Below are 51,562 nucleotides of genomic sequence, written 5' to 3'. Positions count from 1 at the left end.
ACCGAGAACGTGGTCGCGGCCAAGCAGGCCGGCGTCAACAACTACATCGTCAAGCCCTTCAACGCCGATACCCTGCGGTCCAAAATTAGCGTTGTCTTCGGTGCATGAGCAGAACGAGAGCGACGGTCATGACTTACAGAAAGAGCTATCGCATTGAAGCGAACCTGGGTGTCTTGTCTCAGGATGAAGGGATCCTGGAACGTCATTCGGAAGTTATGGGCATGCTGGCCACAATCAAGGAGTCGATCGTTCCCGCGAAGGAGATCTCGACCTCCCTGCTGGAGGAGCACCGCCGTGACATGCAGGAGGCTCTCCGCTTGAAGTCGGAGCTCGATTCGATCTACGAGGCGATTGAGCGCACGAAGAGAGAGATCGCTACACTCCGCTATGCTGGTGCTCAGGGAAAAGAGATCACCCGGGTCACGGACGAACTCGGCGCCATCGTGACCGGAACGGAAACAGCCACGAATTCGATCCTGGCAGCCGCGGAAAAGATCGACGATCTCTCAAGCAATCTGTCGTCCAGACTGGCTGGAAGCGATCAGGATATCGCCCGTGAGATTCTCGATCATGTGATCAACATTTTCGAGGCCTGCAACTTCCAGGACATTACCGGGCAACGCATTAGCAAAGTCGTCGGTGCGATGAAGTTTGTCGAGGAACGGGTTCACCACATGATGGAAATCTGGGGCGGCATGGAAAGCTTCAAGGATGTTGAGACGATTGAGGATCCGAAACGCCAGGGAGAAAAGGCGCTCCTGAACGGGCCCGCCCTGGCTTCTGACAATGGTGTGACATCCCAGGATGCAATTGACGCGTTGTTCAATTGAGTCGAACTGAGCGGCTGAGCCCAGTCACCGAAAGCTGGGCTCTTCGTGCGAGGCTCGCTGTACGGTTTAGCTCAGTAGGTTCTGCACCTGTTGCGAGGCTATAAGACTCATAAGCCTCTTCAATCCGTCTTCCGTTACTCCAAGGACCACGCCTCCGCACACATCAGATGCGCCAGCGAAGCCATGGTTCAGCACATTGGCCGACTTAAGGCCGCTGGCGCCGTCCGTGATGTAGCCCTGCATGGTACCGGCTCGGCCGGCATGGCCATTCTTGACCATGAAGCCGGTAAACTGACCTGCAACAGGATAAGGGAGTATTCGCAACCTATCCCGTTTGTGGAAAGCAATAGCGAGCTTGCCGTTGACGAGAGCAAGCGCAATGTTGTCTTCGAAGTGAAGATTCGCCTCAAACTTGGCAGCGCCTCGGGACGACCGAAAACGGTCGAAGATGGCGATCGCGTTCATGTCGTCCAAGCATACAAAAACGCGCGAATGCTTGTAGCAAGGGCCATGCACATTCGTGCCTACCTTCACTGCTCGCGCTTGGTCGAGCGATAGCGTTGCCTCGATCCACCCGAAGCCTGCAGTCTGCTCACGAAAATCCGGAATGGCTACATTGTGTGCTCGTGAGGAGAGCAGATAGTGGCGTGTGGGACCTGATTCCATCATTCCTGAACCGCCTGGATCTGTGATCCATCTCACGCCCCGAGCGGAGTAAACGAAGGAGGTGCAGTCATGGTGCCCGTTGTCTTGGCGCTGCTCGTTGATCGAGGCGCAGAGATAGCTCCAGTCCGGCTTTTGCAGGTAGTTTCGGAATGCAATGAGCCCAGCATGGTCTGATGTATGAAGCCTTGGGCCCTGGGGATATGCCAGTTCCTCCGCGAGTGCCCGATCCGACAGGAGGTGTCTTCCGTATGTGGAGATGAGACGCCGCAACCAGGAGGCATGATGGAGCTTGCGGGGAGTGTCTCCGAATGGAGCAAGCATGCCGGCCGGGTCTGTTACTGCGACGAGAGCTTTCAGGCTGTCTTTCAGGCGGGCATCGAGAAGTTGCCGAAGATCCTCAGCCTCATGTTGGTCCTTCAGGTGCTCGGCCAGAATCATGCCGATTGAGATCAATTCAAGGCGGCAATGCTGGGACTGCTCATTCGACGAGCCCTGGGGACCCAGGAGATGGTCGAAGCCGTTCCGCAGTTGAGCGAGGGCGACGGATCTCCAATAGGGAGAAAGAGGGAAATTCGGGAGGCCAATCGAGGCACTCAGCAGAGCGCAGGCGACCCGAACCTGCAGAATGGAATGCAGAAAGATGTTCTGACTCAGGATCTCGGCGAGCGCGAGGCCATGCTGAATGATCTCTGCAACGAGCATGCGCAACTTTTCAGGCGGTCTGCTCTTGAGTGAAGTCGCAACTGCGAGCAATCGGAGCAGAACCTCTGCGCGTATGGCGACGGACGCAGGATAAGCGCTAAGAGGATCCTTGGGATTGGCGGGCGGATTGGCACGCGACCAGGAGACGGCAAGGTCAACGGCCCTGTTTGCTCCACTTGCTTGCCGGTCGCGAACGAGATCCAGAAGCCACGACAGCGAATGATACTCAAGGCGCCAGGCGGGTGACTGATAAGGGTCCTCGGTCCAATCCGGCATTGAAGGCAAGGGCCATGCCTTGAGGCCGCCGAACGTAAGCTGGTCCCCGACAAGGGTCTCCGGTTGACCTTGCTGCAAGGCTTGCAACTTGTCTTGTATGGTTGGAGCCGTCGCCAGGGCCTGGAAGTCGATCAGATTGTCGATCAGGCCGGGAGTCCCGATATTGGTTCTGGAGACAGAGGCTGGACGAAGCCTTCTGAAGACTTCACCGACAAGAGCTGAGGCATCGGCGATCTCTTCGCTGAGGATGCTCTCAAGCAGGAGATTATCACTTAATGATGTCTCAAGGGGTGTCACAAGGCTGATCTGTGCCTCATCGCGCCAGACCTGAAAACCAATGTCCACCGTTACAGCCTGATCCGGTGGGGTGAGCTCAAGGGTGAAGCGCCTTGTCTGCCGGTTGACTGGAATGTCGATATAGGCACCTACAACAGGCGAAGTCGGCAGATCGTCTGGCGAAGCGACGATTTCTCCGTTCCTGTTGCGGAAGATGACACGCGCCAAGGCTCCCCCGGCGCTTACATTCTGGGTGATCAGCTGGCCACGTACGAAAAGTGTTTCGGCCGGGACAACTCCATAGGTGAGCCACGCTGGTTCCATTTTCAGCTCAACCCAGGAGCGGCGAGGGTCATTCAGAGTTGGAGGAGGAACTGATTGTGAAGGATCCGCTTGAGCGGCGTCATCCGTAGTGTGAGCAACCTGCAGAAGCTTCGCGTCTTGGATCGTGAACGGATGGGAGTTGCGCCAGCTGCGGATGGTGACCGCAATGTGCTTCGTTGGAGATGGCACCAGAAAGGTGCAGTGAACCCTTCCGGTATGTGTCTGATCGCTGCTCGGGTCATAGTAGTCAGGCCCGGCGATGTGGCAGCTGTGAGGGTCGATCTGAGCCCTGTTCAAGCCAGGAGCATAGGCAAAGTCGATGCTTGAGCCATCCTCAGTCAGGAAGTCAACGCCAATAACAGCGAAGTCGTGTGCTGCCCGGCTCTTCTCTTCAGGGTGCCAGCAGATCTGGAAGGTCAGCTCGCACCACACATCCTGGGAAAGATCTCTGAAGTCGAGAGTGGCTCGCGACCACCGGTTCTGGTTCGAAACGACATGCTGCCGAGTGTCAGTGCCCTCTTGAGAGGACTCGTCGCCGCGTTCTCGCGGCGTCGGAAGAATTTGTCTGACATCGACCATTAAGGAACCAGAGTTCGAGGTTGGGAGATTTGTCGAAAGGAGGCTGCCTTGACACGCCTGTGCGGATCCAGAGGCATCGGTAAGCCTCATGTGCTTCCAGCAGAGCCGGGCATCGGTCAATGCAACCTTCGCAGTCCCTTCTGCAAGTCTGAGTGCAGCGACATAAGCTTCGACACTGCCTGTAGGTACGCTCAGCTCCCGGTTGCGACTTCCAGAAACAGCGCCATGCGGATTAGTTCGGAGAGACTCTTCGCCTCCATCTTTGCCATGACATTCGACCGATGGATTTCCACTGTCCGGATGCTGATGTTCAACTCATGGGCAATCATCTTGTTGGCTTTTCCGGCAACCAAGCCATCCAGCACCTGGCGCTCCCGCTGTGAGAGAGACTGGAGCCGCGCTTGGGTCCTAAGGAGCTCCTGATTTCTGCGAACGCTCTTCTCGTCGCAGACCAGCGCAAAGCGGACCACCTCCAGAAAGCGGTCCTCCCGGAATGGCTTTTCGAGAAAGTCGATCGCACCCGTCTTCATGGCTTCGACAGCGAGTGGAATGTCCGCATGTCCGGTTATGACAACAACGGGAACGTTCAACCCGCGCGCGTTGAGGCGACGAATAAATTCCAGGCCATCAATACCGGGCATCCGCACATCTGTAACAATGCAGCATTGTCCGGGATTGCTGACCTCGTCGAGAAAGGCTTTCGCCGACTCATATAGACGCACGTTCAGGCCAACCGACACCAGCAGGAAGGACAAGGCCTTTCGCACTCCGACGTCATCATCAACCACATACACGATCGGCGTGTTCGACACTGGCCATGTCCTCCTTGTCGACGGTTCTCAGGGTGAAATGAAAGGTGGTGCCTTCACTGGGGACGGACTCGGCCCAGATCTTGCCGCCATGAGATTCCACGATTGTCCGGCTGATCGAGAGCCCAACGCCCATGCCGCTTCGCTTCGTGGTGGTAAATGGCTTGAAAAGGTTCTTCAAGACCTCCGGGGCAATTCCGGATCCTGTGTCCTGTACACTGACCTGGACCATGGACTCGGATGGCACAGGTCGAGCCCTGATTACCAGTTCGCGACGGTCTGCATCCTGCATTGCCTCGATAGCATTGCGGATCAGGTTGAGAAGAACCTGCTGGATCTGGACACGGTTCACGAAAACCAGCGGGTTATCGGATGGAAAGTCGTAATCGACCTTCACGTCCTTCTCCTTGGCGCCCACCAAGGCCAAGGCGCTAGCCTCCTCCACGAGGCGCTGAAGACCTTCGATCTGATGCTCGCTTCCCCCACGGGCCACGAATTCTCGCAACTGCCGGATCACTTCTCCGGCACGTAACGCCTCCTCTGCAGCCTCGTTCACCGCGTGGCGGACGAGAGATATCTTGTCGCCCTCCACGTTGCTTAGGATAAACCCGCAACCCTTCAGGTAACTCGTGATGGCTGTCAGGGGTTGGTTGATCTCATGGGCGAGGGTCGAGCCCATCTCTCCCAAGGCCGTGAAACGCGACATGTAGGCGAGTTCTGATTGCAGCTCCTGCATTCGGGTTTCTGTGCGCTGGCGCTCTGTCAGATCGCGGATGAACGCGGTAAAGAAGCGTTCTCCTTCCGATTCCATCTCGCCGACTTGGACCTCCATCGGGAAGGTCGAGCCATCCTTGCGCTGGGCGACCACCACACGCCCGCTCCCGATGATCCGCCGTTCTCCCGTCTCGCGGTAACGGCGGATATAACCGTCATGCTGCTCGCGGTAAGGCAGAGGCATCAGGAACTTGACGTTCGTACCGATAATCTCCTCGGGTTGATAACCGAACATGTTCACGGCTGTCGCACTGAAGGAGCGGATTATGCCGCTCTCGTCAGCTACGACCATGGCATCGGGAACGGTCTCAAGAATGGACCTGAGATGCGCCTCGCTGGTACGCAGGCGCTCTTCGCTCGAGCGCAGAGCATTCTCGGCCAGCTTGCGTTCCGTGATGTCCTGCACCGTACCGATCTTGCGAATGGGGCGCTCGTCATCATCAACCAAAGTGCGGCCGATGGCCGTGACCCAGCGTTCTTCGCCAGTATCGGCACGGATGATCCTGAAGCTGCCGCTATAGGTCAGGTCACTGCCCGGCTGATCGTCGTAAAAAGTATTCGCCATCCGCTCACGATCGTCGGGGTGGACGCAGTCGAGAATGATTTCGCGCGTGATGGTTACATCTGGCGCCAGGCCAAGGATCTGCCGTGCCTCGGGCATCCACTGGCGCCGGCCGGTGACAAGATCCTGATCCCAGATGCCCAGGGCTGTTGTTTCGATGGCCAGGCGCAGCCTTTCCTCACTGCTGCGAAGCCTCATCTCCGCCTGGCGCTGATCATGGATGTCCGTAACGGTGCCGACCCATTCCTGAACCCGGCTATCTCCGTTCAGCAACGGGACTGCGCGGGCGAGCATCCAGCGGTATTTGCCGTCGAGGCGGCGGACGCGGTACTCAACCGTTCCAGGCTCTTCCGATGCACGGATGGCCTGCCACTGCGTGAGAAACTTGGCCCGGTCGTCCGGATGAACGGTGTTCAGGAAGCCGAACCCTGTATAGTTCCGATTGGATTGGCCGCTGAAGGCTGCCCACCCCCAAACCTTGGTGATCGCCCCATCGATCTCTGCCCGCCAGACAATAGCGGAACTGGCCTCGATCAAGGCGCGGTACTGCTCTTCGCTTTGGCGCAGCCGTTCAGCGGCTAGCTTCTGCTCGTGAATATCCGTGACGGTTCCGATCCATTCCTGAACCGCTCCATCCGCATCATGAAGAGGAACAGCTCTCATCAGGACCCAGCGGTATTCGCCATCAGAGGCGAGCATCCGGTATTCGTTGGTGCCTGCTTCCTCTGAGGCCAGCGTTTCCAGCCAGGCTGTGGTCACGCGCTCCCGATCTTCTGAATGAACGGAGTCCAGCCAAGCATAGTCTCCGCCGTTTTCCGATATCGTACGGGAGGATGCATTCCAACTCAGCGGTCCGTCGACGATCATGCCGCTGGTGTCTGCACGCCAGACCATTGCCGAGCTTGCCTCAATGAGAGCCCGGTAACGCTCCTCTTGGGTCTTCAGAGCCGCTTCCGCAGCCATGAAGCGACTGATGTCGCGAGCGGTCAAAACAAAGTGGCAATTCGCGCCTGCTTCGGAGCCGATCGCGTCAAGCGTTACCCGGCACAGGATATGAATGCCGTCTTTTGTCCTGCAGCGTATCTGGTCTGCGGAGTGCCCGGAAATGGCTGCTGTGTTGAGGTCCTGCAGCGGCTTTCCGCGAAGTTGCGCCTCTGGGGAGTAGAGAAGGGAGAAGTGGCAGTTCAGGATCTCATCCGGCAACCAGCCATAGATACGCTCTGCACCAGCATTCCACGATATAATGTTTCCCACATGATCGAGGGTGATCAGGGCGAAGTCAGTTACGGCATTCAGAACACGGGCAGGATCAGGGCTCGCGTGAACCGCAGGCCTACTCACAGAATCCTTTAACGCAGATGTATGAGTCATAACCCCCCAACCCAAGAGCTGCGTTGCTTGCAGGCTTTTTAACGTATTGGCAATCGATCGCGCAAATCCGAGACTCAACGGGATCATGCGTCATGGGACAGTGTGTCGGCGATCGCGCTCTTCATGAGGATAGCTGGCTGAAAAGCAACTGATTCGGTTGCGACATGGTAGCGCTCGGAGGCGCACCGCGACTTGGATTTGGCCCAACAGCGGTGAAATACAGTTTCAGATCCTTGGGCGCGAACCAGCAGAGCATGTCTCGGATCCAGCCAAAGCTCCGAAGCAGCGACCTGCTCACTGGTCGATCCTGACGGCATCTGCAGAGGGCAAGTCAGCCTCGTGCAAGGTTGGAGGCTTAAATGCCTCTTTACCATGTTCGCTCGGAGATTCCTGTGACGGCACCTGTCTATCTGTTCGATCTGGCATCACGACAGGCCCAGTGGCTTGCCACCCGCCAGACGACCATTTCCGGCAATGTCGCCAATGCCAACACTCCCGGCTATCGCGCCAGGGATGTCGAGCCTTTCGCCGATGTTCTCGATAAGACGAAGCTGGTCATGGCGGCCACGAATAACAATCATATCGGGATTTCACCTTCGACTACCGAAGCCACGAAGGTGAAGAAGTCAGAGAGCTGGGACACGGTCTACTCGAAGAACTCTGTGAGCCTTGAGCAGGAACTCATCAAGGCGGGTGAGGTCAACCGCCAGCACACCCTGAATACGACCATCGTGAAGTCATTCCATAGAATGCTGCTGACCAGCGTGAGGACTCCGTCATGATCGATCCGTTGATTGCCTCTGGCAAGCTCTCGAGTGCCGGCCTTGAAGCACAATCCGCGCGTCTGCGTGTGGTGTCCGAGAACATCGCCAACGCGAATTCGACCGGACGCACACCGGGATCCGATCCCTATACGCGCAAGACGATCACCTTCCGCTCCGAGCTTGAGCGGACATTGGGCGCTGCTTCTGTGTCGGTAAAGGATGTCGGCCAGGACGAGGCGCCTTTCCCGGTCGAGTATGACCCCGGCAACCCGGCCGCCGACGAGAACGGCATGGTCAAGAAGCCGAACGTGAACATGCTGATCGAAATGGCCGACATGCGGGAGGCCAATCGATCCTATCAGGCCAATCTGCAGATGATGAAGCAGGCGAGAGCCATGATCTCCGCAACCATTGATCTCATGAGAGGCTGATATGATCAGTGCCGTATCCTCCATCTCCTCAATGATCGACAGCCCTGCGGCGGTCACAGCCGTCCCGGCCTTCGGCACGGCGCCGCCGGCCGTAGGAGCCGTCGCCGGTGCCTCGCAGGTGAGCTTCAGCGACATGATGGCCCAGGTGGCGACGTCGGCCGTCGACACGATGAAGGCGGGCGAGGCCGCATCGATTGCCGGCATCCAGGGCAAAGCCTCGGTGCAGCAGGTGGTCGAGGCCGTGATGTCCGCCGAACAGACACTTCAGACGGCAATCGCCATCCGCGACAAGGTGGTTGCGGCCTATCAGGAAATCGCCCGGATGGCGATTTAAGAGGATAAGACCATGAGAGCGCTTGCGATTGCTGCCACCGGAATGAATGCGCAGCAGCTGAACGTCGAGGTGATTGCCAACAACATCTCGAACGTCAACACCACGGCCTTCAAGGCGGCACGGGCGGAGTTCACGGACCTTCTCTACCAAACCGAGCGCTCCCAGGCCATTCCGAACCAGGCGGGCTCCAGCCCCGTGCCTGAAGGAGCCATGCTGGGCCTTGGCGTGAAGACGGCGGCCATCCGCAACCTCCACCGGCAGGGCTCCTTGACGAATACCTCGAACCAGTTCGATCTCGCACTTAACGGGCGCGGATGGTTTCAGGTGAACGCGCCGAGCGGCGAGATCGTCTACACCCGTGCGGGATCCTTCAACAAGAACGGCGATGGACAGCTCGTCACCCTCGACGGCTATACCCTCAACCCGCCCATCATCGTCCCGCCCAACACGCTCGACGTGACAATCAACGAATCGGGCGAGATCTTCGCGAAGATCGCCGGAGAGGCGCAGCCCCAGAATCTGGGCCAGCTCACCCTCGCGAACTTCGCCAACGATGCCGGCCTGGAACCCATCGGCGGCAACTACTATCGCGAGACATTGGCTTCGGGCGCGCCGGCCGTGGGGATCCCGTCCGATCCCGGCTACGGAAAAATTCACCAGGGCTACCTCGAAGCCTCGAACGTGGATCCCATCAAGGAAATCACGAACCTGATCTCGGCTCAGCGCGCCTTCGAGATGAACTCCAAGGTCATCCAGGCTGCGGACGATATGGCCGGAACCGTCTCAAAAGGCATCCGCTAAAGGCGGCATCCAGGTGATCTCATCATGAAGCACTTCGCCCAGATCGTTCTTGCCGCGACCATCCTCAGCGTGGGTGCGCTAAATGGCGCGGTTGCCGAGGAGCGGATCCTACCGGTTCCAGCCGTCACCATCTATGCGGGCGATACGATCCAGGAGTCGATGCTCAAGGACAGGGCTTTCCCGGAGAACTACCGCTACCGCACCGCAGTTGTTGAGTCTCCTCGCGTCCTGACCGGAAAGATGGCGCGTCGGACCCTCCTGCCAGGGGAGCCGATCCCGATGAATGCGGTCGACGATCCCAAGCTCGTTACACGGGGCGTTCAGGCTCAGATCGTGTTCGAGGAAGGCGGGCTCTCCATCATGGGCGTCGGCATTCCCCTGCAGTCCGGTACCATGGGCGAGACGATTCAAGTGAAGAATGCCGACAGCGGGCGGGTCATTACCGGGCGCGTTCAGGCCGACGGCCGGATCCGGATCGGAGTCTATTGATGCTCCGCGTCATTCTCTTTCTCCTCGCCGCGCTGTTCGCTGTTCAGGCTCAGGCTGCTACGCGCATCAAGGATGTGGCGTCGGTGCAGGGCGTCCGCGACAACCAGCTGATCGGCTACGGCCTCGTCATGGGCCTGCAGGGCACCGGCGATACGCTGCGCAACTCCCAGTTCACCGAGCAGTCCCTGCAATCCATGCTCGACCGCATGGGCGTGAACGTCCGTGACATCAACCTGCGCACCCGCAATGTGGCCGCCGTCATCGTCACGGCCGACCTGCCCCCCTTCGTCGGCACCGGATCGCGCATCGACGTCACCGTTACGTCCATGGGCGATGCGACGTCGTTGAAAGGCGGTACCCTCATGCTGACCGCCCTGCAGGGCGGCGATGGCCAAGTCTATGCGGTTGCCCAGGGGGCTATCGTGGTGTCCGGGTTCTCCGCGCAGGGCCAAGCCGAGACTCTGACCTCCGGCGTCGCGACTGCGGGCCGCATTCCCAACGGTGCGCTGATCGAGCGTGAGGTCCAGGGAGGCTTCGATGCTGTCGGCGGATTGGCCTTCGAGCTCAAGAACCCCGATTACAAGACGGCGACGCTGATCACCGATGCGATCAACCAATATGCCCAACAGCGTTTCGGCATTCGCGTTGCATCCCCCCGCGACTTCCGAACCGTCGTGCTCCAGAAGCCGAAGAACATTGCAGCGACGCGCTTCATTGCCGAACTCGGAGATCTCGAGATCAGGCCCGATACGCCTGCCCGGATCGTCATCGATCAGCGGACCGGGACGGTTGTCATTGGAAAGAACGTGCAGATCTCGACCGTCGCAATCACGCACGGAGCTCTCACGATCCGTGTGACGGAAACGCCAGAGGTCTCGCAGCCAGATCCCTTCTCGATGGGACAGACAGTGGTCGTGCCGCGCACCCAGATCACGGCCGCGGAGGAGCGAGTGCCCCTGGCAATCGTCCGAGGTTCGGATCTGCAGACCCTGGTCAAGGGATTGAACCAGATGGGTCTCAAGCCATCCGATGTCATCGCGATCCTCCAAGCGGTCAAGACGGCCGGAGCCCTTCAAGCGGAGTTGGTGATCCAATGATCTCTCGCAAGAATATGCGGCGGATAGTGGCCTGCAGCTTGTTTCTGGGAGCCATGGCTTCCGGCAGTGCTCAGGCACAAGAAGCGAATGCGTCACCGAAGAACAGCCAGTATTGCAGCAACATCGCCGATGCGGCCTCGGATGCACGCTTTGCCCTGCAGAAGCAGGCGCTCGCCGGCATGGAAAAGGAAATCGAAGGCCGCATCAAGGTCTTGGAAGCGAAGCGCGCCGAGTACGAGGAATGGCTCAGGCGCCGCAATGAAGTTCTGGAGAAGGCAGATGAGACGATCGTCATGATCTACGCGCGGATGCGTCCGGATGCAGCGGCTCTGCAACTCATGAACATGGACGAGGAGATCGCCGCCGCCGTCATCGCCAAGCTCAATCCGCGAGCCGCAAGTGCGGTCCTGAACGAGATGGAACCGGCTCGGGCTGCCCAACTGGCCAATGTCATCACCGACGCTCCCAAGCGCGAAAAGAACCCCGTGAGGCAAAATTGAAGCATCTTGTTGCCATCCTTGGTCTGTGTTTCCTCGCCGCGTGCGCGACAAGGCCGGAGGATCTGGGGCGCGAGCCGGGCATGACGCCGGTCGGATCGGGCATTGCCGTCGAGCGCGAACCGCTTCCGCACCTGTTCAAGGGTAGCGGCCCGTCCGCCGCGAACTCCACCTGGAGCAATGCCAGCGCCGATCTTTTTACGAGCCCGCGGGCTCGGCAGGTGGGCGATATCGTAACGGTGAATATTCAGATCGACGACAAGGCGGAGTTTGAGAACGCCAGCGACAGGTCGAGGCGATCCTCAGTCAGTGCCGGTCTCGATTATGCCTTCTCATTCAAGGGCTGGAACGCGGATGGAACGGCGGATGTCGGCATCAATTCCTCATCCGACTCGACGGGGCAGGGGACCATCGACCGCTCGGAGAAGCTGCGCCTGTCGGTTGCCGCAGTCGTCAATGAGGTCTTGCCGAATGGCAACGTGGTGATCAGCGGCTCGCAGGAAGTGCGCGTGAACTTTGAGGTCCGCGTGCTCAACATCGCCGGCATCGTGCGGCCCCGCGACATCTCGCCGAAGAACACCATCAGCTACGACAAGATCGCCGAGGCCAGGGTTTCCTATGGCGGGCGCGGGCGCCTCATGGAAGTTCAGCAGCCTGCCTACGGGCAGCAGCTGTTCGATGTGCTGACCCCCTTCTAGGCGCAATACGAGGATTATGACGATGGCCAAGGCACTTGCACTTCCTGCTCCAGCCGACAGCGCACCGGCTCAGGAAGGATCGTTGCGGTGGCTCCTGACGCTCGGCCTTCTGACGCTGCTCTCGGCTGCTATTGGAGGCGGGTTCGGGCTCGTCATGGTCTCCGGCATTGAGAAGCGGATTGAGGCCAAGTACAAGGCGCAACCCGAAAAGACCGAGGTTGCAAGTCCCTATACGGGCAATATCGGGATCAAGAAGCTCGCTCCGGTCGTCACGAATCTCGCCGCATCGACCGACGATTGGGTGAGGGTGGAGTCTTCCATCATTTATAGAATGGGTGAGGAGCAGAATCCCGACGTTTTGGCTGGCGAGATTCGCCAGGACATACTGGCCTACCTGCGCACCTTGTCGCTGGCGCAGATCCAGGGGCCCAGCGGCCTTCTGCACCTCAGGGAAGATCTCAATGAGCGCGTCAAATTGCGCTCGAAGGGCGTCATTCAGGAGCTTGTTCTCGAAACCCTTATCGTTCAGTAGGTCGAACGCAGTCTGAGTTTTCAAGCCGCCTGTTCATTTTCCCGAAAGACCATTGCCATGCCTCTTCGTCTGATCCTCACCGGCGCATTCATCCTGCTGGCGTCCGGCGCCAATGCCCAGCTGGCGGATCTCCAGGCTCTGCTTCCTTCGGGAGAGGGTGCGGTCAGCGGACGCATTATTCAGCTTGTCGTTCTCCTGACGGTACTGTCTCTCGCACCGGGTCTTCTGATCATGGTGACGAGCTTCACCCGTTTCGTGGTAGCCTTTTCGTTCCTGCGCTCGGGGCTCGGCCTTCAGAGCACCCCGGCCAACATCTTCCTGATCAGTCTGTCCCTGTTCATGACCTTGTTCGTCATGGGCCCAACCTTCGATAAGGCATGGAACGAGGGCGTTCGGCCGCTGACGGAAAACCGCATCTCCGAGACCGAGGCCTTCACCAAGACGACGGAGCCATTCCGGGATTTCATGCTGACGCATGTGAGGCCGAAAGACCTTCAGATGTTCAGCGACCTGGCAGCGGTCAATTACCCCAAGCCCGAAGAGGGCGAGAAGATCGACCTTCGGATCCTGATTCCGGCCTTCATGATCTCCGAGCTGAGGCGCGGATTCGAGATCGGATTTCTCATCGCTCTCCCGTTTCTCGTGATCGACATGATCGTCGCCACCCTGGTGATGTCCATGGGCATGATGATGATGCCGCCGACCGTGCTGGCCCTGCCGTTCAAGATCCTCTTCTTCGTCCTGATCGATGGCTGGAACATCCTCGTGAGCGGTTTGGTGCGCTCCTATTTCTGATTGCTGTCTGGCACTGCAGGCTCCTCACCGACGATTTTCTCAAGATCTGAGGGGCAGCAACCTTCGCACAAGGTTGGCGACGCAAAAGTAGTCTCGATAACTTCTATCAGTACCGAGATTCCCCATGCCTGGTCGTCAACACGCCGAAAGAATCTGGAGTAGCTTGCTGCTGCTGGGCCCGCGTCGCCTGGCGGCCTTGGCCTTTATCGGCCTTGCCGTCTTCCTGTCCGTCGGTGTCGGAGCCTATTATCTCAGCCGCCCGGCTCAGGAGACCTTGTACACCGGTCTCGACCGCGAGGATGTCGGTCGGATGGGGGCCGTCCTCAAGGATGCCGGCATCCCCTTCGATGTCAGCGCCGATGGAACGGCTCTCCTGGTCAGCTATGGCAACACGGCCTCGGCCAGGATGCTCCTCGCCGAGAAGGGCTTGCCGCACAGCACGAAATCCGGCTACGAGCTCTTCAACGATCTCGGCTCTCTCGGCCTGACCTCCTTCATGCAGGAGGTGACGAAGGTTCGCGCTCTCGAAGGCGAGTTGGCCCGCACCATTCAGGGCATGAAGGGGATCAAGGCCGCCCGGGTTCACATCGTTCTTCCGGATCGTGGCTCCTTCCGCCGCGAGCAGCAGGCGCCCTCTGCCTCCGTGGTCATCCGCACCTCGCCGGCCGATGACGCATCATCGGCCCAGGCGATTCGGCACTTGGTGGCAGCCGCCATTCCGGGCATGGCGGTGGACAAGGTGACCGTCATGAACACCGACGGTACTCTTCTGATGTCCGGGGATGACGCCGCCAATGCTTCGACAGGCAAGATGGCTCGACTTGAGAAGACGGTTGGTCTGGAGATCCAGGACAACGTTCGCCGCACCCTGGCGCCCTATCTCGGCACCGGCAACTTCGAAATCAGCGTGGCCGCTCGCCTGAGCACCGACAAGGTCAACACCAGCGAGACGATCTTCAACCCCGAATCGAAGGTCGAGCGCTCGGTGCGCACGGTCAAGGAGACGGAGGTCGCGCAGAACAGGAGCGGGCAGAAGCCGACCACCGTTCAGCAGAATCTGCCGGACGAGAGCGTCCGCGCCGAATCGGGGGACAGCTCGAGCGAAGACAACCAGCGCCGCGAGGAGCTGACCAATTATGAAATCTCCTCGAAGACGATCCAGACCATCAGCGACGGCTATCAGATCAAGAACCTCTCGGTCGCCGTGCTGGTGAACAAGTCTCGGATTGCCTCCCTGCTGGGCGAGAATGCCACGCCTGCAGAGATGGATGCCAAGATTACGGAGATCGAGCAGCTGGTTTCATCGGCTACCGGCTTCAGCAAGACGCGAGGCGATCAGATCAAGGTCGCGGCCGTGAGCTTCATCGACGATGGCGGTATGCTGCAGCCGGTGCCCGGCCCGTCTCTGACCGAGATCCTGATGCGCCAGTTCGGCACGGTCGTGAATGCCCTCACCATCCTGGCTCTGTGCGCGATGATGATCTGGTTCGGGCTGCGTCCAGCCGTCAGGATGTTGATGGCGCGCCATCAGGCCGAACTCGAGCTCCAGCGCGAGCAGGCAGCCGCTCTGGCTGCCGCCGAGGCCGAGGAAGCCGAGAACGAGAACGGACGGCAGGCGCTGCAGGCCGCTCTCGAGCGGGAGGAGCAGAACCTCATCGAAATGCCCCGCACGCCGCAGCGCAAGCTGGAGCAGATCATTGAGCTCAGCGAAGAGCATGCCGCAGCTGTGCTGAAGCAGTGGCTCGGACGGGAGGCTGCGTGATGGCAGGAGCGATCGCCAGCCTGCTGGAGGATTTCTCGCCTGCGCCCCGGAGCGAGCCATTAGGAATCGGGGTCCTGCGCGCCGTCAAGGCCGCAGCCGAACCCGACCTTGCACCGCCGCCACCGGCGGTGGACCGGCAGGCCGAACTCCTTAAAGCTGTCGAGGCGAAGGTGAGGGCTGAGGAAAGGGAGGCCGCTCGACGGCAGCTTGAAGAGGCGATTGAGGCCGAGAAGGCCCGCTATGAGGAGGAGCTGGCGTCACAGCGCGTGATCTGGGTGGAGCAGCAGGCAGGCCAGCTCTCGACACTGATCGTGGAGGGCATCGGCCGGATGGAAGCCATGCTCTCTGACAGAGTTGCGAATATCATGAAGCCCTTTGTTGCGGAGTCGTTCCGGCAGCAGAGCATCGTCGAGTTCAAGGAGGCTCTCGCGACGCTTCTCCTTGGCGAAGAGACAGGGCCGATGAGGATTGCAGGACCCGAGGATCTCTTGCTGGTCCTGAAAGAAACCCTTGGCCCTCACGGAGGCGCGATAGAGTTCCTCCCGGGCGACCATGTCGAGGTGAGCGTCATCGCCCGCGACACGACCGTGCAGACCCAGCTACAGGCTTGGTCCGACCGGCTCGAGCAGGTTTTGAAAGCTGAATCATAATGTCGAAATCGGATAAACAGGAAATCGTCATCGTCAGGAGAGGCGACGACGGTGAGGAGGTCGTGAAAGGCGGCGCGTGGAAGATCGCTCACGCCGATTTCATGACAGCCATGATGGCTTTCTTTCTCGTCATGTGGCTCATCAGCCTGACCGACGAAGAAACGCGTAGCGGCGTGGCCAATTACTTCAACCCGGTGCAGCTTGCGGAGTCGACTCCGAACAAGAAGGGGCTCGACGACCCGCAGAACGTGCCCCCCGACAACGAGACCGACAACACAAAGGACGGCAAGGAGAAGGGGAGCGGCGAGGGAACGGGCGGCAAGTCCCACCAGCTGCAGAAGCCTCGGTTCAAGGAAGGCGCTCTGTTCCAGGATCCCTATGCCGTGCTCGCCCGTATCGCGGACGAGATCGAGGCAACACCCCACGATACCCTCGGCGCCGACGTGACTCCCGGTGAGAGCGACGTGCCCGGACTGAAGGCCGGCGAGGCTTTCCGCGATCCATTCGACCCGCTCTACTGGCAGGTTGCCCCCGTCGAAGAAATGAAGACGAACACCCCATTGAAGCCGGGCACGGCGCCGTCTGCACCGTCTAAAGCTGTCATTGATGCGATCGCATCCTTAAGTGAAAAGCCCCAGGCAGGCCACACGGCGCAACAGCAGGCGCCGTCAGCCGGCAGCCAGGCCGCTCCTCCCGGATCCTCGGCAGAACAGAATGCTGCAGAGGCGAATGCCGCCGATCAGAAAGCCGCGGAGCTGAAGCGGGATATCCTCAAGGCCGTTCAGCCGGCGAAGGATGTCACGCCTCAGCCGCATATCGAGGTCCGCCGCACCGGCTCTGGAACCCTGATCAGCCTGACCGATGACTTCGACTTCACGATGTTCGCGGTGGGATCCGCGGAGCCGCACGCCAAGGTCGTGCGCGCCATGGCCGAGATCGCCAAGATCCTTCAGGCCCGGCCGGGCAAGATCGTGATCCGCGGTCACACCGATGCTCGGCCTTTCAAGTCCGCCAACTACGACAATTGGCGCCTGTCCCACGCCAGAGCCCAGATGGCTCTGTACATGCTCGTACGAGGTGGCCTGGACGAGAAGAGAATCGTGCGCGTCGAGGGCCATGCGGATCGGGAACCCAAGATCCCGGCCGATCCCAATGCCGATCAAAACCGCCGCGTCGAAATTCTTCTGCAGGAGTGATGACGGTGAAGGTGCGCCCGCTCGCTGTTCTCGGGTTGATTCTGCTGTTCGCCGCGGATGTAGCCGCCAATGAGAGCAGCCGCCCTGCCCATGCTGCGGAGGATCCTGCCGTCGAGCAGGAGGCTCGGCCGTTGCCAGCTCCCAGCCCCCTGCAGATGGTGCGCACGCTGCACCTGATGCAGGATCAGATCGCAACGGGCTCGACGGAAGCTCATATCGGGCAGCGAGGCCTGTTGGGTGTTCTCGACACGCGGTTCATGGAACTCGCGCCGGAGGTCTGGCAGAGCGGCAAGAACGTTCATGCCGCAGTGTCCTTCGTCCTGAGCGGCGGCAATCCCGGTCTCCTTCGGAAACTTCTGGATCTGGGCTCCTCCGTGGTCGCGGAGAATGACAGGCCTCTCGTCGAGGGCGCTCTCGCCTATGTGGAGGGACGGGAGGAGGCCGCCTCCAATGCGCTCGTGACCCTGGACCCGAGCACCTTTCCACCGACCATGAGCGCGCAGCTGGCATTGGTCCAGTCGGCACTCGTCGTCAGGAAGGATCCTGCGAAATCCGATGAGTTGCTCGACTTCGTGCGACTCCAGGCTCCTGGCACGCTTTTCGAAGAGGCTGCACTGCGTCGACAGGTTTTCGTTGCGAGCCAGACCGATCGCATCGAGAAGTTTCAATCCCTTGCAACAGGTTATCTGAGACGCTTCCGGCATTCCGTCTATGCCGGCAATTTCCGGCAGCGTCTGGCCTCGGCGTCGACGCGCATCGATTTCGGTCAGGACAAGTCGCGGTTCGATGGCTTTGTCACAATGATGCAGGAGCTGGAGCCGGAGGCAAGGCGGGACCTTTACCTTCTTGCCGCTCGCGCGTCTGTCGAGCAGGGGTTCACGAAGTCGGCTCGCCTGCTGTCGGAGCAAGCGCAGAAGCTGGCGGAGGGTGACCCGGTGAGTGCCTCGCGGGCGAAGCTTTATCGTGCGGCCTCCATGATTACGTCGCCCGAAGATATCAAAGCCGCTGCCGAGGATCTCCGCCAGATCGACCGGTCCCATCTTTCTGCCAGTGACGTGACTTTGCTGGATTCGGCTATCGCAATGGCAGGGCACATCCAGACGATGCCAAACGCACCGGGTGCCCTGGCGGAGAGACCGAAACCTTTGCTCACGAAAGCTGCGTCTGAGAAGACGGTAGACACAAGCACGCAAGAGCAAGGGCTGGAACAGCTTCAGGCCTTATCCAAGGCCCGCGACGCCCTGAGCCGCGTCGACAGGCTAATCAAGAATCAGGCTTCCGTAACGCAATGAACCGTCTCGATCTCATGCCTCAGGCCCCATCCCGCGTTGCGGACACGGCGCAGACATCGCGTGGTCCTTCCTCCGCCACCGATGCTCAGCAGGGCGGCAAAGGCACCGGGAGTGGAATGCCGGAGTTCGACACGCTGCTCGAAGGCTTCTCGCGGGAGCAAAGCCGGGGAGGCGGGGACCTCCTTCAGGATGATGCTCTGCTGAGCCTGACGGAGCAGACCGCGGAAGCATCCGGTACCGACACGACTGCATTGCAGGCTCTGCTCTCGGCCACTTCACCGGATGGTTCCACGGCGGGAACGGCCGTTCCCCCTGCAGGCAGTCAAGCCTATTCCGTTCTTGAGAGCCTCTTGCCCCGAATCCTGTCGCAGAGTGGGGCGAGCGGCCAATCCGACCCTGAAATGCGCAACGGTGCGTCTTCGATGCTGCCGCTGCTCACCTCCGACGCGACTGCTGACAGCATCCTGAGCCCTGCCATCGGGCCGAAGCTATCGGTTTCCGTTCAGAACCAGGAGACCCACTTCCGGCCCATTGTCGAAGGTTTCGAAACAGCACTTCACGAAGCGTCGTCGACTGAAGCAGCCGATCTGTCGACTGAAGTTCTTCCGAACGCTTTTGGCGTTAAGAGGGCAGTGGAAGCCACAGCGAAGCCGCCTCATTCCAATCTGGGGCAGCGATCGGGCGACGAGACAGTTGTTTCCGATGCGGAGACGGCCCGCCTCCTTGAACGGGATAAGGAGCAGGGCTTCGACAGAATTGCCCTCGGCCGCATGGCTGATCGCGCGGAGGTGCAGAAGCAGGCTGCTCCCGGCCTCCAGAAGGCAGAGGGCGGTTCGCTGCCGGCCGGAACGCTCCACCAGATGGCCAGAGCGATCCTGGACGATGTGTCGGAAGCCACTGGCACTCACCAGTCGGGCCTCAAGGGTGATGGCGTGAACCGTGTTGCCGTGGCTCGCGCCTCCGGGGGTGTTCTGAGGGTTCTCAGCCTGCAGCTCAATCCAGTGGAACTGGGGCTTGTGACGATCAAGATGCGTCTTTCCGGCGACAGCTTGGAGATGGAGCTTCAAGTCGAGAAACCGGAAACGGCTGAGCTCCTCAGAAACGATGCCGAGAAGCTCTCCAGCCTGCTGAGAACCTCCGGATACCGGCCCGACGTGATCAACATCCAGACTGCTGAATCCACCAGCCATGACCGAAATTCATTCCAGCGCATGCAGCCAGGGTCGCAAGACCAGAACTTCCAGGGCAATGCAGACGGCCAGAACCATTCTTCCAGGCATCATGATCCCTATGGGCGGAACGAGGCGGAATCACGCAGCGAGCCGAAGCAAAATCGGCCTGCTGACAGCAGCAGCACTGGCGGGATCTACCTTTAGCATCATTCACGCGACCTCAGCCGTCGCACAACCTCCATCCGGGTTGTGCGAGCGGGAGATGATGCGGGCCTCTGCCTTGTATGGCGTTCCGCTGGGAATGCTCTACTCCGTGGGTCTCACGGAGACCGGCAACCGCGGGAGCTTGCAGCCCTATGCCATGAATGTCGAAGGCAAGGCAGTCTTCTCGAACAGCGCAGTCGAAGCGATCCAGAGATTCGAGCAGGCGAGCCGGTCCGGAGCAAGGCTGATCGACATGGGCTGCATGCAGATCAATCACCTGTATCACCGTGAAAAGTTCCCATCGCTGGAGAGCATGCTGAACCCGCGCATGAACGTGGAATACGCTGCGCGCTTTCTCAAGGAGCTGAAGGGGCGCCATGAAACATGGACGATGGCGGTCGCGCGATATCACGCCGGTCCCAACAACGATCCGGCGCAGAAGCGCTATGTCTGCCGGGTGATCGCCAACATGGTCGCATCGGGCTTCGGAGCCTGGACCCCGGGGGCGCGCTCATTCTGCGCCGATGCTCCCGGCCTCAAGCCCGGTCAAACGGCTGCTGCAGATTAGAATATTTCACCGCATGAGATTTCCGGTGAGACGCGCTGTTCTTAGCGCGTCATCGTCAGTTCAGCCTCAGAGCCGTTCAGCCTGCCTGACAAAGCCGCTTCGGCGCCCGAGAGTCGGGCGACAACCTGCCCGCGGGAGAACAGGATGACCTGATTGTCGCGGATGCTCCATCCGTTGACCGTCTTCAGAGCATTATCGGAACAGTTTTGTGCTGAAGCCTTGTAGAGATCGAGCGACGGGACGCTCGAGAGCTGGATGCGGCACGAGGCGGAGCCGACGCTGGCTTTCCACATCCCGGCGTAGGACGATGGGCGCTGGGGTGGCGTGAAGACTCCTGGGGCGCTGGCCTGGACATCAGCGTTGGTTTCGCGTTGCGATGAGGCGAGCTGTTGAGGAGCAGATCCGGACAGGGGTTCAGGGCTTGAGCCGGCATCAAGCGCGGGTCGATCCAAAGGAGGTCCGGGAGGCAGTTCAGGCTCCAGATGGACCTCATAGCCTTTCCGGACGGGGTGCAAAGGCGCGTCCGCCACATGAAGCGGCTCATAAACCGGCTGAACGGCAACCGTGTATGCGGCGACGGGTGGCTTCCCGCCCCAGGGAGCGGAGTATGCAGGGTAGCTCCTTGGAGTGGAGGCGTGCCCCCATGGACCCTGGCGATAGGGGCCGTCTGTCGAGGTGCAGGCTGAGACCATGCCCGCAGCCATGAATACGGCAGCCTTGGAAACTGATTTGCGATTCATGAAGGTAAGCCGCCAGCGCTCAGCCATCAGTGCCGAGCAGCATCGGCGAGGCAGTAAGGGGACCGGAAACGAGGAGGAAGGGGCCTCAGGCGCGCGGAGGAGATCATGCGCGCGAAGGAGGAAAGGTTGAACTCCGACCGCTTGAAGGCCGGATCGAGAAGAACCCTGCTGATCTTTACCCCGATGTAATAATCACCGAAGATGAGCTGGAAGAAGACAGTCACGGCGTCGTGCACGAACTCCATATCGAGGACGACACAGGAGTGATCGTCCCGGCCCGTGCGGACATGGGCGACATGGCCATATGACAGCGTCTCACCCTTGAAGAACAGCTCGGCGGATGAGGTCATCATCTCGTCCATGTTCCCGTGCAGCTGGTTGTCGGCATAGAACCTGATGATATCGGCATCCGCGAGACAGAAGTCGGCGATGACATCCTTGATATTGCAAGCGAGCACCTCTTCGAAAGCATGAATATCCAGATGCTCGCTTGAGGAAGCCACCATGTCTACGGAGCGAAGGCTTCTCATTTCGACCTCGTGAGAATGTAGAACAGGATCTGTGCGACAGCTTTGTAGAAGTCAGGCGGAATCATTCGATCCACTTCAACATGATTGTACATGGATCTTGCCAGAGGCTTGTCTTCGATGACGGGAATGCCGCTCTTCTCTGCGATCTCGCGAATCTTGAGCGCGATGAGGTCCTGTCCCTTGGCAACGACGATCGGCGCGCTTGCTTCACTGCGCTCGTAGCGCAGGGCGATGGCGTAGTGAGTCGGGTTTGCGATGACGAAAGTGGCCTTCGGTACGGCAGCCAGCATACGCTTGCGGCTTCGATCCTGGGCCAGGGAGCGCATGCGCGCCTTGACCATGGGATCGCCTTCCATCTGCTTATATTCCTCCTTCACCTCCTGCTTGGTCATTTTCAAGTCGCTCCGCCACTTGAAGCGGGCCCAGAGCAGATCGGCGGCGACAAGGACGATGGTCGCGATCGCGATGGCGGAGACGAGGCGCATCGCCATGGTCAACATCAGTTCCGGAAGAAGGGACGGATCACTGAACATGGCATTCAAGACCTTATATTGCTCCGATCTCAGGAGCAGGATGCTGACCAGTGTCATCGTTCCGAACTTGAACAACGACTTCAAGAATTCGACGAGACCCTGCCGGCCGAAGATGCGCTTCCAGCCGCCCATGGGAGAGATTCTGTTCCATTGCGGCCTGATTCTCTCCGTCACCATGGACGGCATGTTCTGCATGATCGAGGCAGAGAGGCTGCAGGCAGCCAGGATGACGATGACGGGAATCAGGCACTGTCCAACCTCGATGGCGACAGCCTGGATCAGGGACGCCGCGTCAGCACCCGTCTCAAGGCGGAAATCCTGCGGCCGGTTGATGAAAAGCGACAGTTTCTCCGTAAGCGTTCTGGTATTGCCGCGTACCGCAAAAGCCAGGCCGATCAGGATGCCCAGAATCGAGGCGAAGAGGGGGGCTTCCCTGGAGAAGGGGATATTTCCCTTCTCCACGGCATCGCGGACCTTCTTTTCGGAAGGCGCTTCTGTCTTGCTGTCCTTGTCATCCGTATCAGACATGAACTGAAGCCGATCGGTTAGAAGTAGGCTTCATCCTCGGAATCTGAATTGATGACGATCTCTCCGCGACCGGCCATCTCGAGCGCGAGGTCCGTGATGGTCCGGCGAGCTTCGGCAATATCGCGGTGCGCCGAGGGTTCCTTGCTGTTCAACTCGTGCTCGATCATGCGGCGAACGCGTGACGAGAGAGCGGACAGGACAACCTTGCGGAACTCGTCGTTCGTGCCCTTGAGGGCGAGGACGACGCGATCCGGCGGCACCTGGTCGAACAAGGTCGTGCGATCCTTGGGCGTAAGCTTGACGATATCGTCGAACGTGAAGAGCAGACCCCGGAGGATCTCGGCCGATTTCGGGCGGACGGTCGAGAGGTTCGTCAGGACGTCTTCCATATGATCGCGCTCCATCTTGTTGATGATGTCGGCGATCTTCGCGTGGGTGTCCGCGCCGGCGTTCTTCGAGAAGTTCGCCATGAAGTCCTCATGGAGCGTCTTCTCGATGTTCTTCATAGTCTCGTCCACGATCGGCTTCATGCTGAGCATGCGACGCATGAGGTTGTTCCGCAGCGGCTGAGGCAGCTGGGCCATCACCTTGGCGGCGCAGGAGGGTTTAACCTTGGAGAGGATCAGGGCCGCCGTCTGCGGGTGCTCCTTCATCAGGTAGGAGGCGATGGCGCTTTCCGAGACCGTCGAGATCCGCTCCCAGATGCTTCTGTTGGCGTTCCCGACCACCTCGCTCATGATGCTGGCGATCTGCTCCGGGCTTAGGATTCCCGTCAGCAGCTTCTCGATGTGGGAGGCGCCTCCGATGAGGTCCGCTCCGTCCGTGAAGTTGGAGGCGAACTCCTCCACCAGCTGCTCGATCTGCGTGGGCGAGACAGGGCCTAGCTGAGCGGCCGATTTGGTGACCAGACGGATCTCCTCCTCGCTGAAATGCTTGAGGACCCTACTGGCAGCAGGCTTCCCCATCGCGAAGAGCAGTGTTGCGACACGTTCAGGCCCTTTGAGGACCTTGGAACCATTCGCCTTCATGGGAACTGGTGCGACCATGCGGAAAAGCCACTTCAGCCGTTAAGATCGTTGCTCGGAGGGCCGACGATCTCGGTGAGCGAGATCCCGAAGCGTGAGTTGTCGTCTTCGACAACCACCACCTCGCCGCGGGCAATGATTCTGCCGTTGACGACAACATCAACAGGCTCGCCCACGCGGTGATCGAGAGGAACGATGGCGCCCCTGCCGAGCTTCATCAGGTTGGCGACAGGCATGGTTGCGGACCCGAGAACCACCTGGATCGTGACCGGAATGCGCAGGATCGAGTCCAGATTCCTGCCGCCGCCGAGCTTGTCGTCCTGCGCGGAGATGGCGCTCTCCTGCTGCCAGATGGCCTTGTCCTGGGGCTTGCTGTCGAAGGGATTTGTCATGGAATTTGACCTTACGAATTAAGAGAATTGGAGCGTGGCTGGTTGTGCCGGCCTGCCTCTCGCGTGAGGGTCTCCAGCTGTGCCGCGACCGCCTTGGCCTCCTCGATGCGCGCACCCAGCATCGCGAGTGTCTCTTTGCCCTCAGCCCCGAAGCTCATGACGGCCGTCTGAGCGCCCTTGAGAGCGTCCCCGGTCCTGTCGAAGATCTGCTGATACTCGGCGTGGTACCGGTCGAGCTTCTTGAGCTTCACATACATGACCGCAACCATGATGCTGGTCGTCACGAGAGCCAAGAAGAGGATGATGTTAGCGAGGGAGGACATCGTCGAGGAATTCCTTTTCCTGGTCGATGTGTTCGTCGACCTTGAGAACATAGGTGCCTTCGGACTGGCCGATATTGCACCAGAACAAGCCTTGATTGTTGCCTTCGAGCTTGACCCGGCTGCGCGGCGTCGCCTGCAGCTCAATGACGTCGCCCACTTTCAGATCGGCAATCTCGCCCAGAGAGAGGAAGCGCTCCTCGAGCACCGCCTTGAGCGTCACCTCAGTCTTCTTCACCTCGGTTGCGATCTGCTTCATCCAGCGCGGATCCCGGCCCGAGGATTCGCTGGAGACCACGCGGGAGAGCACCTTGCGCATCGGGTTCAACACCGATTGCGGAATGACGACGAACATCTCGCCGCCGCGGTTCAGCGCCTGGAGCAGGAACTTCGCGGCCACAGCCTGATTGTTCCGGCGCCCGATGACCGCAAAGTCCATGCGGGTTTCGATGCGCTCGAGCTTGAACTTGGTATCGGCGACCAGCGCAAAGGAGGCCTGCAGGGCCTTGGCAACCTGCTCGAACAGCGTCTGCGCCATCCGCAGCTCGATGGTGGAGAAGCCACGGGCTTCCTCAACGGGCGCTTCGGATCCGTCCGATCCGAAGAGCACCTCCACCATCGTGTAGATGAAGTCGCGATCAAACCCGATCAGGATGTGGCTGTCCCACTCGGGGGCGTGGAAGATGCCGGCGACTGCATTGGCCTCGTAGATCTCGAGAATTTCGGTGATCCGTCCGCTCTCGAGGCCGCTGAGAGAGTAGTACATGGGCGAGGCCGCCATGTGGCGCAGATGCTCGGCGCAGCTCGTGGTCATGCGGTCGAAGATGACATGCAACATCGGAAGGCGGTCGAGCGAGAGGCCCGCCGAGTCCAGCAGCATGTCGCGAATGTCGTTGGCGCTCTGTGTTCCGCTCATCGATTAGGCCGCCTCTTTCAACTCTTCGGACCGGCCGCCCGTCGTGGTGGCAGCTTCGACCTCGTCGATGGTCGGGCGGTATTCCACCGAGATGCCCTTGCGGCCATGCTCGACGGCGATCTGCGGCAGAGCGCCGTTCATGTAGGCGATGAGTGCCTGCTTCACGATCACGTAGACGCGGGTCTGCTTCTCGCGGGTCGCCTTGACCTTGTTGGCGAGCGGCGACAGGAACGCATAGGAGATGAAGATGCCCACAAAGGTTCCAACGAGGGCCGAGGCGATCAGGCCGCCAAGAATCGCCGGGGATTGGTCGATGGCGCCCAGCGCCTTCACGATTCCGAGCACGGCGGCCACGATGCCGAGCGCCGGCAGGGCTTCCGAGACGGTGTTGAGAGAATAGTACGGCTTCGTGCGATCGCGCTTGAGGGTTGCGATCTCCTCTTCCATGAGCGCTTCGATCTCGTGAGGCCGGGCATTGCCGATGATGATCAGGCGGGCATAATCGCAGATGAAGAGGGTCAGGTCCTTGTCCTTCAGGACGCTCGGGAACGACTTGAAGATCTCCGATTCCTGGGGCTGGTCGATATGACCCTCGACCTCGTTGCGCGGCCTGTTCTTCAGTTCCCGCATCAGGGCGTAGAGGAGACCGAGAATCGAGAGGTAGTGCTCCCGCTTCGGAACGGTCCCAGAGATCGCCTCACGGGCAGCGCGCCCAGTGTCCTTCACCAGCGACATGGGATTGGCAATGATGAAGGTGCCGATCGCGATGCCGCAGATGATCACGTATTCCCAAGGCTGCCAGATGACAGCCAAATGCCCGCCCATGGCGACATAGCCGCTGACGAGCGAGCCGATGGCAACTGCCAGTCCGATCAAGACGCCCAATGCCTTAGTCCTCTATCGAGATTCAACCTGTTGACGATGTCCTAATCCCGGAGGCTTGCGCGAAGCTGGAACCGCGGGAGCAAGCCTCATGCAAGGCTGCTCGACTACCGATCCTGAATGGATCACCGGGCGTGCCGCGCCACCCGGTGACATCGGTGTCCCACGGGGACGCAGGCTGGAGGAGTTCAGATGCAATCTTCGCTCTATGTGTCGCTGTCCGCTCAAGTGGCCATGGAAAAGCGCCTCAGCACGATTGCGAACAATGTTGCCAATATCAATACGGGCGGCTTTCGCGCGGACGAGGTGAAGTTCGAGGAGATCCTGTCTCTGGCAGCGAAGGAGAACGTCTCCTTTGCATCGTCCGGTCAGAACTTCGTGTCACGGCGCACCGGTCCGGTCGTCAAAACGGACAATCCGCTCGATGTGGCGATCCAGGGAGAGGGCTGGTTCGCTTTCAGCGGGCCCAACGGCCCTGTCTACACCCGGGACGGCCGCTTCAAGATGAACGAGAATGGCGATCTGCTGACGGTGGAGGGCTTTCAGGTTCTTGATGCAGGCGGAGCGCCCATCGCCCTCGACCCGATGGCGGGAATTCCCGTCATCAGCCGGGACGGAACGATCAGCCAGGGGGACAATCAGGTCGGAGCCATCGGCCTCTTCAACCTGAGCCCTGAGTCCAAGCTCACCCGGTATGGAAACTCGGGGGTAATCCCGAACATCCCCGGCGCTGTCGTTCAGGATTTCAATTCGAACGGGATTCAGCAGGGTTTCAGTGAGGGTTCGAACGTCAATCCGGTGCTGGAAATGACCAAGATGATCGCCGTTCAGAGAAGCTTCGAGAGCGCCGCGACGACGATCCAGGAGAGCGAATCGACTCTCATGGATGCGATCAAGACCCTGGGTCCTAGCACCTGATGGCTGCCATGAACGCGCTGCAGTCGCTTGAAGAGTTCGTCCTTACCGAAGGTGGGGCGCGGCGGAAGGTCCGGATCAGCGGCGTCATCAACGAGGTCACGCCAAGCTATTATCGGGTTTCCGGCCTGTCCCAGTTCGTGAAGCTTGGGGATCGAGTCGGGTTCTCGGCTCAGGGCAAGACCGAAATCGGAGAGGTCGTCCGCATCGACAGTGGCGGCGTCACCGTCAAACCCTTCAACGGAAGGATCGAGGCCGGTCTCGGCATGCCGGCCTTCCTTGCCGGGGATATCGGGCTCAGTCCCGATCACAGCTGGCGCGGCAGGGTGATCAATGCCTTGGGAGAGCCTCTGGACGGATTGGGTCCGCTCGTTCCGGGCGCGACAACGGTCCAGAACGATGCCGAACCCCCATCGGCCATGCTGCGCTCCAGGGTCAAGGAACCGCTCAGGACCGGCGTGAAGGCCATCGACCTGTTCACGCCGATCTGCAAGGGGCAGCGCATCGGCATCTTCGCCGGTTCGGGCGTCGGCAAGTCCACCCTCCTGACCATGCTGGCGAAGTGCGACGGATTCGACACGATCGTGGTCGCTCTGGTGGGCGAGCGCGGGCGCGAGGTCCGGGAATTTCTGGAGGGACCGATCCAGGCCAATCTCCACAAGTCGATCATGGTCGTGTCCACCGGCGACGAGAGCCCGATGATGCGTCGTCAGGCACCGAGGACGGCCGTGGCTCTGGCGGAGTATTTCCGCGATTGCGGCGAATCGGTTCTGCTCATCGTCGATTCCGTGACCCGTTATGCCCATGCGGCCCGTGACGTGGCGCTCGCTGCCGGCGAACCCGCCGTCGCACGCGGATATACGCCCAGCGTGTTTAGCGATCTGCCGCGCCTTCTCGAGCGCGCCGGTCCGGGCGAGGAGGGCAAGGGGGCGATCACGGGCATCTTCTCGGTGCTCATCGACGGCGACGACCACAACGACCCGGTGGCCGACAACATCCGTGGAACCCTCGACGGGCATATCGTTCTCGATCGCGCTATCGCCGATCAGGGCCGCTATCCGGCCATCAACGTTCTCGGCTCCATCTCGCGACTGGCCGATCACGTCTGGTCGACCGATCAGAAGGAGCTCGTCCGCCGCCTGCGCAGCCTCATCGCCCGATTCGAGGATACGCGCGATCTCCGGCTCATGGGCGGATACCACCCCGGCAACGATCAGGAGCTGGATCAGGCCGTGGTGCTCGTACCGAAGATCTACGAGGCTCTGCGGCAGGATCCCTCCATGCCGGCCAGCCGCGATGCCTTCATGGATCTGGCCCAGATCCTGAGACAATAGCATGTCCCTTTCAACCCTATTCAAAGCACGGACCAACACAGCCTCGCACAAGCGTCGTGGTGTTTAGTTCGAGCTGAAACCTAGGAGCTATCCATGAGTCTTTATGGCGTTCTTCGTAGCGGCGTCTCTGGCATGAACGCCCAGTCCAACAAGCTGGGGACTGTCGCCGAAAACATCCAGAACTCGAGCACGACCGGATACAAGCGCGCCTCGACGGAGTTCTCGTCGCTCATCCTGCCCTCGAGCGAAGGCAACTATAACTCCGGCTCCGTCACAAGCCGCGTTCGTTACACCATCGCCGACCAGGGCCCCATCGCCTACACGACGTCGGGATCGGACCTGGCGATCTCGGGCAATGGCTTCTTCGTCGTGTCGGATCCGAGCGGCTCTCCCTATCTCACCCGCGCCGGCAACTTCGTCAAAGACGGGCGAACCGGCAACCTGATCAACGCAGCTGGCTTCACCCTGATGGGCTACAAGCTCGGAGCCAACGCGGTCGATCCTTCCCTGAACAGCCTCGACGGTGTCGAGCCGGTCAATATGGCGTCCTTCGGCATGCAGGCGACGGGATCGACGGCGGGAACATTCAAAGGCAATCTTCCCTTCGGCCAGCCTGTTGCAGTCGCGACCGGTGCAGCAACGCCTGCAAGCGCGGCGCCGCCCGTGGCCGGCAGCGTCCTCTTCTCTACTCCCGCCGTGAGCCGTGGCGCGCAGATCGCGTTCAGCGTCGGAGGCGGCGCGAACCAGTACTTTGACGTCACAACACAGAAGACGCCTGCCGAAGTCGCCACAGCCATCAACGCCGCGGTAACCGCCGGCACTCTCACCGGGGTCAACGCTTCCACGAATGCGGCCGGCGACCTGATCCTGACGTCCACCGATCCGGCCTTCTCGACCAATGTGGCGGGCACCTTCACCTCGGTGAGCAAGGCATCGTCGCTCCAGGTTTACGACAAGGTCGGTAACCCGATCAAAATCGACATCGCGCTCTCGAAGATCGATGCCGACACATGGACCATCAGCGTCTTCAATGGCAGCGATCCCGCAGCACCCCTGACAGGAACGACCGCGATGGACCTGAACTTCGATGCGGACGGCAAGCTGACCGGATCGGGCCTGCTGGGCTTCAACATTCCAGGCGGCGAGGCGTTCAGTCTCGACATGAAGGGCATGACTCAGCTCGCCGGCGAATACAATGTCACCGGAAGCTCCAACGGCAATGCACCGTCGGCCGTCAAGGACGTGGAGTTCGCCGCCGATGGCACCGTCTACGCGGTCTATGAGGACGGCACCCGCGTGGGCGCCTATCGGATTCCGCTTGCGACGGTCCCAAGCCCGGACAACCTCAGCCCTCGGGCTGGCAACGTCTATGAAACGACGGCGGCCTCCGGCGGCTATCAGGTCGGATTCCCGGAGATGTCCGGCTTCGGCTCGATCGCTTCGGGAGCCCTGGAAGGGTCGAATGTGGATATTGGCACCGAGCTTACGGCAATGATCGAGGCCCAGACCAGCTACACGGCCAATTCGAAGGTCTTCCAGACCGGGTCGGAACTGCTCGACGTTCTGATGAACCTGAAGCGGTAACCTGCACTCTCTTGCCCCAGGGCCATTGATCCATGTCTTTGTCTGTTGCCTACAACACGGCACGCTCGTCGCTCCAGGCTTCTCAGTCGCAGATGGCGCTCGTGTCGCGCAATACGGCCGGTGCTGCGGACCCGAGCTACTCCCGCAAGATTGGGGCGCTCACCACGACGGGCGGGTTCGCCCGTATCACGGTGCTCCGGGCGAGCGACAGCGCGCTGCTGTCGAAGATGCTGGAGACCACGTCGAGCGCGGCAGCCCAGAAGTCCTTGCTCGAGGGCCTGCAGAAGCTCAGTGCAACCATCGGCGATACGGAGCTCGATCAATCGCCTGCGGCTCGCATGGGTGCGCTGAACAGCGTGCTCCAGCAATATGCGAATGCGCCGGATAATCCTGATCTCGCACAGGCCTTCGTCAAGGCCGCAACGGAGATGGCGACGAGCCTGAACGATGCCACCTCGACGGTTCAGGCCGTTCGTCTGGAAGCCGACGGTCAGATTGCGGATTCGGTTGCGCGCATCAATGACCTTCTTCTCAAATACGAGAAGGCGAACAACCAGGTGATGAGCGGATCGGCCCTCGGAGCCGACGTGAGCGACGCGATGGATCAGCGCGACAGCCTGATCGCGCAGCTGTCCGAGGAGATCGGCATCACGGTCGTACCCCGCGCCGGCAATGATGTCGCGCTCTACACGGACAGCGGCGTTCCGCTCTTTGATCGGTCTCCAAGGACCGTGACCTTCTCGCGGACGACGGTGTTCGGGCCTGCGGTGACGGGAGGGGATGTCCTGATCGACGGGATCCGCGTCACGGGGCCGGGTGCGCCGATGCCGCTGAATTCCGGCAACATCGCGGGCCTGACCCAGTTGCGCGACGATGCGGCCGTCACCTACCAGGGGCAGCTCGACGAGATCGCCCGTACCCTGGTCGAAGCCTTCGCCGAGAAGGACCAGACGGTGCCTGCAAAGGCCGACAGGCCGGGCATCTTCACCTATCCGGCTGCCACAGGCGTGCCGGGAACGCCGGCTCCGACAGGTCTCGCCGGAGTGCTGCGGGTGAACGCTGCGGTCAATCCGGCCGAGGGCGGCAAGTTCGAGTTGATCCGTGACGGCGGAATCAATGGGGCGGACTACACCTACAACCCTGCCGGTGGCGCCAATGCCGCCTTCTCCGGGCGTCTGTCCGGCCTCGTTGATGCCATGTCGGTTCAGCGTCCGATCGACACCGGCCTCGGCTTCGGGCCCCAGGCTTCGCTTCTGAGCCTTGCCTCTTCCTCGGGCAGCTGGCTTGAGGCCACGCGCCAGAGCGCCCACCAGCGGGTCGAGTATCAAACGACCCTTCTCGGCCATGCATCCGAGGCGCTGTCCAACGCCACGGACGTGAACATGGATGACGAGACCGCGCTCATGCTGCAGCTGGAGAAATCCTACTCCGCATCGGCAAAGCTGCTCTCCGTCATCGATCAGATGCTCAAGACACTCCTCAGCGTGGTGGGCTAATCCATGAGAACGACATTCGTCTCGACACTGGCGCTCTGGAATTCGTCAAAGACGTCGCTCGACAAGCTACAGACAGGTCTTGTGAAGGCAAACAAGGAGCTCGTCACCGGGCGCGATTCGGATGTTGGCTTGAAGCTCGGCTACAAGACCGGACAGACCCTGTCTCTACGTCAGGATCGCGCCGAGATCGATGCCTTGATCGACAGCAACGCCTCGATTCTGCTCAGGATGAAGTCGAGCACGACGGCCCTCGATCAGGTCCGGTCCACCGGCGACAAGTTCATGGATGCGCTCATCGCGACGCCGCTGAGTTCGTCCAGCATCCCGACGCTGATGTACCAGGCGAAAGCCAACCTCCAGAACCTGATCTCGTCCATGAACAGCAATGTGGGCGGACAGTACATCTTCGGGGGCATCAACTCCCAGGAGAAGCCGGTCAACGACTACGCGGGCGGAACGCCCTCCCTGCGCGCGGATGTCAGCATGCCCGTATCGGGCTTGTCACCCGGCGATGTCATCAGGTTCAGTGTCGGTGGCGCTCCGGATCAGGTGTTCAGCGTCACAGCGGAGACCACCGTCGACGACCTTGTCGTGTCGATCAATGCCGCGGTCACCGCCAGCACTCTCAGCGGAGTGGAGGCGTCGCGCGATCCTGTGACCGGCAATCTCGTTCTGAAATCGACCGATCTGACGGGCAAGACCGACGTGACCGGCTCCTTTACGGATATGGACGGCACGGCGATTCCTGTCGAGGGTTCCGTCACGCGCAGCCCACAAGCGGCCGTCGCCTCGGCGTTCAGGTCAACCTTCGGCTTTGGGATCGATGATGCTGCTGTATCGACGATCACGCCGGACGACATGAATGCCTTTCTGAACGGTCCTTTCGCGTCGCTGTTCGAGGGAGCCAACTGGCAGGACTGGTCGAATGCATCGAGCCAGAACATCCAGAGCAAAATCTCCGTGACGGAAAAGGTCGAGGCATCCACGAACGCCAATGGCCTGGGCATCCAGAAGATGTCGATGGCCTATACGATGATCTTCGACCTCGGTCTCGACCGCCTCGGTGAGAAAACAAGGGAAGCGCTCGTCAACAAGGCGATTGCAACCTTCTCTGAAGCCACCACGGGCGTGACCACCATGCAGTCCAAGCTTGGGGCCGTTCAGGAGAAGGTGGAGGACGCTGATGAGCGGATGAGCCTGCAGAAGGATATTCTCGATGCGAAGATCATCCATCTGGAGGCGGTCGATCCGGCCGAGGCGAAGATCAGGGTCGATCGTCTGATGACGCAGATCCAGACGTCCTACTCCCTGACGGCGCAGCTCAGGACCATGAGCCTGATCAACTATTTGTAATGGGTGGAGTGAAGTATGTACCGTTTCTCCTACGCCGAAGTCATTGAGGACTCCTCCAGAGATTGCCGCGACCGCGAATACCAGCTTTTCGACCGTGCCATCACCATGATGAGGACGGCGAACGGAAAGCCGTCCCAGTCCCTGGAAATGATTGAGGCCATCGTCTTCGTCCAGCGTCTCTGGACCTTCCTGATCAAGGATATCGGCCATCCCGAAAACGGTCTGCCGGACAAGCTGAAGGGACAGCTCATCTCCATCGGTCTCTGGGTCATGCGCGAGTCGGACCGCGTGGTCAGAGGTGAACACAACAATCTCGAAGCTCTGATCGATATCAATGCCATGATCCAGGAAGGCTTGAAATGAAAGCGAAGATGCGGTTCTCCCTCAAGGCGGGCGAGCGAATTTTCATCAATGGCGCGGTTCTCACGGTGAGCCAAAAGGTCACCTTGAGCCTCCTCAACGAGGCGCGGTTCCTCCTGGAGAGCCACGTGCTTCAGGTCTCGGAAGCGACCACGCCCATGCGCCAGCTCTACTTCGTCGCGCAGTCGATCCTGATCAATCCTCAGGAAGCCGATAAGGTAATGGGCGCCTTCCGCAAGCTGTACGATTCGGTTCTGCAGACCGCAGCGGACGAACCCACGAAGGAGGCGCTTCGCCGGGTCGGCGATCTGGTCGAATCGAATCGAATCTTCGAAGCCCTGAAGGTTATCCGGACCCTGTTCGAGCCGGAGGCCCGTCCCGTCGTCCCGCCCACCGCAGCGGTTCAGGCCGCCTAACCGGGAGCCCAGTGATGAACGTAACCTCCGTTGCCTCGCCGATTTCAAGCCGGCCGGCTGCAACCGGCCAATCGACCGCCACCGCAACATACGACAATTTCCTGAAGCTCCTGATGGCCCAGATGAAGAATCAGGACCCGACCGAGCCCATGAAGTCCACCGAGTACATGGCCCAGCTCGCCACCTTCTCCCAAGTGGAGCAGACGGTGCAGAGCAACGCCAAGCTCGATGCGCTCCTCGCGTCGTCGGCTCTGTCCCAGGCTGACGGCGTCATCGGCCGCACCGTGACGACGGCGGACGGCAAGATCTCCGGTCAGGTGGACTCGGTGATCATCACCAATGAGGGAGCCGTCGCCAAGCTCAAGAGCGGCGACAACGTCCTGCTTGGTCCGGGCATCGTGGTGAGCTGACATGAACGAGGTCGATGCCCTGGAACTGGTCCGCGCCGCGATTTGGACCGTCATCATCGGAGCCGGACCGGCCGTGGCCGCCGCGATGGTCATCGGCATCGCCATCGCCTTGGTTCAGGCGCTGACCCAAATCCAGGAAGTCACCCTCACGTTCATCCCGAAGATCATCGCGATCCTCGTCGTTGCGCTGGTGACGGGATCCTTCGTGGGCTCGCAGATCTTCGCGTTCACGGAACTGGTATACGGCCGGATTGTAACAGGGTTCTAGCGAGGATTGACAGCCTTCCGTCGTGGAGAAAAGCAATAAGCCTCCGGTTCAGGGAGGCTTGCGACCTCCGCGCAAGCTTCGTAGTGCATCTGTCAGGCTCAACGTTTGATCGGTGAGCTGACAGGAACATGGAAGTAGTTCAAACTACAGCGCTGAGCCGCAGCAGGGACTTGGCTTTCGCCGGCGGTGTGGTGGCCATTCTGGCCATTCTCTTCCTGCCGATTCCGCCTCTGCTTATTGACATGGGTCTCGCCCTCTCGGTCGCCATGTCCGTGCTGATCCTGATGGTGGCTCTCTGGATTCAGAAGCCTCTCGAATTCTCGGCCTTCCCGACGGTCCTTCTCATTGCAACTTTGTTGCGTCTGGCCCTGAGCATCGCGTCGACCCGCCTGATCTTGTCCGACGGCCACAAAGGTGTCGATGCGGCCGGGCACGTGATCAGCGGCTTCTCCCAATTTGTGATGAGCGGCGATTTCGTCATCGGTATCGTTGTCTTCATCATCCTGATCACCGTCAACTTCCTGGTCATCACCAAGGGTGCCACCCGTATCGCGGAGGTCGGCGCCCGCTTCACTCTCGATGCCATCCCCGGCAAGCAAATGGCCATCGATGCGGATCTGTCCGCCGGCCTCATCGACGAGAAGGAGGCCCAGAGGCGGCGGCGGGAGCTTGAAGAGGAAAGCGCATTCTTCGGCTCGATGGACGGCGCTTCAAAGTTCGTCCGCGGCGAGGCCATCGCGAGCCTGATCACGATCGCGGTTAACATCTTCGGCGGAATCATCATCGGCGTGACCCGGCACGGCATGGAGCTCGCCAAGGCCGCCGACGTATTCACGCAGCTCTCCGTAGGTGACGGACTCGTCAGTCAGATCCCGGCCCTGGTGGTGTCCCTTGCTGCCGGCCTTCTGGTCTCGAAAGGCGGCACGCGCGGTCAGGCGCAGCAAGCGGTTCTCGATCAGCTGGGAGCCTACCCTCGGGCCTTGATGGTGGCGTCCGCCCTGATGTTCGTGTTCGCCATCATGCCAGGGTTGCCCATGATTCCCTTCCTGCTGCTGGGCGGCTGCATGGCCTTCATCGCCTATGCTATCCCGAGGCAACGGGCTGATCAGGAGGCGAAGACCAAAGCCAAAGTGGCCGAAGAGCAGCAGAAAAACCTGCTGGAATCACGGGATTCGGTGAAGGAATCTCTGAAGCTTGCGGAGATCGAGGTGTGTCTTGGCAAGCATCTTGCATCGTATCTTGCAAGCTCGCATGGCGATCTCGCGCATCGCGTGAGCAAGATGCGCAAGAAGTTTGCGCAGGATTACGGCTTTGTGCTCCCGGACGTGAAGCTCTCCGACAGCCTGATGATCCCGCCGAAGAGCTACCAGATCAAGATTCACGGCACGGTGGTGGCAACGCAGGAGATCCGCCCGGGCGATCTTCTCGTCGTGCTCGGTGACGGCCCGATGCCGGATGTACCTGGCGATGAGGTGCGCGAGCCGGCGTTCGGGATGAAGTCCCTTTGGATCTCCGATGTCTATGTAGGCGAGATCAAGCGGCAGGGCTTTACGGCAGTCGACGGGGCATCGGTCCTCCTCACGCATCTGAGCGAGGTGATCCGCAACAATCTTCCGCAGCTTCTCTCCTACAAGGACGTCCGCAATCTTCTGGACAGCCTGGACAGCGAGTACAAGCGGCTGCTTGACGATATCTGCCCCTCGCAGATCTCCTATTCGGGTCTCCAGGCCGTGCTGAAGCTCCTGCTGGCGGAGCGGGTCTCGATCCGCAACCTGAGCCTCATCCTTGAGGCGATTGCCGAGATCGCTCCGCATGCGCGGCGGGCCGAGCAGCTGGTGGAGCATGTGCGGGTGCGCATCGCCCAGCAGATCTGCGGCGATCTGGCAGAAGGAGGCGCGCTCAACGTGCTGCGTCTCGGCAACAAGTGGGACATTGCCTTCCATCAAAGCCTGAAGCGGGATGCAAAAGGCGACGTGGTCGAGTTCGACATCGATCCGCGCCTCGTAGAGCAGTTCGGCACCGAGGCTTCCGATGCAATCAAGACCCGCATGGGGCAGGTCCAGAGCTTCGCCATCGTGACGGCTCCGGACGCCCGTCCTTACGTGCGGATGATCATCGAACGCATGTTCTCCTCGCTGCCCGTCCTGTCGCACCTGGAGATTGCGCGCGGTGTGGAGGTCAACTCCCTCGGGACGATCTCGTGACGCAGGCGATGGCCGAGCTCCTGCTCGGGATCTTCCTGATTTTCTGCCGGGTTGGGGGCTGCCTGCTCATTGCCCCCGGTTTCTCGAGCTTCAGGATCCCGCTGCAGGTTCGCCTGTTCATTGCCCTGACCACAAGTCTCGCCCTGGCCCCCGTTCTTTTGACGAAGCTGAGCGGTGAGGTGGCAGCGCTTGTACCGGCCACCATGCTCGTCCTCATCGGATCCGAGTTGTTGACCGGCCTTCTGATCGGGCTGCTGGGGCGGGTCTACTTTCTGGCCCTCCAGACGATGCTGAGCGGAGTCGCCATGGCGTTGGGTCTCGGCGGCATGCCCGGCACGCCTATCGACGAGTCCGAGCCCCTTCCGCCGATCAGCTCCTTCATCATGATGGCGGCAACTGCAATCCTGTTCTTCTCCGACCTGCACTGGGAGCTCTACCGCGGCATCGTCGAGTCCTATTCCCGACTGCCGATGGGGGTCGGCTTCGGAGCGCGTTTGTCGCTGACACAACTGGTCGACCAGATCGCCGCGGCTTTCGTCCTGGCCCTCAGGATCAGCAGTCCGTTCATCCTGTATTCGGTGATCGTCAATTTGGCTGTGGGGTTGACCAACAAGCTGACGCCGCAGATCCCGGTCTACTTTCTAGCAACACCTTTCATCATGCTCGGGGGGCTGTTCATCATGTACTTCGCGGCTCAGGACTATGTTCTCCTCTTCATGGATGCCTTCTCCGCCTGGCTTCGAAACGGGTAGACGAAATGAAACAGCGCATTCGCAAGATCGACCGTATTCTGAAGGTCCAGGAGCGCCTCAAGCAGGAGGCGGAGCTGAAGGTCTCGCTCCTTGAGAGGGAAGCAGCGGAGCTGAGAACCGCCCAAGAGATGATCATCCATTCGATGAACGACCACGAAACGCTTCACGGGTTGTTCGTGGATGTGGCCGCCAAGCGACTGCAGGCTTTGTCGACACAGGAAGGTCACGTTGAGAAGGCCAAGATCAGGCAGAAGGCGATCGCTCTCGAGAAAGCCATGCAGGCGAAGCGAACGGAGAAGATGCTGACGAACCTGAGAGATCAGAACCGGCGTGAAACGGAGAAGAAGGATCTCGCCTCGATTCTTGAGACCTTGGCGAAGGGCGGCAGCGCAAGCTTCCCGTAAGCTAGCCGATGTAGACAAGACGGAACGCAAGAAACGAGAGTGATGCGATGGCGATTAGCCCGCCCTCAGATATTATCAGCGACGTCGCGAGAGCCGCCGACCCGGCCCGCCTTCAGGCCGCATCCCGAAAGCTCATGGAAGGCGCCTCGCCTGCCGAAGGAGCAAGCTTCGACGACGCTGTCAAGGAAGCTGCGGACAAGCCCCTCATGATGCCCGGGGCTGATATCTATTCCATCCGCAACTCGCTCCGCAACGACGCCGAGACGGCGAATGCCGACAAGGTGCGGAAAGCCCACCAGGAATTCGAGGCCTACATCCTGCAGACCTTCGTCGAGTCGATGCTGCCCAAGAATGCGGAGAATACCTACGGCAAGGGCAATGCGGGCTCGATCTGGAAATCCATGCTGGCAGAACAGATCGGCGGGCAATTGTCGAAGGCCGGCGGGATCGGAATTGTCGACAGGCTGCTCAACGCCCGCAAGCAGGGTCCTTCCGCTGCCGCACCGCAGATGCCGAGCCAGCCCGTGAGCGACCTACTCGGCAAGGTGTAGCCTCAGTCGCGCGAAACCATTCGAACAAAGGAACATGCCCATGCTGATGAAATCGCTGGACCGTCTCGAAGAGGCGCTCGACATGGAGACTTCGGCGCTCATGGCGCGGGATCTATCCAACCTGGATGAGTTCAACCGCCGCAAGAGCCAGTGCCTTCTCGAGATCAGCCGCATCGTGCGCACGGCCGAGATCAGCGCGCTGGATCCCAAGGCGACCAAGCGCCTTCAGAATCTGCAGGGCAAGATCGAGCGGAACCAGGACATTCTCCGGCGCCACATGCATGCCGTTCAGGAGGTCGCAAGCATCATCTCGAACGCCATCCAGAAGGCTGAGTCCGACAGCACCTATTCGGCTCATGTGGCCAAGTCGGGTTACGGCGCATGATCAAGAACGTGATCGCGGGTTTCTGGGTTTGCGCCGTCACGCTGGCCTCGTGCTATGCGGCGGTGACGTGGATCGTCGGAAAGGCGCCTGTCGAGGACAAGGGAAGTTATGAGGGGCTGCAGTACAAGAAGCTGCCGGCCATGAACATTCCTGTCATCGCCGAGGGAGCTGTCCAGGGATACGTGGTTGCCAACCTGGTCTTCACGGCCGATGCCAAGACGTTGCGGGAGATTTCAATTCCACCGGAAGCCTTCATTCAGGACGAGGTCTTCCGATACGTCTATGCCGACGAGAGCCTCGATTTCAGGAAGCTGTCCCGCTACAACGTCAACGGGATGATCGGCAATGTTCGCGACAGAATCAACAAGCGCCTGGGTGCCGAGATCGTCAAGGAAATTCTGGTCGAAAATTTCAACTTCGTCGACAAGTCCGCCATTCGCTCCTAATCGAAACAGGCCTCTCCAAAGTCCTGACTGTCCAGGGACAGGAATTATTTTAATGAGTTATTGCTTGATCATTGACGACTCCCGCGTCATCCGGAAAGTCTCCCGCGAGATTGCGGAAGGATTGTCCTTGCGCGTGGCCGAGGCAGAGAACGGCGAGGTGGGGCTCCAGGCTTGCCGGGCAGAGATGCCGGACGTCATCCTCCTGGACTGGAACATGCCCGTCATGGACGGATACAGCTTCCTCAAGCATCTGCGTGCAACGCCGGAGGGGCAGGCTCCAAAGGTTGTGTTCTGCACGACGGAGAACGATCTCGATCATATCACGCGTGCGTTGGACGCCGGGGCGAACGAGTACATCATGAAGCCGTTCGACCGGGACATCCTCGCAGCCAAGTTCCAGGAACTCGGCGTCCTTCCCGTCTCCCACTCAGCGTGACCTGATGTCGTTTGCTCCCGTCATTCAATCCGGTCCCGCCCAGAGCAGGCCGACCCGCGTCATGATCGTCGACGACAGCGCCGTCATCCGTGGGATGATCGGGCGCTGGCTCACCGAGGCCGGTGGTTTCGAGATCGTCGCCACGGCATCCAACGGGCGCATGGCGGTCGATGCTGCCGAGCGGTCAAAGCCGGAGATCATCCTCCTCGACATCGAGATGCCGGAGGTCGATGGGCTTGCGGCTCTTCCGATGATCCTCAAGGCTCATCCGACGAGCAAGGTCATCGTCATCTCGACTCTCACGCAGAGAAATGCCGAGATCTCGCTGAAGTGCCTTTCCCTGGGAGCCGTCGATTATCTGGCCAAGCCCGAAAGTGCCCGCGCAGCAGGAGCGGCGGCCGACTTCCAGCGCGATCTGATTGCGAAGCTGCGCGCCCTCGGTGAGGCGAAGAGCCGCCAGGTGAGATCGTCGGCACCGGTTCTCTCCGTCATGCCGACGCCGTCCCCTCTGCCGGTTGCGAAGCCCGGCACGGTGAGGCCGCAATGCCTGCTGATCGGATCCTCCACCGGCGGTCCAAGAGCGGTCGAACGTGTCCTGCTCGATCTCAAGCCGGCGCTCTCGACGATCCCGGTGCTGATCGTGCAGCACATGCCTGCCATGTTCACGGCTGTTTTCGCCGAGCACCTGCAGTCCTTCCTCTCCGTTCCGGCCCGCGAAGCCCGGGATGGTGACGTCGTCAGCCCCGGAACGATTCTCGTCGCTCCCGGCGGGCGGCACATGGGCGTGGTCTCGTCTGGCGGCAAAGCGGTCATCCGGCTCAACGACGGACCGCCGGAGAATTTCTGCCGCCCCGCCGTCGACGTGCTCTTCAGGGAAGCTGCCGGCGTGTTCGGCGCTTCCGCCATTGCGGCGGTGCTCACCGGCATGGGGTCCGATGGAACGCATGGGGCGCGCCATCTCACCAAGGCAGGCGCCATGATTATCGCACAGGACGAAGCCACGAGCATCGTCTGGGGAATGCCGGGAAGCATCGTGACGGCCGGCTTGGCCCATGAGATCCTTCCCCTGGAATCCATCGGCCGCTCTCTGAAGGGCCACATCGCCGGATCCGCAAAATGACCGAGGCCGAATTCGACGTCCTGCGCGCCTTTCTCAAAACCAAATCGGGCCTGGCGCTGTCTCCGGACAAGCGATACCTCGTGGAGAGCCGTCTCTCGTCGGTCTGCACGCGGTTCAAGATCGACAGCCTGTCGCACCTCGTGCGCGAGATCAGGGCAGGGCGCTCGCTCGCCCTTGAGAAGGCAACCGTCGAGGCGATGACCACGAACGAGACCTTCTTCTTCCGGGACAAGGGGCCGTTCGATCTGTTCCAGGACGTCCTTTTGCCGAAATACCTGAAGGAGCGCGCATCGACCCGCCGCCTCCGGATCTGGTGCGCGGCGGCCTCCACGGGCCAGGAGCCGTATTCGCTCGCCATGCTGCTCAAGGAAGCAGCACCCCGCATGCCGGGCTGGCACATCGACATTGTCGCTTCGGACATCTCCACCGAGGTTCTGGAAAAGGCGAAGGCCGGCTTCTACAACCAGTTCGAAGTGCAGCGCGGCCTGCCGATCCGCCTGCTCGTGAAATACTTCACGCAGGTGGGCGACCAGTGGCAGATTGCGCCCGAGATCCGCGCGATGGTGGATTACCGCTACCTGAACCTGATCGAGGACTTCAATCGCCTGGGCCAGTTCGACATCGTCTATTGCCGCAACGTGCTGATCTATTTCGACCCCAACCTGAAGGCCGATGTGCTGCGCCGCATCGCGAATGTCATGGCGCCCGACGGCTCCCTGCTGCTCGGCGCCTCGGAGACGGTGCTTGGCGTCACCGATGCGCTGACGCTCGATCCGGCTCATCGGGGATTGTATTCGAAGAACGCTTCAAGCGTTGCGCCGAAGATGTTCGCCGTCGGCGGACGGTAAGCCGGCGCATGGCAATACGGCCGTCTTAGATTTCGACGGCCTGACTGCGTTGTTCAGGTGTCGAATTGCATGATCGGCATAGTAAACGGCCCTGACCTTCATAGTTAACAGAAGATTAACGATAAAAATTCTGCTCCGCCCTCCATCTTGATGCTTGACGCTGGAGGAGGGCGTTGGTAGACAAGAACTGCAAGCACCGCAGACGGAAAGCGTAAGCTCTCCAGGTGCAGAGAAAGCACTATGGTACGCCTTCTGGTGAAGGCTAGGCATGATGCCAATTCCATTTTGCCGGTAAAAGCCCGGATGTCATGTGAGCAGCGGATCGAGATCCCCTCGAGGCATGAAGCCACTCCGCTGGGTCGGTTAGATCCCGACATTCCCTGAAAATCACATCATTCAAGGAAGAAGCACATGTCTTCGATCAACACAAATCTCTCCGCCATGACCGCTCTGCAGGCTCTGAAGAGCACGCAGAACGCCATGAACAAGAACCAGAACCAGATCTCCACAGGTCTGCGCGTCGGCGAGGCTTCCCACAATGCCTCCTACTGGTCGATCTCGACTCAGATGAAGTCCGATAACGGCGCTCTAGGCGCAGTGAAGGATTCCATCAAGCAGTCGAAGGCAATGATCAACACCTTCACCTCCGCGATGGACAAGTCGCTGACCTACCTCAACAAGATGAAGGAAGGTCTCGTCGCAGCTTCGCAGCCAGGTGCCGATCTTGCGAAGATCCAGACCGAATTCAAGGCTAACATCGAAGGTATGAAGAGCGCGGCTGGATCGGCTTCGTTCAATGGTCAGAATTGGCTCGCTGGCGCGGGCTCCCAAGTCAACCTTGTTACGTCATATGACGGCGTGAATAATAAGGTCGGCATGCTTGCCATCGATACTGCAAAGACTAACCTCTTCGACGACGCGGCAGCTGGCACGGGTGGACTTCTTGAGGACGCTGCTGCCGTCGATATCAGCTCAGCTACCAATGCCGTCGTCAAGGGAACTGCAACGGCGCACGTTGTAGCGAGCAACGGCCCTGACGGCGTCACTGGCGGTGGTGACGATGTCACTGCTGCGGCAGGCAAAGTTAATTTCACTGCAAGCCAGAGTGGAATTCAGGCTGGAACTAAGATCACCTGGACAGTCGGTACCACGACGCAGTCGTATACCATGACCGGTGAGGAGGCAGATGGCACCGCACTGGCAGCCGCCATCCAGAAGGCTTCGCAAACCGATCCAGCTACAGCCTCCACCAACAAGCTTACGGTCGCCTGGGACGCGACAGCCGGCCTGACGCTTACTGCAAAGGCCGTTACGGAAGACGTGACTGCTACTCTCGTCGACGGCACGATCTCTGAAGCCCTGAAAAGCATCGATGATGCAATCGCTAAGGTGACCGAAGGCTCGGCGATGCTGGGTGCCAACAAGGCCCTGCTCGAGACCCAGGAAGAGTTCATCGGCGTGCTCTCCGACTCGCTCACCGCTGGTGTCAGCGCCTTCATCGATGCCGACATGAACGAGGCTTCGACCCGCAACCAGGCTCTGCAGACCCAGCAGCAGCTCGGCGTGCAGGCTCTCTCCATGGCGAACCAGAACAGCCAGATGATCCTGAAGCTCTTCCAGTAAGAGTTTTGGCATCGACCTGAAGGGAGCCTCGCCTTGCGAAAGGCGGGGCTCCTTTCGTTTGAGAAGAGCATCTAATGTCCGTTAAGCGATCATCCCACCTAAAGCTGCTGCTCTCAGGCGCCGCAGCTTGCATTGCTGGTATGGGATTCACCAGTGAGAGCCACGGATTGGCCACCTGGTTCGGTCCCTGGGACTATGTGCTGAGGCACGACGACGAGGGTCAGCCTCAAGCGGCCTTCGCCCGTTTGCGGGGGGAGAACGGCTCTCTGCTCTGGCTCACGTGCCAGCGCTTCGCATCCGAGCCGGATCAGCCCTCGGTGCCATTCACGACGGTCGCCGTTGCGCAGAAGCAGTTCCTGGGCCGGAGCGATCCGAACGGGAGAAGCACCGTCTACTGGTTCGACGACAATAGCCCTGAGGTCGGACACTGGATCTACCGCGACCGGCACGGCCAGATTCCGGATCCCGCTCAGGTGCGGACCTTCGTTGACAAGCTCGCCGAGGCGAAAAGCCTGACGATCGAGCTCTCGAACTATCGCTACGAGACGCAGCAGCACGCGTTCCGGCTCGATCCGAAGGATACCAGCAACGTCGCGGACAGGTTCAGGAAAGACTGCGCCGCTATCCTTCGCGAAAAGATCGATGATTCTTCGCTCGCCGAGTGACAGCCTGAAACAGAGCTGAAGGGAGCCGCCATGATCAGCACATCCACACGCTACCACCTCGTCACCCGGGATCTGGCGCGCACCAAGGCCTTGATCGAGAAGGATCCGGCGACGAAGCGCGAGATCGAGTATTATCAGGCCAACATCAAGACGATCAAAACGATCGAAGACTTCGTCAAGAACGACCGCATCTTCAAATTCGCCATGAAGGCCTATGGCCTTGAGGACATGGCCTATGCCAACGGGCTCTTCAAGAAGCTGCTCCAGGAGGGCGTGACCGACCGCTTGAGCATGGCGAACAAGATGTCGAACCCGCTCTACAAGGAGTTCGCCAAAGCGTTCGATTTCAAGGCGAAGGGAGCTGCGGCAACGTCAGAGGCCAGTGCCACGACGGAGGCGGTGCAGAAATACGTGCAGATGACCCTCGAGAAGAAGGAGGGCGATCAGAACCAGGGCGTGCAGCTCGCCATGTATTTCAAGCGCAAGGCCTCTTCGGTCACGACGACCATGGGGCTGCTGGCTGACAAGGCGCTGCTCAAGTTTGTCCAGACCACCTTCAACATCCCGCAGAACGCTTCGAAGGCCGATCTCGATATCCAGGTCCGCAACCTGGAGAAGCACATCAACATCAAGGATCTGCAGGACCCGAAGAAGGTCGACAAGCTGATCCAGCGCTTCAATGCCATGTGGGACGTGACCAATCCGAGCATGGCGACGACTGCACCCGTGCTGACGCTGTTCGATCAGTCGTCGCCGCAACAAGGCTTCAGCGTGGACCTGATGATGAGCATCGCCAAGCTCCGTCCCGGCGGCTTTTGATACTGCGACAGCACTCAACCGTAGCGCTGCTGAGGTCGCTTAGCCTTTCGCCCGAATGCCCACAATGATCTGTTCGGACACCGGCAAGGCGTCCGACGGGGCATGGACCACGTAGACTCCGTGGCAGACCCGCGTGATCTTACGGACCGGGGTGTGGTGCTTATCTGCTCCCGTCAGGTAGTTTACCGTATAGAAGGGCTCGCCACCCACGTAGGTCGTCGCCCTGGTCTCGAAGACATAGCCGACCTGGCTGGCATTGATGCGGTACACGGAAGTGGGAGGTCCGTAGGCTGCAATGCGCGACGAGATCGGCTTGCCGATGTAATCCGAGCATGAAATCTCGGCCGCCTCATAGGAGGCCGTCGTGCATCCACCGACGCTTAGAGCCGTCGCGAGCAAGGCGAGAATGGGTCTCAAGCAGGCCTCCCGATAACCTGTAGAACCTACCACGAAATTCCCGGCGCTCCGATGCATTGCCATGGGCCTTCGCATCGTTTGGTAAAGACGGCGTTTGAGCTCATCCGTTGTCGCGGCGCCGACTGCACCCGATTGTTCGTGCCAGTTTCGCACAAGGCTGTCGACGCATGATGAATCCCGAACGACAGAGCGTCGGATTTCGGAGAAATGGAATGAGCGTCATTCTGGTGCCGGTTGTTGCTGCATCGCTGATCGGCCTTGTCGGCACGCCTGCTATTCGCCTTATGGCTTCATCGAAAAGGGCCAAGAGCTGGGCCAAGAGCCAGAGCGGAATGTTGCGCCGTTACTGAAGAAGATCGGGTGGGGCGGTGAGGGAGGATGCCGCACCATCGGGCTGCTCGATGCGGTTGGGCCCCTGCCTTACCGGCCGGGAAGTTTCTGCGGCCTGGAGAGTCGATTTCTGCATTCCTCTTCATTCGAAGAGTATCGGCAGCCGGCTCATTGGTCTGTTGCTTGAAGTCAACACTGCGACATCGTTCTGACATCTTACCCCGAATCTCGCTTGCGCAGATCTCGTGCGGCTGACAGCTTTGATGAAAAGAAGCGGATGGGTGCGGGGGCATGAACAGGACCGGTTTCTTAAAGCATATGAGGCGGCGGCTCCTCGCCGCTGCCGCAACAGGGGCGGCGCTCCTGTCGGGTGTCGCTGCGGCGAATACGGCTCATGCGTTTCCGCAGTTGAACCTGCCGGTGATGAGTGCAGCCATTCTGTCATCCGGACAGGCCGGGCCGACGCCGGCTTGGATCAATTTCTGCAAGCAGATGCCGGGCGAATGCGCGCTCGATTCCTCCGAGCCCGCCGTCATTGGCCTGAACCACGAAACCTGGAAGCTCCTCGTCGACGTCAACGAGCGCGTGAATGCCAAAATCCTGCCGGTGACGGATCAGGACCATTGGGGTGTGGCGGATCGCTGGGATTATCCCAATGACGGGATGGGCGATTGCGAAGACATTCAGATCCTGAAGCGCCGCATCCTCATCGAGGCGGGCCTGCCGCGGCGCGCCCTGCGGATGACCGTGGTGATCGACGAGCTCGGCGCCGGCCATGCGGTGCTGATGGTGCGCACGGATCGTGGCGACTACATCCTCGATAACAAGCGTGCGGCGGTCCTGTCCTGGCAGGAGACCGGCTACCGTTATGTGAAGCGGGAAGGTTCGGAGAGCACAGCTTGGGTATGGCTCGGCAATCAGGCCGCGCCCATCGTGACTGCAACCAAGTAAAAACGGAAAAGCGACGCCCGTCCGGGCGGCGCTTTCAGGATAGCTCCCAAGGATGTTTAGCTCGCCGCTCTCGAAGTCGGTCGCTGGCTGATCATCGTCTCGGACGTCAGCACGACCCAGCCGTTGTCGGAGCGCTCGATCGAGATGATCTGGCCGATGCCGGGAAGCGTCATCCCCGGCGTGACCCACCAAACGCCATCCGGACCTTCGATCAGGGCGGATTCGCTCGTCGCCCGGTGGATGACGTAGCGCTGAAACTGGCTCTGCCGGTCGATGGCAAGAAGCGCCTTGTCGCTCCTGGCCTCCACGACGGACTCCGCGGTCTTCTGCCTGTTCAGAGAACCCGTGGTGGACGGGCTGAGATCGGGCGCACGTGCATGGCTCGCTTCCGCGCCTTTGCTCATCTGCAGGCCGTTGCCTGCGCTCTGGAGATAGGCATAGCCATCACTGAGATAGACCGCGTAAACCGGAAGCGCGACGGCCGACAGGGTGAGCGCCAGCCCCAAGCACATGACGATGCGGTCACCCATGGCCTCGCGCGCCCGGATCATGTCCTCCAGGCGCCGCACTTTCCGCTCGCGGGTTTCGATGGCGGCTCCGCGCCCGGGCTGTCCCGCCCTGGCCACCTGCGCCAATACTTTATCGAACCGTACGCCCATGGAAACCGCCGCTATGAGAATCGACTGCAATCATTCCTATGGGGTTATGCTTAACAATCCGTCACCTCCCGCAGAGAAAGCCTGTTGAAAACTTCAAGCCTGAAGGCAAGCCCCACACAAGCGTCCTGTGAATACTGCAGCCTGTATTGAAGCGATTTTGTCGATCAAGCCGGTTGGGGGATGCATGAAGATCAGAACAAAGATATTTGCGCTCGTCGCGGCCCTGAGCTTCGTTGCCATGGTGATCGCCGCCGTCGGCATCAGCACCCTGCAGACCTACAATCAGGCCGTCCACGACGTGCGGCTCGCGGCCACGCGTGCGCTCTACGGCGAGCGCCTGAACCGGCTAGTGACGCATGTTGTCATGGAAGCGCGCGGCATCTATGCCTCGAAGACCACGGCCGATGCGCGAAAGTTCGGCGAAGGACTGACCGCCAATCTGAATGAAATCGACAAGCTGCTGAAAGAGTGGGCGCCGATTGTGCCGGATGCGCACAAGGCGCTGTTCGACGCGGTGGTCAAGGACGCTGCCGCCTTCAGGACATTCCGATCCGAGACCGTGCGCCTCGGTGCCGAAGTGTCGCCTGAGGCCGCCAACGCACAGGGCAATACTGAAGCCAACCGCGCCAACCGGAAGGCTTTTCAGGTCAGCATCAATGCCCTGACGCAGAAGGGCAGCGAAGAGATCGCCGCAGTCGACCGCTATTCCGCTGAACTCTACAGCGAGCGCCTCACCCTGCTGGTCTCCATCGCGCTGGGCGGCACGATGCTGGCGCTGCTGATCGGCTGGCTCGTGGGGAACAGGCAGATTGCTCGTCCGCTGAAGATCGTCACCGAGGCGATCCAGAAGCTGGCCTCCGGCGATTACAACCTGCCGCAGACGAAAGCCGGCAAAGACGAGATCGGCGACATCTGGAAGGCCACGCAGGTCTTCGCCGGCACTATGCAGGAGGCCGACGGGCTGCGGCGCCAGCAGGCGGAAGCCGAAAAGCACGCCGCCGAGCGCCGCCGGCTCGACATGATGGCGCTCGCGCAGAGCTTTGAAGGCAGCGTGGGCGGTCTCGTCCAGCACCTCTCGGTTGCCGCCCAGCAGATGGAGTCCACGGCCCGCTCGATGGCCACCACCGCCCAGCAGACGAACCAGCAGTCGAATGCGGTGGCGGCTGCGGCCGAGCAGACCTCAAGCAACGTGCAGGCCGTGGCCGCCGCCACGGAGGAGCTTGCCGCTTCGTCCAACGAGATCGGAACCCAGGTGTCGCAAACGTCTGCTGCCGCGGCCCGCGCCGTGCAGAATGCGCGCAAGACCAACGAGCTCGTAGAGACGCTTGCGGACGGCGCGCAGAAGATCGGCGAGGTGGTCACCCTCATCAACAGCATCGCGAGCCAGACCAACCTCTTGGCGCTCAACGCCACCATCGAGGCGGCCCGCGCCGGCGAGGCCGGCAAGGGCTTTGCCGTGGTAGCCGCCGAGGTGAAGGAACTGGCGAACCAGACCTCGCGGGCGACCGAGGACATCACCTCGCACATCAACCAGATCCAGCAATCCACCAAGGGCGCCGTGGACGCCATCCGCGAGATCGGTCTCACCATCGAGGAGGTGCACCAGATCGCCACCAACGTGGCCGCGGCCGTCGAGGAGCAGCAGGCGGCCACGCAGGAGATCGCCCGCAATGTCAGCGAGGCCGCCCGCGGCACCCAGGAGGTCACCCAGAGCATCGTCCAGGTGCAGGGAGCGGCCACCCATGCCGGGTCGGCGGCCTCCCAGGTGCTGGCCGCGGCCGGTGAGCTGTCGACCAATTCCTCGGCCCTCACCCGGGAGGTCGAAGGCTTCCTGCAGGGTGTCCGGGCGGCGTGACGCTGCCAGCCCGATCCGCACCCACCACGCACATCAATAGGCGCAGCTTCCGGCTGCGCCTTTTCTGCGTCGGCATCGTTAGGGAAGCTTCAGGCCGTCTTGGGGATGTCCCGGGCCGGAGCGCCGCCGCCTGCAGCGCCGGCCTCACGCCTGAGCCGGCGAGTCTCCTGGGCCCTCGCGGCCGCGGCCTGGACGTAGGACAGGAGCGTGGCATTCAGGTAGGGCTTGGGGAGAAACACCGCTCCCGGCGGCAGATCGTCCTCCTTCGGCCATTCGCGGCCCGAGGAGACGATGATCTCCACCCCGGGCCAGTCCCGGTGCACGTGGCCGACCAGCTCATAGCCGTTCATGCCCGGCGGCATCTCCACGTCCGAGAGCAGCACGTCGACCGCGACCTCGGCTTTCAGCACGCGTAGGGCCTCCTCGGCGTCGCCGGCCTCGATGACGCGGAAATTCGCCTCCAGCAGGATGTCGGCCGTGACGAGCCGCACAAGCGGTTCGTCTTCGACCAGGAGAACGACGCCTATGGGGTGCTGGTTGGACACGGGACCGAGGGGCAAGAGGACAGGGCTGATGGCAAACGTGGCCATTGATAGACGGTTCCAGTTGCGAGAGCCAGCCCTTCCCGTGGGGTGACTTGGCGCACTTGGGGAGAGAACCCACGGGGCATCACCACGTTGTCCGCCTGTTGTATGCGTCTGGGGCAAGAATGAGTGCTGCATCCGTTACGGTTCTTCCGCGCCGGACCCCGCCGACCATTCTGGTTGCCGAAGGGGATATCCGGATCCGGTATCGCGTCAGCGATGAGCTGCGAGCTTGGGGGTTCAAGGTGCTGGAGGCCGGCTCCGCACCGGAGGCCCTGACGGTTCTGGACGCCGTCCCGGTAGACCTTCTGATTCTAGCCCTCGACCTGCCGGGTGACGGCGGCTGGGACGTGGTCCGCCACATTCGCGAGAGGCCGGCCCCAACGAAGATGATCCTCACGTCCGGGGAAACGGATCCGCCGGCCGGCCTCGAACCTTTTGTCCAGAAGCCATATCAGGCTGCTGAGGTCGCTGGGCTCGTCGCCCGGAGCCTGAACTGGCCGCCCGCGCAAGCTTGACCGCAGGAACAAAGGCAAAAGCTCGGCGATTAGCTTTGCGTGAGCACGTCATCGACCCATCTCTCGGCCGAGGCCGACACCGCCCTCCAGACCATCCTCGTTGTCGAGGACGAGGTGCTGATCCGCCTTGTGATCGCCGAATACCTGCGCGAGTGCGGCTACCGGGTCCATGAGGCCGTCAATGCCGAGGAGGCCATCCTCATCCTCCAGGCCCCCGAGGTGTCCGTCGACATCGTGTTCAGCGACGTGGAGATGCCAGGGGACATGGACGGCTTCGGGCTCGCCCGCTGGATCCGGGCCAACATGCCCGAGACGCAGGTGATCCTCACCTCCGGGGCGGAGCGGTCGGCGGACATCGCCGGAACCCTGTGCGAGGCCGGCCCCCTGATGGAAAAGCCGTATCACACGCAGGACGTGGTGGACCGGATCAAGCAGCTGAAAGCCACGGCAAAGCGCTTCTGAGCCCGTGTCGCCCCTGCGGCCGCTGCGCCGCAGCATCACGGCTGCTCGATGGCAGGGAACCGGACAAAGTCATTCCCGTTTCATGCTGGATGAAACCGCACCGCCGCATCGTGAAGCACCCCGTCGTTCTGCTGGTGGAGGACGAGCCGCTCGTCCGCCTCACCCAGGTCGACATCCTCAAGGAATCCGAGTTCTGGGTTGTCGAGGCCCAGGATGCCGACGAGGCGTTCGAGCTCCTGAAATCGCGGCCCGAGATCGACGCCATCCTGACCGACGTGAACATGCCGGGCTCCATGGACGGATTTGAGTTCGCCCGGCTGGTGCGGCAGGGCTGGCCGGAGGTGGCCGTGCTGGTGATCTCCGGCAAGACCGGCCCCGGCCCGGGCGACCTGCCGCCCAACGCCATGTTCCTGCACAAGCCCATCATGCCGGACGACCTGGTCGCGGCGCTGAACGACGTGATGGCCCGGCGGGCGCAGAACAACGGCGTTTCATAAGCCACTCGATCCTTCCCCCGCTTCAGCCGGTCTTGCGGCTTGGCCAGAGCCTGCCGTATAACCAGCGTCCGACGCCCCGGCAGGCGTCCCATCAATAAGGATGCGCGCCAACATGGATTTCCACCCGACAGCAACGCCGCTTCGCCTTGCCACCGGGACCATCCATCGCCATGCCTGCTTCGATTACGCTTTCTCGCCTCTCCTGGGCCACGCCTGACGGCCGCGTCCTCCTTTCCGATCTCGACCTGAGCTTTGGCCCTGAACGGGCGGGCCTCGTCGGCCGCAACGGCGTCGGCAAGACCACGCTCCTCCGGCTGATCGGCGGCGAGGTGCGTCCAAGCTCCGGCAGCCTCACCGTCAATGGCAGTTTCGGGATCCTGCGCCAGTCGGTTCAGACCAGCCCGGCCCAGACCATCGCCAGCCTGTTCGGCGCCACAGAAGCGCTCGCGCTCCTGCGCCGCGCCGAAAGCGGCAAGGCCACGGCCGGGCAGCTCGCGGATGCGGACTGGACCCTGGAGGCGCGCATGGTATCCGCCCTCTCTCAGGTGGGGCTGGATGCGCGGCCGGACACGTCTCTCGCAAC

59 protein-coding genes and 1 pseudogene (1 of these 60 only partly in view) are annotated in these 51,562 nt (G+C 60.8%); 46 read left to right on the top strand and 14 right to left on the bottom strand.

Features of this window, described 5'->3' with window-relative positions; genetic code table 11:
- Together JQC81_RS01100 and JQC81_RS01095 are read left to right on the top strand one after the other, a co-directional pair.
- Positions 1-108: pseudogene (locus JQC81_RS01100) on the top strand (two-component system response regulator); the annotation flags it as partial.
- Positions 109-128: 20 nt separating this feature from the next.
- Positions 129-830 carry a protein phosphatase CheZ gene (locus tag JQC81_RS01095; protein ID WP_246520109.1) on the top strand — a complete coding sequence of 234 codons (702 nt, stop codon included), beginning with the start codon at positions 129-131 and terminating at the stop codon, positions 828-830.
- Between the two features lie 66 nt (positions 831-896).
- Here the strand turns inward: JQC81_RS01095 and JQC81_RS01090 are convergent, their stop codons facing one another.
- The 3 genes from JQC81_RS01090 to JQC81_RS34100 form a co-directional block, all read right to left on the bottom strand.
- Positions 897-3,653, bottom strand: a complete 2,757-nt coding sequence (locus JQC81_RS01090) for a heparinase II/III domain-containing protein (RefSeq protein WP_203269864.1) — start codon at positions 3,651-3,653, stop codon at positions 897-899.
- Positions 3,654-3,844: 191 nt separating this feature from the next.
- Entirely contained in the window at positions 3,845-4,465 is a 621-nt protein-coding gene (gene fixJ / locus JQC81_RS01085) for a response regulator FixJ (RefSeq protein ID WP_203269863.1), read from the bottom strand.
- Positions 4,434-7,139: a PAS domain-containing sensor histidine kinase gene (locus JQC81_RS34100; RefSeq protein WP_203269862.1), complete on the bottom strand. Its 2,706-nt coding sequence runs from the start codon at positions 7,137-7,139 to the stop codon at positions 4,434-4,436. The genes fixJ and JQC81_RS34100 overlap by 32 nt, the downstream gene beginning before the upstream one ends.
- Before the next feature lie 389 nt (positions 7,140-7,528).
- Between JQC81_RS34100 and flgB the strand changes: the two genes are divergently transcribed.
- The 16 genes from flgB to JQC81_RS01000 all read left to right on the top strand — a co-directional run bounded on the left by flgB (position 7,529) and on the right by JQC81_RS01000 (position 20,451).
- Positions 7,529-7,951, top strand: coding sequence for a flagellar basal body rod protein FlgB (flgB, locus tag JQC81_RS01075; protein WP_203269861.1), 423 nt, complete (start codon positions 7,529-7,531; stop codon positions 7,949-7,951).
- The gene (gene flgC / locus JQC81_RS01070; RefSeq protein WP_196263298.1) at positions 7,948-8,364 is read left to right on the top strand and encodes a flagellar basal body rod protein FlgC; all 417 of its coding nucleotides are present in this window, start codon (positions 7,948-7,950) and stop codon (positions 8,362-8,364) included. Before flgB ends, flgC begins: the two co-directional genes overlap by 4 nt.
- Position 8,365: 1 nt before the next feature.
- Positions 8,366-8,698, top strand: a complete 333-nt coding sequence (gene fliE, locus JQC81_RS01065; protein ID WP_203269860.1) for a flagellar hook-basal body complex protein FliE — start codon at positions 8,366-8,368, stop codon at positions 8,696-8,698.
- A gap of 12 nt (positions 8,699-8,710) precedes the next feature.
- On the top strand, positions 8,711-9,499 hold the full coding sequence (flgG, locus tag JQC81_RS01060; protein WP_036358814.1) for a flagellar basal-body rod protein FlgG: 789 nt from the start codon (positions 8,711-8,713) through the stop codon (positions 9,497-9,499).
- Between the two features lie 24 nt (positions 9,500-9,523).
- Positions 9,524-9,988: a flagellar basal body P-ring formation chaperone FlgA gene (gene flgA, locus JQC81_RS01055; protein ID WP_203269859.1), complete on the top strand. Its 465-nt coding sequence runs from the start codon at positions 9,524-9,526 to the stop codon at positions 9,986-9,988.
- Positions 9,988-11,085, top strand: coding sequence for a flagellar basal body P-ring protein FlgI (gene flgI / locus JQC81_RS01050; protein ID WP_203269858.1), 1,098 nt, complete (start codon positions 9,988-9,990; stop codon positions 11,083-11,085). Before flgA ends, flgI begins: the two co-directional genes overlap by 1 nt.
- 53 nt (positions 11,086-11,138) lie before the next feature.
- Complete coding sequence (locus JQC81_RS01045) at positions 11,139-11,585, top strand: MotE family protein (protein ID WP_246520107.1); 447 nt, start codon at positions 11,139-11,141, stop codon at positions 11,583-11,585.
- The gene (flgH, locus tag JQC81_RS01040) at positions 11,582-12,280 is read left to right on the top strand and encodes a flagellar basal body L-ring protein FlgH (RefSeq protein ID WP_203269856.1); all 699 of its coding nucleotides are present in this window, start codon (positions 11,582-11,584) and stop codon (positions 12,278-12,280) included. The genes JQC81_RS01045 and flgH overlap by 4 nt, the downstream gene beginning before the upstream one ends.
- Before the next feature lie 22 nt (positions 12,281-12,302).
- Positions 12,303-12,812 carry a flagellar basal body-associated FliL family protein gene (locus JQC81_RS01035; protein ID WP_203269855.1) on the top strand — a complete coding sequence of 170 codons (510 nt, stop codon included), beginning with the start codon at positions 12,303-12,305 and terminating at the stop codon, positions 12,810-12,812.
- Positions 12,813-12,869: 57 nt separating this feature from the next.
- Entirely contained in the window at positions 12,870-13,607 is a 738-nt protein-coding gene (gene fliP, locus JQC81_RS01030; RefSeq protein ID WP_203269854.1) for a flagellar type III secretion system pore protein FliP, read from the top strand.
- 124 nt (positions 13,608-13,731) lie between these two features.
- Complete coding sequence (gene fliF / locus JQC81_RS01025) at positions 13,732-15,369, top strand: flagellar basal-body MS-ring/collar protein FliF (RefSeq protein ID WP_203269853.1); 1,638 nt, start codon at positions 13,732-13,734, stop codon at positions 15,367-15,369.
- Positions 15,369-16,019 (top strand): hypothetical protein, encoded by a 651-nt coding sequence (locus JQC81_RS01020; RefSeq protein WP_203269852.1) that lies wholly within the window; start codon positions 15,369-15,371, stop codon positions 16,017-16,019. Before fliF ends, JQC81_RS01020 begins: the two co-directional genes overlap by 1 nt.
- Positions 16,019-17,215 carry a MotB family protein gene (locus tag JQC81_RS01015; RefSeq protein ID WP_203269851.1) on the top strand — a complete coding sequence of 399 codons (1,197 nt, stop codon included), beginning with the start codon at positions 16,019-16,021 and terminating at the stop codon, positions 17,213-17,215. Before JQC81_RS01020 ends, JQC81_RS01015 begins: the two co-directional genes overlap by 1 nt.
- Before the next feature lie 5 nt (positions 17,216-17,220).
- Positions 17,221-18,507 carry a MotC family chemotaxis protein gene (locus tag JQC81_RS01010; protein ID WP_203269850.1) on the top strand — a complete coding sequence of 429 codons (1,287 nt, stop codon included), beginning with the start codon at positions 17,221-17,223 and terminating at the stop codon, positions 18,505-18,507.
- Positions 18,504-19,883, top strand: a complete 1,380-nt coding sequence (gene fliK, locus JQC81_RS01005) for a flagellar hook-length control protein FliK (RefSeq protein ID WP_203269849.1) — start codon at positions 18,504-18,506, stop codon at positions 19,881-19,883. Before JQC81_RS01010 ends, fliK begins: the two co-directional genes overlap by 4 nt.
- Positions 19,884-19,944: 61 nt before the next feature.
- Entirely contained in the window at positions 19,945-20,451 is a 507-nt protein-coding gene (locus JQC81_RS01000; protein WP_203269881.1) for a transglycosylase SLT domain-containing protein, read from the top strand.
- Positions 20,452-20,492: 41 nt separating this feature from the next.
- Here the strand turns inward: JQC81_RS01000 and JQC81_RS00995 are convergent, their stop codons facing one another.
- From JQC81_RS00995 to motA, 8 genes are read right to left on the bottom strand one after another with little or no spacing between them, the layout of a single operon-like run.
- The gene (locus JQC81_RS00995) at positions 20,493-21,191 is read right to left on the bottom strand and encodes an AprI/Inh family metalloprotease inhibitor (protein ID WP_203269848.1); all 699 of its coding nucleotides are present in this window, start codon (positions 21,189-21,191) and stop codon (positions 20,493-20,495) included.
- A 26-nt stretch (positions 21,192-21,217) separates the two neighbouring features.
- Positions 21,218-21,721 (bottom strand): BspJ family T4SS effector nucleomodulin, encoded by a 504-nt coding sequence (locus tag JQC81_RS00990; protein ID WP_203269847.1) that lies wholly within the window; start codon positions 21,719-21,721, stop codon positions 21,218-21,220.
- Positions 21,718-22,782, bottom strand: a complete 1,065-nt coding sequence (gene flhB, locus JQC81_RS00985) for a flagellar biosynthesis protein FlhB (protein WP_203269846.1) — start codon at positions 22,780-22,782, stop codon at positions 21,718-21,720. The genes JQC81_RS00990 and flhB overlap by 4 nt, the downstream gene beginning before the upstream one ends.
- A 17-nt stretch (positions 22,783-22,799) precedes the next feature.
- A complete protein-coding gene (locus tag JQC81_RS00980) occupies positions 22,800-23,828 on the bottom strand; it encodes a flagellar motor switch protein FliG (protein ID WP_246520103.1) in 1,029 nt (342 codons plus the stop codon).
- Between the two features lie 14 nt (positions 23,829-23,842).
- Positions 23,843-24,199, bottom strand: coding sequence for a flagellar motor switch protein FliN (gene fliN / locus JQC81_RS00975; protein WP_210347035.1), 357 nt, complete (start codon positions 24,197-24,199; stop codon positions 23,843-23,845).
- Positions 24,200-24,210: 11 nt separating this feature from the next.
- Positions 24,211-24,522: a hypothetical protein gene (locus JQC81_RS00970; protein ID WP_203269845.1), complete on the bottom strand. Its 312-nt coding sequence runs from the start codon at positions 24,520-24,522 to the stop codon at positions 24,211-24,213.
- Positions 24,506-25,435: a flagellar motor switch protein FliM gene (locus tag JQC81_RS00965; RefSeq protein WP_203269844.1), complete on the bottom strand. Its 930-nt coding sequence runs from the start codon at positions 25,433-25,435 to the stop codon at positions 24,506-24,508. The genes JQC81_RS00970 and JQC81_RS00965 overlap by 17 nt, the downstream gene beginning before the upstream one ends.
- A 3-nt stretch (positions 25,436-25,438) precedes the next feature.
- Entirely contained in the window at positions 25,439-26,320 is an 882-nt protein-coding gene (gene motA / locus JQC81_RS00960) for a flagellar motor stator protein MotA (RefSeq protein WP_203269843.1), read from the bottom strand.
- A gap of 189 nt (positions 26,321-26,509) precedes the next feature.
- On the opposite strand from motA, the gene flgF reads away from it, so the two are divergent.
- The 21 genes from flgF to JQC81_RS00855 all read left to right on the top strand — a co-directional run bounded on the left by flgF (position 26,510) and on the right by JQC81_RS00855 (position 44,706).
- Positions 26,510-27,235 (top strand): flagellar basal-body rod protein FlgF, encoded by a 726-nt coding sequence (gene flgF / locus JQC81_RS00955; RefSeq protein ID WP_203269842.1) that lies wholly within the window; start codon positions 26,510-26,512, stop codon positions 27,233-27,235.
- Positions 27,236-27,243: 8 nt separating this feature from the next.
- Complete coding sequence (gene fliI / locus JQC81_RS00950) at positions 27,244-28,566, top strand: flagellar protein export ATPase FliI (protein WP_203269841.1); 1,323 nt, start codon at positions 27,244-27,246, stop codon at positions 28,564-28,566.
- A 93-nt stretch (positions 28,567-28,659) separates the two neighbouring features.
- Positions 28,660-30,150: a flagellar hook protein FlgE gene (locus tag JQC81_RS00945; protein WP_203269840.1), complete on the top strand. Its 1,491-nt coding sequence runs from the start codon at positions 28,660-28,662 to the stop codon at positions 30,148-30,150.
- Positions 30,151-30,182: 32 nt separating this feature from the next.
- Positions 30,183-31,646: a flagellar hook-associated protein FlgK gene (flgK, locus tag JQC81_RS00940; protein ID WP_203269839.1), complete on the top strand. Its 1,464-nt coding sequence runs from the start codon at positions 30,183-30,185 to the stop codon at positions 31,644-31,646.
- 3 nt (positions 31,647-31,649) lie between these two features.
- A complete protein-coding gene (locus tag JQC81_RS00935) occupies positions 31,650-32,999 on the top strand; it encodes a flagellin (RefSeq protein WP_203269838.1) in 1,350 nt (449 codons plus the stop codon).
- Positions 33,000-33,014: 15 nt separating this feature from the next.
- Entirely contained in the window at positions 33,015-33,362 is a 348-nt protein-coding gene (flaF, locus tag JQC81_RS00930) for a flagellar biosynthesis regulator FlaF (RefSeq protein WP_203269837.1), read from the top strand.
- Complete coding sequence (flbT, locus tag JQC81_RS00925; protein ID WP_203269836.1) at positions 33,359-33,775, top strand: flagellar biosynthesis repressor FlbT; 417 nt, start codon at positions 33,359-33,361, stop codon at positions 33,773-33,775. The genes flaF and flbT overlap by 4 nt, the downstream gene beginning before the upstream one ends.
- A gap of 14 nt (positions 33,776-33,789) precedes the next feature.
- A complete protein-coding gene (gene flgD / locus JQC81_RS00920; RefSeq protein ID WP_203269835.1) occupies positions 33,790-34,185 on the top strand; it encodes a flagellar hook assembly protein FlgD in 396 nt (131 codons plus the stop codon).
- Position 34,186: 1 nt separating this feature from the next.
- On the top strand, positions 34,187-34,453 hold the full coding sequence (locus tag JQC81_RS00915; RefSeq protein WP_203269834.1) for a flagellar biosynthetic protein FliQ: 267 nt from the start codon (positions 34,187-34,189) through the stop codon (positions 34,451-34,453).
- Between the two features lie 128 nt (positions 34,454-34,581).
- A complete protein-coding gene (flhA, locus tag JQC81_RS00910; protein ID WP_203269833.1) occupies positions 34,582-36,657 on the top strand; it encodes a flagellar biosynthesis protein FlhA in 2,076 nt (691 codons plus the stop codon).
- A complete protein-coding gene (gene fliR / locus JQC81_RS00905; protein ID WP_376772354.1) occupies positions 36,654-37,409 on the top strand; it encodes a flagellar biosynthesis protein FliR in 756 nt (251 codons plus the stop codon). Before flhA ends, fliR begins: the two co-directional genes overlap by 4 nt.
- A gap of 5 nt (positions 37,410-37,414) precedes the next feature.
- Positions 37,415-37,813, top strand: coding sequence for a hypothetical protein (locus tag JQC81_RS00900; protein WP_203269832.1), 399 nt, complete (start codon positions 37,415-37,417; stop codon positions 37,811-37,813).
- Between the two features lie 47 nt (positions 37,814-37,860).
- Complete coding sequence (locus JQC81_RS00895) at positions 37,861-38,364, top strand: rod-binding protein (RefSeq protein WP_203269831.1); 504 nt, start codon at positions 37,861-37,863, stop codon at positions 38,362-38,364.
- Positions 38,365-38,404: 40 nt separating this feature from the next.
- The gene (locus JQC81_RS00890) at positions 38,405-38,749 is read left to right on the top strand and encodes a magnesium transporter CorA family protein (RefSeq protein ID WP_203269830.1); all 345 of its coding nucleotides are present in this window, start codon (positions 38,405-38,407) and stop codon (positions 38,747-38,749) included.
- Positions 38,746-39,195 (top strand): hypothetical protein, encoded by a 450-nt coding sequence (locus JQC81_RS00885; RefSeq protein WP_203269829.1) that lies wholly within the window; start codon positions 38,746-38,748, stop codon positions 39,193-39,195. The genes JQC81_RS00890 and JQC81_RS00885 overlap by 4 nt, the downstream gene beginning before the upstream one ends.
- A 52-nt stretch (positions 39,196-39,247) precedes the next feature.
- Positions 39,248-39,631: a response regulator gene (locus JQC81_RS00880; protein WP_203269828.1), complete on the top strand. Its 384-nt coding sequence runs from the start codon at positions 39,248-39,250 to the stop codon at positions 39,629-39,631.
- A gap of 4 nt (positions 39,632-39,635) precedes the next feature.
- Entirely contained in the window at positions 39,636-40,751 is a 1,116-nt protein-coding gene (locus JQC81_RS00875; protein ID WP_203269827.1) for a protein-glutamate methylesterase/protein-glutamine glutaminase, read from the top strand.
- On the top strand, positions 40,748-41,599 hold the full coding sequence (locus tag JQC81_RS00870; RefSeq protein WP_203269826.1) for a CheR family methyltransferase: 852 nt from the start codon (positions 40,748-40,750) through the stop codon (positions 41,597-41,599). Before JQC81_RS00875 ends, JQC81_RS00870 begins: the two co-directional genes overlap by 4 nt.
- A 411-nt stretch (positions 41,600-42,010) precedes the next feature.
- A complete protein-coding gene (locus JQC81_RS00865; protein ID WP_203269825.1) occupies positions 42,011-43,222 on the top strand; it encodes a flagellin N-terminal helical domain-containing protein in 1,212 nt (403 codons plus the stop codon).
- A gap of 167 nt (positions 43,223-43,389) precedes the next feature.
- Positions 43,390-43,887: a hypothetical protein gene (locus JQC81_RS00860; protein ID WP_203269824.1), complete on the top strand. Its 498-nt coding sequence runs from the start codon at positions 43,390-43,392 to the stop codon at positions 43,885-43,887.
- 30 nt (positions 43,888-43,917) lie between these two features.
- A complete protein-coding gene (locus JQC81_RS00855; protein WP_203269823.1) occupies positions 43,918-44,706 on the top strand; it encodes a DUF1217 domain-containing protein in 789 nt (262 codons plus the stop codon).
- A gap of 39 nt (positions 44,707-44,745) precedes the next feature.
- Here the strand turns inward: JQC81_RS00855 and JQC81_RS00850 are convergent, their stop codons facing one another.
- Positions 44,746-45,123: a hypothetical protein gene (locus JQC81_RS00850; RefSeq protein ID WP_203269822.1), complete on the bottom strand. Its 378-nt coding sequence runs from the start codon at positions 45,121-45,123 to the stop codon at positions 44,746-44,748.
- Positions 45,124-45,335: 212 nt separating this feature from the next.
- Between JQC81_RS00850 and JQC81_RS00845 the strand changes: the two genes are divergently transcribed.
- Both JQC81_RS00845 and JQC81_RS00840 read left to right on the top strand, forming a co-directional pair.
- On the top strand, positions 45,336-45,473 hold the full coding sequence (locus JQC81_RS00845) for a hypothetical protein (protein WP_203269821.1): 138 nt from the start codon (positions 45,336-45,338) through the stop codon (positions 45,471-45,473).
- A gap of 271 nt (positions 45,474-45,744) precedes the next feature.
- Complete coding sequence (locus tag JQC81_RS00840) at positions 45,745-46,404, top strand: transglutaminase-like cysteine peptidase (protein ID WP_203269820.1); 660 nt, start codon at positions 45,745-45,747, stop codon at positions 46,402-46,404.
- Positions 46,405-46,460: 56 nt separating this feature from the next.
- Here the strand turns inward: JQC81_RS00840 and JQC81_RS00835 are convergent, their stop codons facing one another.
- Positions 46,461-47,063, bottom strand: coding sequence for a hypothetical protein (locus tag JQC81_RS00835; RefSeq protein WP_203269819.1), 603 nt, complete (start codon positions 47,061-47,063; stop codon positions 46,461-46,463).
- A 184-nt stretch (positions 47,064-47,247) separates the two neighbouring features.
- Here JQC81_RS00835 and JQC81_RS00830 point away from each other — a divergent pair, with 184 nt between their 5' ends.
- A complete protein-coding gene (locus JQC81_RS00830) occupies positions 47,248-48,918 on the top strand; it encodes a methyl-accepting chemotaxis protein (RefSeq protein WP_203269818.1) in 1,671 nt (556 codons plus the stop codon).
- 89 nt (positions 48,919-49,007) lie between these two features.
- On the opposite strand, the gene JQC81_RS00825 is transcribed toward JQC81_RS00830, so the two are convergent.
- Positions 49,008-49,508: a response regulator gene (locus JQC81_RS00825; protein WP_203269817.1), complete on the bottom strand. Its 501-nt coding sequence runs from the start codon at positions 49,506-49,508 to the stop codon at positions 49,008-49,010.
- Positions 49,509-49,627: 119 nt separating this feature from the next.
- Here JQC81_RS00825 and JQC81_RS00820 point away from each other — a divergent pair, with 119 nt between their 5' ends.
- From JQC81_RS00820 to JQC81_RS00805, 4 genes are all read left to right on the top strand, one after another.
- The gene (locus JQC81_RS00820; protein WP_203269816.1) at positions 49,628-50,020 is read left to right on the top strand and encodes a response regulator; all 393 of its coding nucleotides are present in this window, start codon (positions 49,628-49,630) and stop codon (positions 50,018-50,020) included.
- Between the two features lie 39 nt (positions 50,021-50,059).
- Positions 50,060-50,482, top strand: coding sequence for a response regulator (locus JQC81_RS00815; protein WP_203269815.1), 423 nt, complete (start codon positions 50,060-50,062; stop codon positions 50,480-50,482).
- Between the two features lie 89 nt (positions 50,483-50,571).
- Positions 50,572-50,979, top strand: a complete 408-nt coding sequence (locus JQC81_RS00810) for a response regulator (protein ID WP_203269814.1) — start codon at positions 50,572-50,574, stop codon at positions 50,977-50,979.
- Between the two features lie 170 nt (positions 50,980-51,149).
- On the top strand, positions 51,150-51,562 hold the 5' portion of the coding sequence (locus JQC81_RS00805) for an ABC-F family ATP-binding cassette domain-containing protein (protein WP_203269813.1). Its footprint extends 1,180 nt past the window's final position; only the first 413 of its 1,593 coding nucleotides appear in the window; it begins with the start codon at positions 51,150-51,152; the stop codon falls past the right edge of the window.

This window comes from Microvirga arabica, assembly GCF_016811235.1.
Classification (GTDB): Bacteria; Pseudomonadota; Alphaproteobacteria; order Rhizobiales; family Beijerinckiaceae; genus Microvirga; species Microvirga arabica.
Note: the sequence above shows the minus strand (reverse complement) of the source record. Positions and strands in the feature narration are given on the sequence as shown.

Bases quoted from the DNA above. Each gene is read 5' to 3' on its own strand.
- JQC81_RS01095 (WP_246520109.1), top strand. From the start codon at position 129: ATGACTTACAGAAAGAGCTATCGCATTGAAGCGAACCTGGGTGTCTTG.
- JQC81_RS01090 (WP_203269864.1), bottom strand. From the start codon at position 3,653: ATGGTCGATGTCAGACAAATTCTTCCGACGCCGCGAGAACGCGGCGAC.
- flgB (WP_203269861.1), top strand. From the start codon at position 7,529: ATGCCTCTTTACCATGTTCGCTCGGAGATTCCTGTGACGGCACCTGTC.
- flgC (WP_196263298.1), top strand. From the start codon at position 7,948: ATGATCGATCCGTTGATTGCCTCTGGCAAGCTCTCGAGTGCCGGCCTT.
- fliE (WP_203269860.1), top strand. From the start codon at position 8,366: ATGATCAGTGCCGTATCCTCCATCTCCTCAATGATCGACAGCCCTGCG.
- flgG (WP_036358814.1), top strand. From the start codon at position 8,711: ATGAGAGCGCTTGCGATTGCTGCCACCGGAATGAATGCGCAGCAGCTG.
- flgA (WP_203269859.1), top strand. From the start codon at position 9,524: ATGAAGCACTTCGCCCAGATCGTTCTTGCCGCGACCATCCTCAGCGTG.
- flgI (WP_203269858.1), top strand. From the start codon at position 9,988: ATGCTCCGCGTCATTCTCTTTCTCCTCGCCGCGCTGTTCGCTGTTCAG.
- JQC81_RS01045 (WP_246520107.1), top strand. From the start codon at position 11,139: ATGGCTTCCGGCAGTGCTCAGGCACAAGAAGCGAATGCGTCACCGAAG.
- JQC81_RS01035 (WP_203269855.1), top strand. From the start codon at position 12,303: ATGGCCAAGGCACTTGCACTTCCTGCTCCAGCCGACAGCGCACCGGCT.
- fliP (WP_203269854.1), top strand. From the start codon at position 12,870: ATGCCTCTTCGTCTGATCCTCACCGGCGCATTCATCCTGCTGGCGTCC.
- fliF (WP_203269853.1), top strand. From the start codon at position 13,732: ATGCCTGGTCGTCAACACGCCGAAAGAATCTGGAGTAGCTTGCTGCTG.
- JQC81_RS01020 (WP_203269852.1), top strand. From the start codon at position 15,369: ATGGCAGGAGCGATCGCCAGCCTGCTGGAGGATTTCTCGCCTGCGCCC.
- JQC81_RS01015 (WP_203269851.1), top strand. From the start codon at position 16,019: ATGTCGAAATCGGATAAACAGGAAATCGTCATCGTCAGGAGAGGCGAC.
- fliK (WP_203269849.1), top strand. From the start codon at position 18,504: ATGAACCGTCTCGATCTCATGCCTCAGGCCCCATCCCGCGTTGCGGAC.
- JQC81_RS01000 (WP_203269881.1), top strand. From the start codon at position 19,945: ATGCGGGCCTCTGCCTTGTATGGCGTTCCGCTGGGAATGCTCTACTCC.
- JQC81_RS00995 (WP_203269848.1), bottom strand. From the start codon at position 21,191: ATGAATCGCAAATCAGTTTCCAAGGCTGCCGTATTCATGGCTGCGGGC.
- JQC81_RS00990 (WP_203269847.1), bottom strand. From the start codon at position 21,721: ATGAGAAGCCTTCGCTCCGTAGACATGGTGGCTTCCTCAAGCGAGCAT.
- flhB (WP_203269846.1), bottom strand. From the start codon at position 22,782: ATGTCTGATACGGATGACAAGGACAGCAAGACAGAAGCGCCTTCCGAA.
- JQC81_RS00980 (WP_246520103.1), bottom strand. From the start codon at position 23,828: ATGGTCGCACCAGTTCCCATGAAGGCGAATGGTTCCAAGGTCCTCAAA.
- fliN (WP_210347035.1), bottom strand. From the start codon at position 24,199: ATGACAAATCCCTTCGACAGCAAGCCCCAGGACAAGGCCATCTGGCAG.
- JQC81_RS00970 (WP_203269845.1), bottom strand. From the start codon at position 24,522: ATGTCCTCCCTCGCTAACATCATCCTCTTCTTGGCTCTCGTGACGACC.
- JQC81_RS00965 (WP_203269844.1), bottom strand. From the start codon at position 25,435: ATGAGCGGAACACAGAGCGCCAACGACATTCGCGACATGCTGCTGGAC.
- flgF (WP_203269842.1), top strand. From the start codon at position 26,510: ATGCAATCTTCGCTCTATGTGTCGCTGTCCGCTCAAGTGGCCATGGAA.
- fliI (WP_203269841.1), top strand. From the start codon at position 27,244: ATGAACGCGCTGCAGTCGCTTGAAGAGTTCGTCCTTACCGAAGGTGGG.
- JQC81_RS00945 (WP_203269840.1), top strand. From the start codon at position 28,660: ATGAGTCTTTATGGCGTTCTTCGTAGCGGCGTCTCTGGCATGAACGCC.
- flgK (WP_203269839.1), top strand. From the start codon at position 30,183: ATGTCTTTGTCTGTTGCCTACAACACGGCACGCTCGTCGCTCCAGGCT.
- JQC81_RS00935 (WP_203269838.1), top strand. From the start codon at position 31,650: ATGAGAACGACATTCGTCTCGACACTGGCGCTCTGGAATTCGTCAAAG.
- flaF (WP_203269837.1), top strand. From the start codon at position 33,015: ATGTACCGTTTCTCCTACGCCGAAGTCATTGAGGACTCCTCCAGAGAT.
- flbT (WP_203269836.1), top strand. From the start codon at position 33,359: ATGAAAGCGAAGATGCGGTTCTCCCTCAAGGCGGGCGAGCGAATTTTC.
- flgD (WP_203269835.1), top strand. From the start codon at position 33,790: ATGAACGTAACCTCCGTTGCCTCGCCGATTTCAAGCCGGCCGGCTGCA.
- JQC81_RS00915 (WP_203269834.1), top strand. From the start codon at position 34,187: ATGAACGAGGTCGATGCCCTGGAACTGGTCCGCGCCGCGATTTGGACC.
- flhA (WP_203269833.1), top strand. From the start codon at position 34,582: ATGGAAGTAGTTCAAACTACAGCGCTGAGCCGCAGCAGGGACTTGGCT.
- JQC81_RS00900 (WP_203269832.1), top strand. From the start codon at position 37,415: ATGAAACAGCGCATTCGCAAGATCGACCGTATTCTGAAGGTCCAGGAG.
- JQC81_RS00895 (WP_203269831.1), top strand. From the start codon at position 37,861: ATGGCGATTAGCCCGCCCTCAGATATTATCAGCGACGTCGCGAGAGCC.
- JQC81_RS00890 (WP_203269830.1), top strand. From the start codon at position 38,405: ATGCTGATGAAATCGCTGGACCGTCTCGAAGAGGCGCTCGACATGGAG.
- JQC81_RS00885 (WP_203269829.1), top strand. From the start codon at position 38,746: ATGATCAAGAACGTGATCGCGGGTTTCTGGGTTTGCGCCGTCACGCTG.
- JQC81_RS00880 (WP_203269828.1), top strand. From the start codon at position 39,248: ATGAGTTATTGCTTGATCATTGACGACTCCCGCGTCATCCGGAAAGTC.
- JQC81_RS00875 (WP_203269827.1), top strand. From the start codon at position 39,636: ATGTCGTTTGCTCCCGTCATTCAATCCGGTCCCGCCCAGAGCAGGCCG.
- JQC81_RS00870 (WP_203269826.1), top strand. From the start codon at position 40,748: ATGACCGAGGCCGAATTCGACGTCCTGCGCGCCTTTCTCAAAACCAAA.
- JQC81_RS00865 (WP_203269825.1), top strand. From the start codon at position 42,011: ATGTCTTCGATCAACACAAATCTCTCCGCCATGACCGCTCTGCAGGCT.
- JQC81_RS00855 (WP_203269823.1), top strand. From the start codon at position 43,918: ATGATCAGCACATCCACACGCTACCACCTCGTCACCCGGGATCTGGCG.
- JQC81_RS00845 (WP_203269821.1), top strand. From the start codon at position 45,336: ATGAGCGTCATTCTGGTGCCGGTTGTTGCTGCATCGCTGATCGGCCTT.
- JQC81_RS00840 (WP_203269820.1), top strand. From the start codon at position 45,745: ATGAACAGGACCGGTTTCTTAAAGCATATGAGGCGGCGGCTCCTCGCC.
- JQC81_RS00835 (WP_203269819.1), bottom strand. From the start codon at position 47,063: ATGGGCGTACGGTTCGATAAAGTATTGGCGCAGGTGGCCAGGGCGGGA.
- JQC81_RS00830 (WP_203269818.1), top strand. From the start codon at position 47,248: ATGAAGATCAGAACAAAGATATTTGCGCTCGTCGCGGCCCTGAGCTTC.
- JQC81_RS00825 (WP_203269817.1), bottom strand. From the start codon at position 49,508: ATGGCCACGTTTGCCATCAGCCCTGTCCTCTTGCCCCTCGGTCCCGTG.
- JQC81_RS00820 (WP_203269816.1), top strand. From the start codon at position 49,628: ATGAGTGCTGCATCCGTTACGGTTCTTCCGCGCCGGACCCCGCCGACC.
- JQC81_RS00810 (WP_203269814.1), top strand. From the start codon at position 50,572: ATGAAACCGCACCGCCGCATCGTGAAGCACCCCGTCGTTCTGCTGGTG.